Annotated in this window: 52 protein-coding genes and 1 pseudogene; 23 read left to right on the top strand and 30 right to left on the bottom strand. The window is 71.9% G+C overall.

Annotated elements, in window-relative coordinates; translation table 11 throughout:
- Nucleotides 1–209 precede the first annotated feature (209 nt).
- Entirely contained in the window at nucleotides 210–851 is a 642-nt protein-coding gene (locus tag ACWEF6_RS26555) for a transglycosylase family protein (RefSeq protein WP_449685413.1), read from the top strand.
- Nucleotides 852–1,496: 645 nt separating this feature from the next.
- Here the strand turns inward: ACWEF6_RS26555 and ACWEF6_RS26550 are convergent.
- Nucleotides 1,497–1,952, bottom strand: a complete 456-nt coding sequence (locus tag ACWEF6_RS26550; protein WP_449685412.1) for a MarR family winged helix-turn-helix transcriptional regulator — start codon at nucleotides 1,950–1,952, stop codon at nucleotides 1,497–1,499.
- A 54-nt stretch (nucleotides 1,953–2,006) separates the two neighbouring features.
- Between ACWEF6_RS26550 and ACWEF6_RS26545 the strand changes: the two genes are divergently transcribed.
- Nucleotides 2,007–2,453, top strand: coding sequence for a nitroreductase family deazaflavin-dependent oxidoreductase (locus ACWEF6_RS26545; protein WP_449685411.1), 447 nt, complete (start codon nucleotides 2,007–2,009; stop codon nucleotides 2,451–2,453).
- On the opposite strand, the gene ACWEF6_RS26540 is transcribed toward ACWEF6_RS26545, so the two are convergent.
- Together ACWEF6_RS26540 and moaC are read right to left on the bottom strand one after the other, a co-directional pair.
- Nucleotides 2,440–3,360 (bottom strand): molybdenum cofactor biosynthesis protein MoaE, encoded by a 921-nt coding sequence (locus ACWEF6_RS26540; RefSeq protein ID WP_449685410.1) that lies wholly within the window; start codon nucleotides 3,358–3,360, stop codon nucleotides 2,440–2,442. The genes ACWEF6_RS26545 and ACWEF6_RS26540 overlap by 14 nt on opposite strands.
- Nucleotides 3,357–3,827, bottom strand: a complete 471-nt coding sequence (moaC, locus tag ACWEF6_RS26535) for a cyclic pyranopterin monophosphate synthase MoaC (RefSeq protein ID WP_449685409.1) — start codon at nucleotides 3,825–3,827, stop codon at nucleotides 3,357–3,359. The genes ACWEF6_RS26540 and moaC overlap by 4 nt, the downstream gene beginning before the upstream one ends.
- 83 nt (nucleotides 3,828–3,910) lie before the next feature.
- Between moaC and ACWEF6_RS26530 the strand changes: the two genes are divergently transcribed.
- Both ACWEF6_RS26530 and ACWEF6_RS26525 read left to right on the top strand, forming a co-directional pair.
- Nucleotides 3,911–4,174: a type II toxin-antitoxin system Phd/YefM family antitoxin gene (locus tag ACWEF6_RS26530; protein WP_449685408.1), complete on the top strand. Its 264-nt coding sequence runs from the start codon at nucleotides 3,911–3,913 to the stop codon at nucleotides 4,172–4,174.
- Complete coding sequence (locus tag ACWEF6_RS26525; protein ID WP_449685407.1) at nucleotides 4,162–4,572, top strand: PIN domain-containing protein; 411 nt, start codon at nucleotides 4,162–4,164, stop codon at nucleotides 4,570–4,572. The genes ACWEF6_RS26530 and ACWEF6_RS26525 overlap by 13 nt, the downstream gene beginning before the upstream one ends.
- A 338-nt stretch (nucleotides 4,573–4,910) precedes the next feature.
- Here the strand turns inward: ACWEF6_RS26525 and ACWEF6_RS26520 are convergent, their stop codons facing one another.
- A complete protein-coding gene (locus ACWEF6_RS26520) occupies nucleotides 4,911–6,299 on the bottom strand; it encodes a malic enzyme-like NAD(P)-binding protein (RefSeq protein ID WP_449685406.1) in 1,389 nt (462 codons plus the stop codon).
- Between the two features lie 105 nt (nucleotides 6,300–6,404).
- Entirely contained in the window at nucleotides 6,405–6,584 is a 180-nt protein-coding gene (locus ACWEF6_RS26515) for a hypothetical protein (protein WP_176174556.1), read from the bottom strand.
- A 90-nt stretch (nucleotides 6,585–6,674) separates the two neighbouring features.
- Between ACWEF6_RS26515 and ACWEF6_RS26510 the strand changes: the two genes are divergently transcribed.
- Together ACWEF6_RS26510 and ACWEF6_RS26505 are read left to right on the top strand one after the other, a co-directional pair.
- On the top strand, nucleotides 6,675–8,912 hold the full coding sequence (locus tag ACWEF6_RS26510; protein WP_449685405.1) for a helicase-associated domain-containing protein: 2,238 nt from the start codon (nucleotides 6,675–6,677) through the stop codon (nucleotides 8,910–8,912).
- Nucleotides 8,913–8,968: 56 nt separating this feature from the next.
- Nucleotides 8,969–9,529: a hypothetical protein gene (locus tag ACWEF6_RS26505; RefSeq protein WP_449685404.1), complete on the top strand. Its 561-nt coding sequence runs from the start codon at nucleotides 8,969–8,971 to the stop codon at nucleotides 9,527–9,529.
- On the opposite strand, the gene ACWEF6_RS26500 is transcribed toward ACWEF6_RS26505, so the two are convergent.
- From ACWEF6_RS26500 to ACWEF6_RS26475, 6 genes are all read right to left on the bottom strand, one after another.
- Nucleotides 9,526–11,016, bottom strand: coding sequence for a DUF742 domain-containing protein (locus ACWEF6_RS26500; RefSeq protein WP_449685403.1), 1,491 nt, complete (start codon nucleotides 11,014–11,016; stop codon nucleotides 9,526–9,528). The genes ACWEF6_RS26505 and ACWEF6_RS26500 overlap by 4 nt on opposite strands.
- 6 nt (nucleotides 11,017–11,022) lie before the next feature.
- On the bottom strand, nucleotides 11,023–11,439 hold the full coding sequence (locus ACWEF6_RS26495; RefSeq protein WP_043776340.1) for a roadblock/LC7 domain-containing protein: 417 nt from the start codon (nucleotides 11,437–11,439) through the stop codon (nucleotides 11,023–11,025).
- A gap of 366 nt (nucleotides 11,440–11,805) precedes the next feature.
- Nucleotides 11,806–12,414 (bottom strand): GTP-binding protein, encoded by a 609-nt coding sequence (locus ACWEF6_RS26490; protein WP_043776338.1) that lies wholly within the window; start codon nucleotides 12,412–12,414, stop codon nucleotides 11,806–11,808.
- Nucleotides 12,395–13,174 (bottom strand): DUF742 domain-containing protein, encoded by a 780-nt coding sequence (locus tag ACWEF6_RS26485; RefSeq protein ID WP_310968734.1) that lies wholly within the window; start codon nucleotides 13,172–13,174, stop codon nucleotides 12,395–12,397. Before ACWEF6_RS26485 ends, ACWEF6_RS26490 begins: the two co-directional genes overlap by 20 nt.
- Before the next feature lie 25 nt (nucleotides 13,175–13,199).
- Entirely contained in the window at nucleotides 13,200–13,658 is a 459-nt protein-coding gene (locus ACWEF6_RS26480; RefSeq protein ID WP_310969662.1) for a roadblock/LC7 domain-containing protein, read from the bottom strand.
- A 20-nt stretch (nucleotides 13,659–13,678) separates the two neighbouring features.
- Nucleotides 13,679–16,822: a sensor histidine kinase gene (locus tag ACWEF6_RS26475; RefSeq protein ID WP_449685402.1), complete on the bottom strand. Its 3,144-nt coding sequence runs from the start codon at nucleotides 16,820–16,822 to the stop codon at nucleotides 13,679–13,681.
- 724 nt (nucleotides 16,823–17,546) lie between these two features.
- Between ACWEF6_RS26475 and ACWEF6_RS26470 the strand changes: the two genes are divergently transcribed.
- From ACWEF6_RS26470 to ACWEF6_RS26455, 4 genes are read left to right on the top strand one after another with little or no spacing between them, the layout of a single operon-like run.
- Entirely contained in the window at nucleotides 17,547–18,551 is a 1,005-nt protein-coding gene (locus tag ACWEF6_RS26470) for an ABC transporter substrate-binding protein (protein WP_449685401.1), read from the top strand.
- A 10-nt stretch (nucleotides 18,552–18,561) separates the two neighbouring features.
- Nucleotides 18,562–19,332 (top strand): ABC transporter permease, encoded by a 771-nt coding sequence (locus ACWEF6_RS26465; protein ID WP_449685400.1) that lies wholly within the window; start codon nucleotides 18,562–18,564, stop codon nucleotides 19,330–19,332.
- Nucleotides 19,329–20,162 (top strand): ABC transporter permease, encoded by an 834-nt coding sequence (locus ACWEF6_RS26460; protein ID WP_310968738.1) that lies wholly within the window; start codon nucleotides 19,329–19,331, stop codon nucleotides 20,160–20,162. The genes ACWEF6_RS26465 and ACWEF6_RS26460 overlap by 4 nt, the downstream gene beginning before the upstream one ends.
- A gap of 20 nt (nucleotides 20,163–20,182) precedes the next feature.
- Nucleotides 20,183–21,046 (top strand): ABC transporter ATP-binding protein, encoded by an 864-nt coding sequence (locus ACWEF6_RS26455; protein ID WP_449685399.1) that lies wholly within the window; start codon nucleotides 20,183–20,185, stop codon nucleotides 21,044–21,046.
- Nucleotides 21,047–21,111: 65 nt separating this feature from the next.
- On the opposite strand, the gene mdlC is transcribed toward ACWEF6_RS26455, so the two are convergent.
- The 6 genes from mdlC to ACWEF6_RS26425 form a co-directional block, all read right to left on the bottom strand.
- Nucleotides 21,112–22,698, bottom strand: coding sequence for a benzoylformate decarboxylase (gene mdlC / locus ACWEF6_RS26450; RefSeq protein WP_449685398.1), 1,587 nt, complete (start codon nucleotides 22,696–22,698; stop codon nucleotides 21,112–21,114).
- Nucleotides 22,699–22,788: 90 nt separating this feature from the next.
- Nucleotides 22,789–24,438 carry a S53 family peptidase gene (locus tag ACWEF6_RS26445; RefSeq protein WP_449685397.1) on the bottom strand — a complete coding sequence of 550 codons (1,650 nt, stop codon included), beginning with the start codon at nucleotides 24,436–24,438 and terminating at the stop codon, nucleotides 22,789–22,791.
- A gap of 166 nt (nucleotides 24,439–24,604) precedes the next feature.
- Complete coding sequence (locus ACWEF6_RS26440; RefSeq protein ID WP_449685396.1) at nucleotides 24,605–25,567, bottom strand: hypothetical protein; 963 nt, start codon at nucleotides 25,565–25,567, stop codon at nucleotides 24,605–24,607.
- 44 nt (nucleotides 25,568–25,611) lie between these two features.
- The gene (locus ACWEF6_RS26435) at nucleotides 25,612–25,971 is read right to left on the bottom strand and encodes a hypothetical protein (RefSeq protein WP_449685395.1); all 360 of its coding nucleotides are present in this window, start codon (nucleotides 25,969–25,971) and stop codon (nucleotides 25,612–25,614) included.
- A 271-nt stretch (nucleotides 25,972–26,242) separates the two neighbouring features.
- Nucleotides 26,243–26,920: a copper homeostasis protein CutC gene (locus ACWEF6_RS26430; protein WP_449685394.1), complete on the bottom strand. Its 678-nt coding sequence runs from the start codon at nucleotides 26,918–26,920 to the stop codon at nucleotides 26,243–26,245.
- A gap of 13 nt (nucleotides 26,921–26,933) precedes the next feature.
- Complete coding sequence (locus ACWEF6_RS26425; RefSeq protein ID WP_449685393.1) at nucleotides 26,934–29,936, bottom strand: sensor histidine kinase; 3,003 nt, start codon at nucleotides 29,934–29,936, stop codon at nucleotides 26,934–26,936.
- Nucleotides 29,937–30,122: 186 nt separating this feature from the next.
- On the opposite strand from ACWEF6_RS26425, the gene ACWEF6_RS26420 reads away from it, so the two are divergent.
- Nucleotides 30,123–31,088 carry an ABC transporter substrate-binding protein gene (locus tag ACWEF6_RS26420; RefSeq protein WP_449685392.1) on the top strand — a complete coding sequence of 322 codons (966 nt, stop codon included), beginning with the start codon at nucleotides 30,123–30,125 and terminating at the stop codon, nucleotides 31,086–31,088.
- A 3-nt stretch (nucleotides 31,089–31,091) separates the two neighbouring features.
- Here ACWEF6_RS26420 and ACWEF6_RS26415 read toward each other — a convergent pair whose 3' ends face one another.
- On the bottom strand, nucleotides 31,092–31,709 hold the full coding sequence (locus ACWEF6_RS26415; RefSeq protein ID WP_449685391.1) for an LppU/SCO3897 family protein: 618 nt from the start codon (nucleotides 31,707–31,709) through the stop codon (nucleotides 31,092–31,094).
- An 89-nt stretch (nucleotides 31,710–31,798) separates the two neighbouring features.
- Here ACWEF6_RS26415 and ACWEF6_RS26410 point away from each other — a divergent pair, with 89 nt between their 5' ends.
- Nucleotides 31,799–33,445, top strand: a complete 1,647-nt coding sequence (locus tag ACWEF6_RS26410; protein ID WP_310968748.1) for a DNA repair helicase XPB — start codon at nucleotides 31,799–31,801, stop codon at nucleotides 33,443–33,445.
- A 54-nt stretch (nucleotides 33,446–33,499) separates the two neighbouring features.
- Here ACWEF6_RS26410 and ACWEF6_RS26405 read toward each other — a convergent pair whose 3' ends face one another.
- Nucleotides 33,500–33,685, bottom strand: coding sequence for a hypothetical protein (locus ACWEF6_RS26405; RefSeq protein WP_449685390.1), 186 nt, complete (start codon nucleotides 33,683–33,685; stop codon nucleotides 33,500–33,502).
- A gap of 204 nt (nucleotides 33,686–33,889) precedes the next feature.
- On the opposite strand from ACWEF6_RS26405, the gene ACWEF6_RS26400 reads away from it, so the two are divergent.
- Together ACWEF6_RS26400 and ACWEF6_RS26395 are read left to right on the top strand one after the other, a co-directional pair.
- A complete protein-coding gene (locus tag ACWEF6_RS26400; protein ID WP_310968750.1) occupies nucleotides 33,890–34,651 on the top strand; it encodes a DUF4253 domain-containing protein in 762 nt (253 codons plus the stop codon).
- Between the two features lie 597 nt (nucleotides 34,652–35,248).
- A complete protein-coding gene (locus tag ACWEF6_RS26395) occupies nucleotides 35,249–36,094 on the top strand; it encodes a DUF72 domain-containing protein (RefSeq protein ID WP_449685389.1) in 846 nt (281 codons plus the stop codon).
- 99 nt (nucleotides 36,095–36,193) lie between these two features.
- Here the strand turns inward: ACWEF6_RS26395 and ACWEF6_RS26390 are convergent, their stop codons facing one another.
- A complete protein-coding gene (locus ACWEF6_RS26390; protein ID WP_449685388.1) occupies nucleotides 36,194–38,980 on the bottom strand; it encodes a BTAD domain-containing putative transcriptional regulator in 2,787 nt (928 codons plus the stop codon).
- Between the two features lie 66 nt (nucleotides 38,981–39,046).
- Between ACWEF6_RS26390 and ACWEF6_RS26385 the strand changes: the two genes are divergently transcribed.
- The 3 genes from ACWEF6_RS26385 (at nucleotide 39,047) to ACWEF6_RS26375 (ending at nucleotide 40,927) form a co-directional block, all read left to right on the top strand.
- The gene (locus ACWEF6_RS26385) at nucleotides 39,047–39,976 is read left to right on the top strand and encodes an o-succinylbenzoate synthase (protein ID WP_449685387.1); all 930 of its coding nucleotides are present in this window, start codon (nucleotides 39,047–39,049) and stop codon (nucleotides 39,974–39,976) included.
- 115 nt (nucleotides 39,977–40,091) lie between these two features.
- Nucleotides 40,092–40,310 carry a PspC domain-containing protein gene (locus tag ACWEF6_RS26380; RefSeq protein ID WP_449685386.1) on the top strand — a complete coding sequence of 73 codons (219 nt, stop codon included), beginning with the start codon at nucleotides 40,092–40,094 and terminating at the stop codon, nucleotides 40,308–40,310.
- Nucleotides 40,311–40,606: 296 nt separating this feature from the next.
- Complete coding sequence (locus ACWEF6_RS26375; RefSeq protein ID WP_449685385.1) at nucleotides 40,607–40,927, top strand: hypothetical protein; 321 nt, start codon at nucleotides 40,607–40,609, stop codon at nucleotides 40,925–40,927.
- Between the two features lie 47 nt (nucleotides 40,928–40,974).
- On the opposite strand, the gene groL is transcribed toward ACWEF6_RS26375, so the two are convergent.
- From groL to ACWEF6_RS26350, 5 genes are all read right to left on the bottom strand, one after another.
- Nucleotides 40,975–42,603, bottom strand: coding sequence for a chaperonin GroEL (gene groL / locus ACWEF6_RS26370; RefSeq protein WP_086857657.1), 1,629 nt, complete (start codon nucleotides 42,601–42,603; stop codon nucleotides 40,975–40,977).
- 227 nt (nucleotides 42,604–42,830) lie between these two features.
- Nucleotides 42,831–44,318: a serine/threonine-protein kinase gene (locus tag ACWEF6_RS26365; RefSeq protein ID WP_449685384.1), complete on the bottom strand. Its 1,488-nt coding sequence runs from the start codon at nucleotides 44,316–44,318 to the stop codon at nucleotides 42,831–42,833.
- 64 nt (nucleotides 44,319–44,382) lie between these two features.
- Entirely contained in the window at nucleotides 44,383–44,589 is a 207-nt protein-coding gene (locus ACWEF6_RS26360) for a cold-shock protein (protein ID WP_003085446.1), read from the bottom strand.
- Nucleotides 44,590–44,701: 112 nt separating this feature from the next.
- Entirely contained in the window at nucleotides 44,702–45,325 is a 624-nt protein-coding gene (locus ACWEF6_RS26355) for an AIM24 family protein (RefSeq protein ID WP_449685383.1), read from the bottom strand.
- The gene (locus ACWEF6_RS26350; RefSeq protein WP_449661481.1) at nucleotides 45,325–46,002 is read right to left on the bottom strand and encodes a TIGR00266 family protein; all 678 of its coding nucleotides are present in this window, start codon (nucleotides 46,000–46,002) and stop codon (nucleotides 45,325–45,327) included. Before ACWEF6_RS26350 ends, ACWEF6_RS26355 begins: the two co-directional genes overlap by 1 nt.
- A 73-nt stretch (nucleotides 46,003–46,075) precedes the next feature.
- Here ACWEF6_RS26350 and moeA point away from each other — a divergent pair, with 73 nt between their 5' ends.
- Nucleotides 46,076–47,269, top strand: a complete 1,194-nt coding sequence (gene moeA, locus ACWEF6_RS26345; RefSeq protein WP_449685382.1) for a molybdopterin molybdotransferase MoeA — start codon at nucleotides 46,076–46,078, stop codon at nucleotides 47,267–47,269.
- Here moeA and ACWEF6_RS26340 read toward each other — a convergent pair.
- Nucleotides 47,223–48,476 (bottom strand): MFS transporter, encoded by a 1,254-nt coding sequence (locus tag ACWEF6_RS26340; RefSeq protein WP_449685381.1) that lies wholly within the window; start codon nucleotides 48,474–48,476, stop codon nucleotides 47,223–47,225. The two genes, moeA and ACWEF6_RS26340, sit on opposite strands and share 47 nt — an antisense overlap.
- Complete coding sequence (locus tag ACWEF6_RS26335; protein ID WP_176174522.1) at nucleotides 48,473–49,033, bottom strand: ArsR/SmtB family transcription factor; 561 nt, start codon at nucleotides 49,031–49,033, stop codon at nucleotides 48,473–48,475. Before ACWEF6_RS26335 ends, ACWEF6_RS26340 begins: the two co-directional genes overlap by 4 nt.
- Before the next feature lie 72 nt (nucleotides 49,034–49,105).
- Here ACWEF6_RS26335 and ACWEF6_RS26330 point away from each other — a divergent pair, with 72 nt between their 5' ends.
- Nucleotides 49,106–49,390 (top strand): GlsB/YeaQ/YmgE family stress response membrane protein, encoded by a 285-nt coding sequence (locus ACWEF6_RS26330; protein ID WP_310968768.1) that lies wholly within the window; start codon nucleotides 49,106–49,108, stop codon nucleotides 49,388–49,390.
- Nucleotides 49,391–49,429: 39 nt separating this feature from the next.
- Here the strand turns inward: ACWEF6_RS26330 and ACWEF6_RS26325 are convergent, their stop codons facing one another.
- Complete coding sequence (locus tag ACWEF6_RS26325; RefSeq protein ID WP_449685380.1) at nucleotides 49,430–49,651, bottom strand: hypothetical protein; 222 nt, start codon at nucleotides 49,649–49,651, stop codon at nucleotides 49,430–49,432.
- Between the two features lie 248 nt (nucleotides 49,652–49,899).
- Between ACWEF6_RS26325 and ACWEF6_RS26320 the strand changes: the two genes are divergently transcribed.
- The 3 genes from ACWEF6_RS26320 (at nucleotide 49,900) to ACWEF6_RS26310 (ending at nucleotide 54,008) form a co-directional block, all read left to right on the top strand.
- Nucleotides 49,900–50,625: a phosphatidylserine decarboxylase gene (locus ACWEF6_RS26320; protein WP_449685379.1), complete on the top strand. Its 726-nt coding sequence runs from the start codon at nucleotides 49,900–49,902 to the stop codon at nucleotides 50,623–50,625.
- Between the two features lie 3 nt (nucleotides 50,626–50,628).
- Nucleotides 50,629–51,573, top strand: coding sequence for a CDP-diacylglycerol--serine O-phosphatidyltransferase (pssA, locus tag ACWEF6_RS26315; protein WP_449685378.1), 945 nt, complete (start codon nucleotides 50,629–50,631; stop codon nucleotides 51,571–51,573).
- 170 nt (nucleotides 51,574–51,743) lie between these two features.
- Nucleotides 51,744–54,008, top strand: coding sequence for an AAA family ATPase (locus ACWEF6_RS26310; protein WP_449685377.1), 2,265 nt, complete (start codon nucleotides 51,744–51,746; stop codon nucleotides 54,006–54,008).
- 107 nt (nucleotides 54,009–54,115) lie between these two features.
- Here the strand turns inward: ACWEF6_RS26310 and ACWEF6_RS26305 are convergent, their stop codons facing one another.
- The gene (locus ACWEF6_RS26305) at nucleotides 54,116–54,745 is read right to left on the bottom strand and encodes a LytR C-terminal domain-containing protein (protein WP_449685376.1); all 630 of its coding nucleotides are present in this window, start codon (nucleotides 54,743–54,745) and stop codon (nucleotides 54,116–54,118) included.
- The gene (locus ACWEF6_RS26300; protein ID WP_003101701.1) at nucleotides 54,742–55,050 is read right to left on the bottom strand and encodes a DUF3263 domain-containing protein; all 309 of its coding nucleotides are present in this window, start codon (nucleotides 55,048–55,050) and stop codon (nucleotides 54,742–54,744) included. The genes ACWEF6_RS26305 and ACWEF6_RS26300 overlap by 4 nt, the downstream gene beginning before the upstream one ends.
- A 155-nt stretch (nucleotides 55,051–55,205) precedes the next feature.
- On the opposite strand from ACWEF6_RS26300, the pseudogene ACWEF6_RS26295 reads away from it, so the two are divergent.
- Nucleotides 55,206–55,763, top strand: a pseudogene (locus ACWEF6_RS26295) (peptide deformylase); the annotation flags it as partial.
- Nucleotides 55,764–55,860 lie beyond the last annotated feature (97 nt).

Below are 55,860 nucleotides of genomic sequence, written 5' to 3'. Positions count from 1 at the left end.
AGCAAGACCGGGAATCCGTAGCGCCTAGCCCTGTCCGACGGATCCCCGGACCCATACCCCGAGCGAAAGCATTTCCGGACAGGGACGAGGGGACGACGAAGACGCGCCGTGCGTCGGACTCGCCTGCCGGCCTGAGATGGCCGGCGCCAGGACCCCGATCCTGACCCTCACAACGGTTCGTAGGCGCTGGGAAACCGAGAAGCATCCAAATGTCTTACCGAGGCAAGCACCGCAAGATGTCCGCTGCCACCCGCACCGTCGCTCGCGTCGCCATCGCGGGCATCGCGGTCGGCGCTCCCCTCGCGATCGCCGCGACCCCCGCGTCGGCGACCAACTGGGACGCCATCGCGCAGTGCGAGAGCAGCGGCAACTGGAGCACCAACACCGGCAACGGCTACTACGGCGGCCTGCAGTTCTCGCAGAGCACCTGGAAGGCCTACGGCGGCACCGGCAGCGCGGCGAACGCTTCCCGCGAGCAGCAGATCGCCGTGGCCGAGCGCGTCCTGCAGGGTCAGGGCATCGGCGCCTGGCCGGTCTGCGGCAAGAAGGGCGGCAGCGGTTCGTCGGCCCCCAAGGCCACCGGCAAGGTCACCAAGAAGGTGACCCCGAAGAAGAGCACCTCCGCGCCCGCCCCGAAGAAGGCGGCGCCGGCCCCGGCCGCCCCCGCGGCGACCGGCGTGAGCAGCTCCAACCCGGCCGGTGACTACACCGTCGTGGCGGGCGACACCCTGTCCAAGATCGCCAAGCAGTTCAACGTCCAGGGCGGCTACCAGAAGCTGCAGGAGCTGAACGCGAAGTACATCCCGAACGCGGACCTGATCCTCGTCGGGCAGAAGATCGCCACCAAGTGACGATCACGCAGTGATGCGCGAGTCCGGCCTCGAGCCGTGACCTGAAAGGGCTCCCACCGCCGATCCCCCGGGCGGTGGGAGCCCTTCACGCGTTTCCGGGGCGCCGGGATTGTCGGTCCCCGCCGGTAAGCTGGATACCGGGGGCCGGAGGCCAAGCCTGCGCTTCGGCGCGGGCGGCCCGCTGGGGCTGAGCCCGCCGCCGCACAGCCGGCCCAGCGCAGACAAGTGGCCGGGCCAAGCTGGCTGCCGCAAGGTCGCCCCGCTCGCCAAGCGCACCTCGCCGCCGCACAGCCGGCCCAGACTGGCTGCCGCAAGGTCGCCCCGCTCGCCAAGCGCACCTCGCCGCCGCACAGCCGGGGCCCAGCGCGGACAGACTCGCCAAGCCAAGTCAGAGGCCGCCCACCCAGCCCGCACTGCGGCCAGCTCGCCGGGCCAAGCCGGCCGCAGAGCCGCCCCCGCGCGGCCGGGCCAAGCTCGCTGCCGCAGAGCTGCCCCAGCGCGGCCGGCCAAGCCGGCGCCACACGGCCATCCCATCGCAGACAGGCTCCCCAGCGCGACAACGCCCCTCAGGGGCGCTCAGCGCCTCCTGAGGGCGGCGCAAGCCTTCCTCAGCCCGGCGAACCGGACAGGCCCGCCCAAAGCCCCTCAGCGCGCCCGGATCCGCTCCGCCTCCGCCAGCTGCATCCGCTCACCCTTCCGCAGCACCTCGATCACCAACTCGAGCTGCTCCGCCGTGTACTCCGCCAGCAACGCCCGGCCCGCCCGCTCGATCGGCCCGTACACCTCCTCCAGCAGCTCCGCGGCCTTCGGCGTCAGCTCCACCACCGCCCGGCGCCGGTCGTCCACGTCCGTGCGGCGCGTCAGATGCCCCGCGTTCGCGAGGCGCTGGATCGCCGTCGTCGTCGCGGCCGGGCTCAGGTTCGCCTCCGTGGCCAGCCTGCCCGCCGTCAACGTTCCCACCGCCGCCACCAGGCCGATGATGCGCAGGTCCGTGCGGTTCACGCCGAACGCCGTCGCGGCGGCTTCGTCGACCACGTCGTTCGCCGCTCCGAACGCCGCTGCGGCGAGCGTGGCCTCGGTGACCCGTGATTGCTTCGACACTCGAAAGAGTCTACCTTGGCCGGTAAGTATTTCGATAGTCGAAAGGATTTACTCGTGCCGACCCACCACGACCTGCCCCGCTGGCTCCGCCCCGCCAACCGCCTCATCCGCCTCTTGACGCGCATGGGGCTGCGCCTGGGCACCATTCACGTCCTGACCGTCCCCGGTCGCCGCTCGGGCGTGCCGCGGCCCACCCCGGTTTCCCCTCTCACCGTCGACGGCCACCGGTACGTCGTCGCCGGGCTGCCGGACGGCGACTGGGCGCGCAACGTCCGCGCCGCGGGCCGCGGCGAGCTCGCCTACGGACGCCGGAAGCAGGCCGTGACGCTCGAGGAGGTCACAGACGCCGAAACCCGCGCGCGGGTCATGCGGGCCTTCCCGCGCGAGGTGCCGGGCGGGGTGCCGATGTTCGTCAAACTGGGGCTGGTCACCACCGCCGACCCGGACCAGTTCGCCGCGGCCGCCGACCGGGTCGCGACGTTCCGGATCACGGCGAGTTGACCCACTCGTCCGTGCCGTCGGTGAAGTGCTGGTGCTTCCACACCGGCAGCCGCGCCTTGACCTCGTCGACGAGCTCCGAGCACGCCGAGAACGCCTGCCCGCGGTGTTCCGCCGCCACAGCGCAGGCCAGCGCGACGTCGCCGATCGTCAGCGCACCCAGCCGGTGGCTCACCGCCACCGCGCGGACGCCGGTCCAGCGCGCCGACAGGTCCGCGACGACGTCGGCGATCACCTGGCTCGCGCTCGGGTGGCCCTCGTACGTCAGGTCGCGGACGCCCTTGCCGCCGTCGTGGTCGCGGACGACGCCCGCGAACGTCACCACCGCGCCCGCCGCGTCGTCCTCGACCAGGCGGGCGTGCTCCTCGACCGACAGCGTCTCCTCGGTCACCAGCGCCCGCGCGACCCGCACCGCGGGCCCCGGAGCGGCGGTGCGCGGGTGGTCGCCGCCCGCCAGCTGGTCGACGGCGTGCTCGAGGATGCCGTCCAGCACGCCGAGACCGTCCTTGACGCCGCCACTGGAGCCCGGCAGGTTCACCACCAGCGTCCGGCCCGCCACGCCCGCCAAGCCGCGTGAGAGCACCGCCGTCGGCACCTTCGGCAGGCCGGCCGCGCGGATCGCGTCCGCGACGCCCGGCAGCTCGTGGTCGAGGAGCGCGCGGGTGACGTCCGGGGTGCGGTCGGTCGGCGAGATGCCGGTGCCGCCGGTGGTGAGGACCACGGCGACGCCGTCGGCCAGCGCCGCCCGCAGCGCGACGCCCACCGGTTCGCCGTCCTCGACGACGACCGGCGCCGGCACGTCGTACCCGCGGTCGGCCAGCCAGGCGGCGATCACCGGGCCGGTCTTGTCCTCGTAGACGCCCTTCGCGGCGCGGTTGGACGCCACGATCACGCGCGCGCTGCGCTTCACGGCCGCTCCCAGGTTCCGGTCTTGCCGCCGTCCTTGCGGAGCAGGCGGACCTCGTCCAGCGTCGCCGCCGGGTCGACGGCCTTGATCATGTCGTGCAGCGTCAGCCCGGCGACGGCGACCGCGGTCAGCGCCTCCATCTCGACGCCGGTGACGTCGGTGGTCTTCGCCGTCGCGCGGATGCCGACCTCGGCCTCGCCGAGGGTGAACTCGACCTTGACCCCGGACAGCGCGATCTGGTGGCACAGCGGGATGAGGTCGGGGACGCGCTTGGCGCCCATGATCCCGGCGATGCGCGCGGTGGCGAGGGCGTCGCCCTTGGGGAGGCCGTCGGTGGCCAGCAGCCGCAGCACCTCGGCGGTGGTCCGCACGGTCCCGGCGGCGAGCGCGGTGCGCGCGGAGGCGGTCTTGCCGGAGACGTCGACCATGCGGGCGGCGCCGGTTTCGTCGACGTGGCTGAGTTCACTCACGAGCCGAGGCTACTTCCACCATCGGGGGACACTGCGGTGGCGGCGGTGTTCAGAAACCTGGAATCTGATAATCTGATCCCGTGATGGAACTGACGGCATCGGAAGCTTCCCGGTCGTTCTCCGCGATGCTCGACGAAGCGGAGAAGGGCGAAACGATCGTCGTCACCCGCAACGGCAGACGGGTGGCGCTGATCGTGCCTGCGCCGCGCGCGAACGGCACCGAGGTGTGCGCGGTGTTCCACCGCTGGGCGGGAAAGCTCGAAGCCGGTGGCGGGTTCGAGGAGAACGTGACGAAGGTCCGCGAGACGGCGTCGGCCGAGCTGGACGGTGACCCGTGGCGCGACTGATCCTCGACACCGGCATCCTCGTCGACGCCGCGCGGCAACGGCTGCCCGCGGGAGCGATCGGCGACGAGGACGACGTCGCCGTACCGGCCGTGGCGATCGCCGAATACGAGGTGGGACTGCGGCTCGACCCGAACCCGGCCCGCCGGGCGGCGCACAGTGCGTTCCTGGCGGAGTTCCTGGCGGTGACGCCGGTGGTGGACTACACGACGAGCGTCGTCGAGCACCACGCCGAGCTGCTGGCCCACCTCCAGCGCACGGGGCAGGCCCGCGGCGCCCACGACCTGATCATCGCCGCGACCGCCCGGGCCACCGGCCGCACGCTGGTGACCACGGACGGCCGGGCCCGGTTCGAGGAACTTCCGGAGGTTGAGGTGAGGCTGTTGGAGCGGATCAGCTGAGGCTCAGCGCTCCACGAGTGCGGCATTCCCGGGAGACGTTCGCCGGACAGCCGCGGCGGGTGCGGGTTCGCGGCCAGTCAACGCTCGGCGGGCACGGCCGTCGGAAGGGTGCGCGCCCGGTGGGCCATCGCCGAAACGCGCGCACCCGGGACCTGCGGCGAGCGACCCACCACCAGGCGACCACCGCGGCAGCCTGCCCACCGACGGCCAGCCCGCCGCCGGGGACGACGCCTGCGGCAGCCGCCCACCGCCGAGCAGCCGGGAGCCGCCTGCCGACGGGCGCGCCACCGCAGCCGCCCGATGTCGGGGAGCCGGCGCGGGCGCGGGTCGCCTGCAGCTCAGCGCTCCGCGAGCACTGCCTTCCGGACCGCCTCGGCGACCGCGGGGGCCACCGCGCTGTCGAACACGCTCGGCACGATGAACGACGCGTTCAGCTTGCCGTTGTCCACCACGTCCGCGATCGCGTCCGCCGCGGCCAGCAGCATCGAGTCGTCGATGTTGTGCGCGTTGGCGTCCAGCAGGCCCCGGAACACGCCCGGGAAGGCCAGGACGTTGTTGATCTGGTTCGGGAAGTCGCTGCGGCCCGTCGCCACCACCGCGGCGTGCTTCTGGGCCTCCAGCGGGTCGATCTCCGGGTCCGGGTTGGCCAGCGCGAAGACCACCGCGTCCGGCTTCATCGTCGCCACCTGGTCGGCTCCGAACAGGTTGGGGGCCGACACGCCGATGAACACGTCGGCGCCCACCAGTGCCTCGTGCAGGGTGCCGCTGACCTGCTCCTTGTTCGTGTGCGACGCGATCCAGGCCAGGTTGTCGTCGAGGTTGCCGCGCGCCGAATGCACGATGCCGTCGATGTCCGCCGCGACGATGTCGCCCGGGTTCTTCTGCAGCAGCAGGCGGATGATCGCCGAGCCGGCCGCGCCGACGCCGCTGACCACGATCTTGCAGTCCTCGATGCTCTTGCCCACCACGCGCAGGGCGTTGCGCAGCGCCGCGACGACCACGATCGCCGTTCCGTGCTGGTCGTCGTGGAACACCGGGATGTCGAGCTGCTCGCGCAGGCGCTTCTCGATCTCGAAGCAGCGCGGGGCCGCGATGTCCTCGAGGTTGATGCCCGCGTACACCGGGGCCAGCGCCTTGGCGATCAGGATGATTTCCTCGGTGTCCTGGGTGTCCAGGCACACCGGCCACGCGTCGACGTCGGCGAACTTCTTGAACAGCGCCGCCTTGCCCTCCATCACCGGCAGCGCCGCGGCCGGGCCGATGTTGCCGAGGCCGAGCACCGCCGAGCCGTCCGTCAGCACCGCGACGGTGTTGCGCTTGATGGTCAGCCGGCGGGCGTCCTCGGGGTTGGCGGCGATCGCCTGGCAGACGCGGGCCACCCCCGGGGTGTAGGCGCGGGAGAGGTCGTCACGGTTGCGGAGCGCGACCTTCGGCGTGACCTCGATCTTGCCGCCGAGGTGGATCAGGAACGTCCGGTCCGAAACCTTGCGGACGCGGACGCCGGGCAGCGAGTCGAGCGTCTGGGTGATGTCGTTCGCGTGGTTCTCCGACAGCGCGTTGGCGCTGATGTCGACCACGATCGAGTCGGAGTGGGACTCGACGACGTCGAACGCGGTCAGCACGCCCCCGACGCGCCCGACGGCCGCGGTCAGGTCACCGGCCGCCGTGACCGAGGCCGGGGCCTCCACCCGGACGGTGATCGAATATCCGGGACCGGGAACCGGCATGGCACTACCCCCGTGGTGGGAAAGGTGGGCTGGGACGGGAGGAAACCTACTCCCGTGACCGCCCTCACGAGGGGCCGATACCGGTACTGACCAGTAACTATGCGGTCAGCGGTTGATCTCGGTCTCCGGGTGCACGTAGGGCACCGTGTCGAGGGGGAAGGTGATGTCGCCGAACGGCGACAGCGCGCCCTGGCGGTCGGACGCGAGCTCGGTCACCGGGTGCTCGCCGGCCTCGCCCGGCCAGGTCGGGTCGACGCCCTTGTGCTTCTTCTCACCCTTGGCCACAACGTCCTCCACAGCCGCACGACGGTCTTAGGCAGACAGTCTGCCTGAGGCCCGGCAGCCCGGCGCAACCGCCCGGTACCCTGGTCTTCTATGCCCGCGACCTCTTTGGCGGACTGGCTGCGTGCGGAGTCCGACGACGCACTCGCAGAGCTGCTCCGCACGCGGCGCGACCTGTCCACGCCCCCGCCCTCCGACAGCACGGTGCTGGCCACCCGGGCCGGCACGCCGGGCTCGGTCGCGCGCGCCTGCGAGGACCTCGACACCTTCACCCTGGCCGTGCTCGAAGCCTGCCTGCTCGCCGGCGCGGATCGCGACCCGGTGCCGGTCGAAGACGTCGCCAAGCTCGTCGGCGCCGACATCGCCGCACCGCTGGCGTGCCTGCGCTCGCGGGCGCTGACCTGGGGCCCCGACGACGCCCTGCGCGTGCCGCCCGCGGCCCGGGAGGCGCTCGGGCCGTTCCCGGCCGGGCTGGGCACCTCTTCGCCGGCGCTGGCCGGTGAGGACCTCGGCGCCCGGCTCGCCGAACTGTCCGACGACGAACGCGGCGTGCTGACCGCCCTCGCCGCCGGCCCGCCGATCGGCCGCACCCGCGACGCCGGCCTCGACCTCTCGCTGGAGAAGGCCGAGACGCCGGTGCAGAAACTGCTCGCCCGCGGCCTGCTGTTGCGGCGCGACGACCAGACCGTCGAGCTGCCGCGCGAACTCGGCATGGCGGTGCGCGGCGGGGCGTTCGCGCCCGGCACGCTCACCGAGCCCGAGCTGCCGGTCCACCCGCACCAGCCGTCCACTCTGGACGAAGCGGCGGCCGGTGAGGCGATGGAGTTCCTGCGCCACACCGAAGCCCTGCTGCGCGCGTGGTCGGCCGCGCCGCCGCCGGTGCTCAAGTCCGGCGGCCTCGGCGTGCGGGAGCTGAAGAAGCTCGCCAAGGACCTCGAGATCGACGACACGCAGGCGATCCTGGTGGCCGAGCTGGCCGTGGGCGCCGGGCTCGTCGCCGACAGCGAAGCGTCCGTCCCCGAGTGGGTGCCGACGACGCTGACCGACTCGTGGCTCGCGTCGCCGACCGCGCAGCGGTGGATGACGCTCGCCCAGGCGTGGCTGGAGCTGCCGCGGCTGCCCGGGATGGCCGGCGGCCGCGACGCCAAGGACAAGCCGATCGCGCCGCTGTCGGAGGACCTGCGCCGCCCGCTGGCGCCGGTCGCACGGCGGCGGATCCTCGCCGCGCTGGCCGACCTGCCCCGGGGCTCCGGCGTGAAGAGCGTCGACGAACTGGTCGCCGTGCTGGCCTGGCGGGCGCCGCGCCGGGGCGGGCGGCTGCGGGACGAGACCGTCCGCTGGACGATGGCCGAAGCGAGCGCGCTGGGGATCGTCGGGCTCGGCGGCGTCACGACGGCGACGCGCGCGCTGCTCGCCGAGGACCGGCCGGGCGCGGTCGAGGCGATCCTGGACGCCCTCCCCGCGCCGGTGGACCGTGTGCTGCTGCAGGCCGACCTGACGGTCGTCGCGCCCGGGCCGCTGGAACCGGAGCTGGCGGCGGAAATCTCCGCCACCGCCGACGTCGAATCGGCGGGGCACGCGACGGTCTACCGGATCACCGAGGCGTCGGTGCGGCGCGCGCTGGACACCGGCCGCACGGCCGACGAGCTGCACGCGCTGTTCAAGACGAAGTCGGCGACGCCGGTGCCGCAGGGGCTGAGCTACCTGATCGACGACGTCGCCCGGCGGCACGGACGGCTGCGCGGCGGCGTCGCGGCGTCCTTCCTGCGCTGCGACGACGAGGCGCTGCTGGCCGAGGTGCTGGCCCACCCGGTCGCGGCGGAACACGCGCTGCGGCTGATCGCGCCGACCGTCGTGATCAGCCCGGACCCGCTGCACGAGGTCCTGGCGGCGCTGCGCGGCGCCGGGTTCGCCCCGGCGGCGGAGGGTCCGGACGGCCGCGTGGTCGACATCCGGCCCGGCGGCCGCCGCCTGCCGGCGAAGGCCCGGGCGGCCCGCCGCAGCCCGGGCGAGCAGGCGGTGCTGACCGAGGACCAGGCGGCCCGGATCGTGTCCAACCTCCGCGCGGGCGACGCGGCTTCGGCCCGCCGCCGCGGATCCGCGGTGCGCGCGCCGGTCGGCGGGGGTGCCGACACGTCGGCGACGCTCGAACTGCTGTCCCGGGCGACGCTGGAGCGCCGCGAGGTGTGGATCGGGTTCGTGGACTCCCGGGGCACGGCGAGCCAGCGCGTGGTCCGGCCGGTGCGCGTCGGCGGCGGGGTCCTCGAAGGCGAGAACAACGAGCGCTACTCGCTGCACCGCATCACGTCCGCGGCGCTCGTGGAGGACTGACGCCGGATCCGGTGAATCCCCCGCCGGACCGTCCGGGCCGGTGGTAGGCCTGGATCATGAAGCAGGGGACGCGGGTCACGGCGCTGGTGGCCGCGGCGGTGGTGAGCGGCACGGGCTTCGCCGTGGCGGGCCACTCGGCGTACACCGTCCGCGGGACCACGCACATCGCGAAGCCGGACGTCGATCTCGAGCTCGGGCCGGGCCGCGCCGAGCTGGACACCGGGCCCGGCACCTTCTCCGGGACGATCACGCTGCCGCCGGTCGAGGTGACCCGGTCGCTGCCCGGCGTCGGCCGGGTCAGCGGCACCGTCACGCTCGGCCCCGGCCACGCCGAGGGCGCACTCTCCGGCGGCTTCTCCGGCGCGGCGACCTGGCCGGTGGCGCTCTCCGACGTCCGCGTCGGCGGCGTGACCTACGACGTCGGCGACGAGTGCCGGACAGCCGAGCCGCTCACGACCGAACTGACGTCGGACGACTTCGCCGTCAGCACGGGCGGGCGTCTCGAAGCGACCTACGCGATCGGGGCGTTCGAAAACTGCGGCTCGGCGACGCCGATGATCAACGCCGTCATCCCGGGTCCGGGCAACACCCTGGTCCTGGACCTCGCCGGCGGCTAGAGGGCGCGCAGGCCGGCCAGCACGCGCTCCATGAACTCGCGGGACGACCGGTCGCCGAGGATCAGCTCGGTCTGGTGGATCAGCACCAGGCCGATGTCGGCCATGTCGCCGACCAGCACCTTCACCACGCCGAGGGGCAGCCGCAGGTGCGCGGCGATCTCGGCGACGGACCGGGTGTCCAGGCACAGGTCGCAGATCCGGCGGTGCTCGACCGAGCGGACCCCGCGGTAGCGGCGCCCGTCGTCGGACGTCGAGACGAGGGCTTCCAGCGCCAGGTTGTGGTCGGACCGGGTGCGGCCGCCGGTGCGGGTGTACGGGCGGACCCGCGACCCGGGCGAAGCGACGGGCACCGGGCTCACCACGCGGGCCGGCTCGTTCCAGGCCGGGTCCTCCCACGGTTCCGGGTTCGGGATCCAGCGGGTCTCGGGGTCCGGCGGCGGTGTCCAGTCGGCGGGCGGTGGGGCCCACGCGGGCGGGGGCGCCGCCTGCCGCGACACCGGCGGGGCCACCGGGTGCGGCCGCGAGACCGGCGCCGGTGGCCGCGGCGCGGGCGGACGGAGCGCGGGCGGCCGCGGGCCCGACCGCTGGTGGCTCGGCGGAGCGGGCGGGCGGGCACCGCGCGGCGGAGTCCACGCGGGCTCCAGCGGCGGGGGTTCCGGCTCGAACCGCTCGCCGTCCTGCCACTCGGGCTCGACGGGGTCGTAACCGTCATCGGCCACGACGGGCGAGTGGGTGCCCTGGTAGCCGAAGGGGTCCGGAAGGGGCGGCTCGTCGCCGGACTCCGGCGCGCGGCGGTTCCGGTAGCCCCCGAACGCCGGGCGGGCGGGCTCATCGCCGGAGAAGTCGGGCGCCCGCCGGCCCGGGAGGCCACCGGGGGCCCGGCGGTCGTGCTCATCGGCGGTGTAGTCCGGCGGGCGCCGGGTCGGGAAGCCGCCGGACTCGGAACGGACGGACTCGTCGCCGAAATCCGGCGGGCGCCGGCTCGGGAACCCGCCAGGCTCCGGGCGGACGGAGTCATCGCCGAAATCCGGCGGGCGCCGGGTCGGGAACCCGCCGGACTCCGGGCGGGCGTAATCCTCGCCCACCTCCGGCGAGCGCCGGGTCGCGAATCCCCCGGACTCCGGGCGAGCGTAATCCTCGCCCACCTCCGGAGAGCGCTTGCCGTGGTAGCCCGCGGGCTCCTGGCGGTCGTCCTCACCCGCGTACGAGCGTGAACGCCTGGCCCGGCGGCCCGTGGGCTCGTCCTCGACGGGCTCGGGCGCGACGTACTCTTCCTCGTCGTCGGCCGAGGAGCCCCACTCGCGGGTGTCCTCGTCCGTGTAGCCCTCCGCGTCCGGCTGTGGGCGGGACGGCTTGCGCTTCGGCATGATCATCGACAGCGTCGACATGTCGAACTTGCTGGGCGAATCGAAACCCTCGCGCTCGGTGCCGCGGTGCAGTGCGTCCCAGCCGCTGGAGTCCGGATCGTCGAATCCCGAAATCCTCATCTCGCCCTACCCACGCACGCCACCCTGCAGCTGGGCGCGCAGCTCGGGGGTGATCTGCTGGCCGACCCGCTCGACGAGCAGGGTCATCTCGTACGCGACCGTGCCGATGTCGCACGTCGGCGCGGCCAGCACGGCCAGCGACGAGCCGTCCGAAACGGACATCAGGAACAAGTAGCCGCGCTCCATCTCCACCACGGTCTGGTTGACGCCACCCGCTTCGAAGCAGCGCGCGGCCCCCGCCGTCAGGCTGATCAGCCCGGACGCCACCGCCGACAGCTGTTCGGCGCGTTCCTGGGGCAGCCCTTCCGACGGCGCCAGCAGCAACCCGTCCGCGGACACCAGAACGGCGTGCGCGGCACCGGGTACCCGGCGGACGAAGTCCGTGATGAGCCAGCCGAACGAACCCTGGCCGGAAGCCGTCACTCCTGCTCCTCCTTGCTCGTGCGGCGTCGCCCGCCGCACCCCGGAGCGCCCGGCACGGCCGGTCGGCGACGCCACGGTAAAGCGTATTCGCACCGCCGGTGGTGTCGAGTCCGCCACCGGCCGGCCGCTGCGCACCCTACGTGGGCACCCGGCCGAGTTCGGCGGCAGCCCGCCCCGCCTCCCCCGTCCGGGGGACACCCCACGGCTCGCACCCGTGCGGCATCGACGCAGGTCAGACCCAGCTCGGCCGGAAGCCCGGGGCCCGGACCGGCCGGCTGCTCCTGCGGACGGTGACGGCACTCCCCGAAGTGGGTGAAGCCCGCGGAGTTCACTCCAACGGCCGCATCCGGATCGGGGCGTCATGGGCTATCCCGCGCGCAACGCCGAATCGTGCGCGATCGCGTGCTGGACGACCGAGATCAACACCTGCTTCGCGGACTCGCGCTCGCGCGCGTCGCACGCCATGATCGGGACCGACGGCGCGATGGTCAGCGCGTGCCGGACGTCCTCGATCTGGTGGTGCAGCAGCCGGTCGAAGCAGTTGATGGCCACGACGTAGGGCAGCTTCCGGTTCTCGAAGAAGTCGATCGACGGGAACGCGTCGGCCAGCCGCCGCGTGTCGACCAGCACGACCGCGCCGATGGCGCCGACCGCGAGGTCGTCCCACATGAACCAGAACCGGTGCTGACCCGGGGTGCCGAACACGTACAGCACCAGGTCCGAGTCCAGCGAGATGCGCCCGAAGTCCATCGCCACGGTAGTGGTGGTCTTGTTGGGCGTGGCCGAGGTGTCGTCGTGCCCGACGCTGGCCTCGGTCATCATGGCCTCGGTGGTCAGCGGGTCGATCTCGGAGATCGCCCCGACCAACGTTGTCTTCCCCGAACCGAACCCGCCGGCGACCACGATCTTGGCCGACGAGGTCGGACCCGTCACCTGCGGCGCGTTCGCGTCGGAGTCAAATTCTCCGAAGCCCACTGAGCACCCTTTCCATGAACTCGATACTCGGGCGGTCGCCCACGGTCGGGCTGCTGGAGTGCACCAGCACCAGCCCGAGGCCCGCCACGTCACCAATCAACACCCGCACCACGCCGAGCGGCAGGCGCAGCAGCGCCGCCACCTCGGCCACCGACCTGGTGTCGAGGCACAGGTCGCAGATCGACCGGTGCTCGGGCACCCGGACCCGGTCGAGCATCCGGCCCTGTTCGCTGGTCGAGATCAGCGCCTCGATGGCCAGGTCGAGCGTCGCCTTCGTCCGGCCCCGGGTCCGGAAGTACGGCCGGACCAGGCCGGACGTCTCCATCTCCGTCGCCGGCGGCGTGTCCACGTACTCCTGGTGGGCCTGCTGCGGCAGGGCCGCGGCGAACTCACTGGAGTCCGGTCCCGACGAGAAGTCCCGCTCGGCGCTGTACGCGGCGAACTCGTGCGCGTCGTACAGCGGCCCGCTCGAACCGCCGAACAGCTCCGCGCCCGGACCGCCGAGGAGGCGGTCGCGGTACTCGGTGCCGCCGGCGATCGGCCGCAGCGGTTCCTGCCCGGCATTGCTGTCGGTCAGCCAGTTCGGCGGCTCCCGCACGGGGTCGCTGTCGGAGGCCTGCACCCGCCGCGCGCGCCACTCGCGGTCGACGCGATCCCGGAACGACTGCCAGTCCTCGCGGCTTTCGTCCGATTGGTCGGACCACCCGCCGGAGAAGTCGTCACCGAGCCGGCCATCACCCCTCAAGCGCCCGTCGTCCACGGCTCTCTCCTCGGTTCCCAGGTCCTCAGCGGCGGACGGCCGCACCCTGCAGTTGGGCCCGCATCTCCGGAGTCAGCTGCTGGCCGACCCGCTCCACCAGCAAGGTCATCTCGTAGACGACCAGGCCGATGTCACTCTCCGGCGACCCCAGAACCGCCAGGCACGAACCGTCGGAAACCGACATGAGGAAGAGGAAACCGTTGGCCATCTCGACCACGGTCTGCGCCACCGTGCCGCCCTCGAACACCTTGGCCGCGCCGCGCGCGAGGCTGGTGAGCCCCGAAGCCACGGCCGCCAGCTGGTCCGCCCGGTCCTTCGGCAGGCCTCGCGAGGCTGCCAGGAGCAGGCCGTCGGCCGAAACCACGACCGCGTGGGCCGCGCCGGGCACCCGGTGCACGAAATCCGTGATCAGCCAAGCGAAGCTGCCGGCATTGTTCGCCTTGGCATGCGCCTGGCCGTTCGGCACGGAGCCACCCGGCTGCATTGCACCCGCCCGTGTCACTTTCACTCCTCACTGCTGTCTGTGGTGTTGCCACGCCCCGGAACCCTGCTGTCCTGCAGCTGCTCTTCGGCCGGGAGTTCCTTCAAGGCGTGCCGTCCCGAGGTGTAGCCCCGTTGGAAGCTTGCCATCCGGCTCCGCGCCGCGGACGCCGAGCGGGTGATCGCACCCGTTCCGGGCATGCCCGCCGTGTTGTCCGCGAAGCTGTTCTGGGGCGGCGCGTCGACCGAAGGGCTGCTGATCGACCCCGGCACCAGGTAGGCGTTCGGGACGCGCTTGGGCAGCCCGGCCGGGGTGATCTCCTCGTTCTTGGACTCCAGCAGCGACTGCGCCGCCTGCCAGCCGTCGTCGGAGGCACTGTGCCAGCCGTCGTCGGCGGGGAGGAGCGGGTGCCGGGTCGCCGCGGTCGGCTGGAGCTCGTCGCGGGACGGCTCGGCCGGCACGGGTGCCGCGGGCGGCTCGCCGCCACCGGTGAGCGGCGGCAGGTTGGGGTCTTCGCCCTCGCTGCTCTGCGGCGGCACCGGGTCGGCGGCCGAGTCGTCACCCTCACTGAACCAGCGTGACAGCACCGACTGGTAGATCGGCAACCGCCGGGTGGGTACATCGTCCTCGAGCGCCGACGATCCGACCTCGGCCGCGGGCGGCGGTGCCGGTGGCGGCTCCTCCGGCGGCACGTACTTCGGCTCGCGCTTGGGCAGCACCAGCGGCGCGAACTGGGTGTCGGCGGCCCGCGAGCTGGCCCCGTCGCCGTTCGACGACGGTGTCAGCGGCGCCAGGTCCTCGGCGGTCGGCCAGGCCGGCGTCTCGGGCTTGGGCAGTTCCGGCGAGAGGAACGGACCCGCCGCGCGGCCGCCGCTGACCAGGTCGTCCAGGCTGATCGGCTGGTCGAGCGGCACCAGGCCGCCCTGGTTCGCCACGGGCTCGTGCACCGGCGGCGGCGGTGGGGGCGGCGGTGCCGAAGGTGCCGGCGGCGTCTGCGCGAACGACTGCGTTTGGTCGAAGTCCGAGCGCGCGGCCGGGATCGGGATGCTCGGCATCGACATCGACGTCTCGGAGCGGTTCGCCGGCGGCGGCGTCTGCCGCTGCATGCCCGGGCGGAGCTGGGTGAGCAGCTCGGCCGGGACGACGACCCGGGCGATCACGCCGCCTTCGATGTCCTCGTTCTCGCGCAGCCGGACCTCGATGCCGTGGCGCTTGGCCAGCCGCGAAACCACGTACAGACCCATGCGCCGGGTCACCGACACGTCCAGGTCCGGCGGGTCGGCCAGGCGCGCGTTGACCTCGGCCAGCCGCTCCTCGCTCATGCCGACACCGTGGTCGGTGACCTGGATGGCGAGCGCCTTGCGGCGGGTCACCACGGCCCGCACGATGACCTTCGTCTCCGGCTCGGAGAAGTAGGTCGCGTTGTCGAGCAGCTCCGCGAGGACGTGCACGAGGTCGTGGATCGCCAGGCCCTGGACCGCGACGTCGGGCACGATGCCGACCTCGATCCGGGCGTACTGCTCGATCTCGGACACCGCGGCGCCGATGACGTCGGCGGCGGGCACCGGCTTGGGCACCGACTTCGCCAGGCCGGCGCCGGAGAGCACCAGCAGGGACTCACCGTTGCGCCGCAGCCGCGTCGCGAGGTGGTCGAGCTCGAACAGGCTGGCCAAGTGGTCCGGGTCCTGCTCGTCGGCTTCCAGCCGGTCGATGACGCCGAGCTGGCGTTCCACCAGCCGTTGCGACCGGCGGGACAGGTTCACGAAGATGCCGTTGACGTTCTCGCGCAGGAGGGCCTGCTCGGCGGCCATCTTGACGGCTTGTTCGTGGACGATGTCGAACGACCGCGCGACCTCGCCGATCTCGTCGCGGGAGGTGACGGGCACCGGCTGGACGGCCTTCTTGGAGGCGCCGACCGGGTCCGGGTCGTCCAGGATCGCCTGCACGGTTTCCGGCAGCCGGGTGTAGGCGACGTCCAGCGCGCTCTTCCGCAGCACCCGCAGCGGGCGCAGCATCAGGCGGGCGACGATGAGCATCAGCACGACCGCGAGCGCCAGCGCGGCGAGCACCACGGCACCGCCGATCCACGCCGAGTTGACCGCCTGCGTGGCGAGGTCGTCGGCGCGGGTCTTCAGCTGGGCCAGCAGGTTCGACTCGACCGCGTGCAGCTTGTCGGCCGACACGGTGCTGTCCTTGCCGAGCGCGGTGGTGTCGATGTTCGGCGGGTCACCCAGCTGGGCGAAGGAGAACGCCGAGGTCTGGATCCGCCGCCGGTCGTCGACCTCCGGGCCGGAGTAGGTGTCGTTGTAGAGCTGGCGCTGGTCGTCGTCGGCGTTCGCGAGGAAGGCCGCGACCGAGGCGTCGGCACTGGACGCCGACGCGCGCGTCTGGTCCAGCAGGTCGCCGGGGAAGTTGCCGCGGAACGCCGCGATCTGCAGTTCGGCGTCGGAGCGGGTGGTGAACTCCTTGGCCTCGCTGATCGCCTGCGTGCTCGTGCCGAGGCGCAGCACGTCCCGGTCGGTGACCGCGGTGGTGACCTCGCGGCCGAGCTCGATGAGCGAGTCGATGATGCCCGAGTAGGCGGTCAGCACCGTGATGTCGGGCAGGCTGTTCTGGGTGTTGAACGCCGCCCGCAGCGGGCGCAGGGCGTCCAGGCGCTGGAGGCCGCGGGAGTAGCGGTCCCCGGTCGCCTGGTCGTCGAACTCGAGGGAGTTCTTCGCGGCGCGCAGGTCCTGGACCTCGCGGTCGACCTTGGCGATCTGCGCGTCGAGCCCGGTCTGCAGCAGCTGGTTCTGCGAGGAGATCCGGGCGACCGCCAGCGACCGCTCGTTCTGCAGCTCGTGCACCACTGTGGTGACCTTGACGGCGAACGCGACCTGGTCGGCGGTGCGCTGGAACTCGGCCGCCTCGCGGGCGTCGTCGATCACGCGTACCGCGCCCAGTGCGAGCGCCGTCAGTGTCGGGATGATCAGGACCGCGGCCAGCTTGGACCGCAGCCGCCAGTCGCGCATGCCGGAGAACAGCCCGGCCTTCCGGCCCGGATCCGCTCCGGGCGACTGCGCGGGGGCCCCTCCCACCCCCGCGGCGTCTTCGTTCGGCACCGCCGCTCCACCATCATCGTTCGTGCTCGGGAAACCCTGGTCGGTCCAGCGCCCGCCAGGGCGCATCGCGTTCTCCTCAGCCACTCGTCTGCACGCTCCCGGCCTTCCGGCGCTCCGGCCCATCGGAAGGAGCCCAGCGCCAGACGCTACCCGTACGGGTGAAAAGATCGTCTTCAGTGTCGCCACTGGGGGTTCCTGAACCCCGTCCGTGCGGACGGAATCGGTTCAGCTCGAGCATCACGGTCGGGTCCCTGCGCTGATCCTGCATCGGTCTGTTGGTCGGCCTAACCCACCGGCGCGGCGGTTGTGCCCGGCCAGGCAGTGGTCTTCGCGGGGAAGATTCTCTCAGGAAAAGCACAGTGTGTGCTGGTACACCGAAGTGGCACTTCTTGATCGGCCATCCAGGCACTCTCTCTCACTACATCGGAGGTTGATACCTCCCCGCAGGTGCAGAGGGTAGCGAACGGCAGGGGAAGATGTAACCCTCCCGACAGGACCCGCTCAATCTTGCACAGCGTTCGCTCAGTCGACACACAGCAGTCGTCGCCGATTCAAGAACCTCACCCTACGCTGGGTGAACGGCTACGGCGAGTGGAGCAGTGGGTCTAGACCAGAGGCCGAAAGAGTGATGTGCGCCACTCGGTTAGGTAGTGATTCCACCCATTGTGAGCAAGCTGTCACGTTCTCTACAGTGGCCCGGGTGGTTCCGAGAATGAGTCACGCACTTCCATCGGAATCGGTTCCTCAACCGTCACTTTTCTTCAAGGAGCAGGCCTTGCTTGGAAACGCCATGAGCAGTGGCCGGGTTCGCACTCGCCGCGCCGCGCTCGGGCTCGCCCTCACCGTCGCAGCAGCCACAGCCCTCACGGGCTGCAGTGCGCTCGGCGCGGACGGCTCGAACGCCTCGTCGAACGGGGGCAGCCTGGAGAAGTCGAAGATCAAGGTCTCGATCATGCCGACCACGGACCTCGGCCCCTTCTGGCTGGCACTCGACGGCGGCTACTTCAAGGCCGAGGGCCTCGAGGTCGAGCAGGTCGTCGCCAAGAGCGGCCAGGAGTCGATGCAGAAAGCGATCTCCGGCGAGGTCGACATCGCCCTCTCGACGTACACGCCGTTCTTCGTCGCCAAGAGCAAGGGCGAGGACGTCCAGCTGGTCGCCGACGGCACGTCGGTGAACGCGAAGAGCAACGCCATCGTCACGGTGCCGAACTCGCCGGTCAAGACGGTCAACGACCTGAAGGACAGGCGGATCGCGATCACGGCCAAGAACACCGCGTCCGACATCCTCACCAAGTCCGTCATGAAGGACCACGGCGTCGACTTCAACGGGGTCAACTGGGTGCTGGTCCCGCTGCCGAACATGGCGGCGGCGCTGAAGGACAACCAGGTCGACGCGGCCTACATGCCGGAACCGATGCTCACGCAGGCGGCGAAGACCGTCGGCGCGACGCCGGTCATCGACATCAACACCGGCGCCAGCCAGGACTTCCCGCTGACCGGCTACGGCTCGACGACGAAGTGGGTGCAGGGCAACCCGAAGACCCTCGCGGCCTTCCAGCGGGCGATGAAGAAGGCCACCAGCGACGCGATCAACGACCGCTCGAAGGTCGAGCCGCTGCTGGTCAAGTACGCGAAGATCGACGAGGACACGGCCAAGCTGCTCACCCTGCCCGGCTACGGCTCCGTCCTGGACGCCCGGCGCCTGCAGCGGGTGCCCGACCTGCTCCTGCAGATGGGCGTCATCACCAGCAAGGTCGACGCCGCGCCGATGATCGCCCCGCAGGCGACCAGCTGACGCGTTCGTCGTGAAAAAACTGCTTCGCGGCCTGGTCGGCCTGGCCGGCTTCCTCCTGCTCTGGGAGGTCGTCGTCCAGGTCGGCCTGGTCGACAAGACGTTCACCCCGCCGCCCAGCGTCGTGCTGGGCACCGTCGGGAACCTGCTGGGCGACCCCGAGTTCATCCGGGACATCGTCGCCACGATGCTGGCCTGGGTGATCGCCATCGTCGTGGCGATCGCGATCGGCGTACCCGCCGGGCTCCTGCTGGGCAGCATCCCGGCGTTGCGCACGGCCACCGCCGCGATCGTGGAGTTCCTGCGGCCGATCCCGGTCACCGCGCTGGTTCCGCTGGTGCTGCTGGTGATCGGCTCCGGCCCCGACGCGAAGATCACCCTCGCCGCCTACGCCTCGCTGTGGCCGATCATGTTCAACACGATCTACGGCATGGGCGAGATCGACCCGGTGCTGATGGAGACCGCCCGGGCGTGCGGGACCAGCCGGTTCCGCATCCTGTCGTCGGTCGCGCTGCCGCAGACCGCGCCGTTCGTCTTCACCGGCGTCCGGCTGTCGGCGACCATCGCGCTGATCGCCGTGGTCAGCGTCGAGTTCCTGGCCGGTTCCCAGCTCGGGCTCGGCAGCTTCATCATCGTCGCCAGCACCGGTTCGGTCCGGTTCGACCTGGTCCTGGCGGGCACGGTGGTCGCCGGGACACTGGGTTACCTCATCAACGAGGGGCTCGAACAGCTCGGCAAGCGGCTGTTCCGGTGGAGCACGGTGGACCGGGAGGCGATCGCGTGACGGCGGCGACCCTGTCGGGCCGGGTGGGCCGGCGCGCGGCGCGCGGCGCCACCGCGGTCCTGCGCAACTGGCTGCTGTTCGCGATCCTGGTGGTCGTGTGGGAGTTCGCCGCCCGGGCCGGCGGCAGCAAGTACTTCCCGCCGCCGACGGAGATCGCGGCCACGGCGGCGAAGCTGTGGTTCACCGGGCCCGCGTCCCACCTGTTCCTCACCGACGCGGTGTTCGACAACGTGTTCCCCAGCCTCGGCCGCACGCTCGGCGGCTGGGGAGCGGCCGCGGTCGTCGGCATCGTCCTCGGCGTGCTGCTCGGCCGGTCGGCGACGGCGATGGACTACGTCGGCCCGCTGTTCGCGTTCTTCCGCTCGATCCCGCCGCCGACGCTGATCCCGGTGTTCGCGGTGCTGTTCGGGCTGAGCTCGGGCATGCAGATCGGGTCGATCGTCTTCGGCGTGGTGTGGCCGGTGCTGCTCAACGCGGTCGACGGGGCCCGCTCGGTCGACCAGGTGAAGGAGGAGACCGCGCGGTCGTTCCGCACGCCCAAGGCGTACTGGCTCGGCATGGTCGTGCTGCCGGCGGCGGCGCCGAAGATCTTCGCCGGGCTGCGGGTCAGCCTGTCGATCTCGCTGCTGCTGATGGTGGTCTCCGAGCTCGTCGGGGCGTACAACGGCATCGGGCGGTCGCTGCTGAACGCCCAGCAGGACTTCGAATTCCCGACCATGTGGTCGTGGCTGGTGCTGCTGGGCATCCTCGGCTACGTCTTCAACACGATCTTCCTGGCCGCGGAGCGGCGGGTGCTGGCCTGGCAGCCGGCCCGCCTCGGCCGCGACTGATGCTTCGAAAGGCCTCTCCCATGTCCACCATGCTCGAAGTGGCCGGCCTCAGCCACACCTACGGCGCCGGCGCGAAGGCGCACACCGCGGTGAACAACCTTTCGTTCACCGTCGAAGCCGGGCAGCTGGCCAGCATCGTCGGCCCGTCGGGCTGCGGGAAGTCGACGCTGCTGCGCTGCATCGCCGGGCTGACCCGGCCGACCGCCGGCACGGTCAGCCTGCACGGCGACCGCGTCTCCGGCGTGCCGGACGACCTGGCCGTCGTGTTCCAGGACTACAGCCGCTCGCTGTTCCCCTGGCTTTCGGTGCAGAAGAACGTCGAGTTCCCGTTGCGGTGGCGGCCGATCTCGAAGGCCGAACGACGTGCGCGGGCGGCCGAGGCGCTCGAACAGGTCGGCCTGTCCGGCGTCGGCGGCAAGTACCCGTGGCAGCTGTCCGGCGGCATGCAGCAGCGGGTGTCGATCGCCCGCGCGCTGGCCAGCCGCCCGGCCCTGCTGCTGATGGACGAGCCGTTCGCCTCGGTCGACGCCCAGACCCGCTTCGAGCTCGAGGACCTGACCCGGCGCGTCCAGCGCGAGCAGGGCAGTACGGTCCTCGTCGTCACGCACGACATCGACGAGAGCGTGTACCTGTCCGACCGCGTCCTGGTGCTGTCGAAGTCACCGGCGTCGATCGTGGCGGACCTGCCGGTGGGCCTGCCCGCCGCGCGGGACCAGATCACCACGCGCGAGTCGGCGGAGTTCGTGACCCTGCGCGGCGAAGTGGCCCGGCTGCTGCACGGCGGTTCGCCGGAAGAGGCCGCCACGGCCGCGTCCGACGCCGCCGAGTGGGAACTGGCCGAGCGGGCTTCGGACGACGTCCGGGAGAGCAAGACCCGCAGCTAGTGCCCTGCCGCGGCCCGTCGTGAGTGGTAAAGCGGGTTAGAACCCGCTTTACCACTCACGAGGCGTCAGTACAGCGACTTCGACGACGCCGCCACCCGGACGTGGACCAGCGTCGGGCGCGGGTCGGCCAGTGCCGCCGTGAGGCCCGGGGCCAGCTCCGCCGGCTCGGTGATCGTCACGCCGTGGCAGCCCATGCTCTCCGCCAAGGCCGCGAAGCCGATGCCGCCCAGTTCGGTGCCCGGCAGCTTCGCGCCGCCGATGGCGTCACCCAGGATGCGGACCGCCGCGTACTCGGAGTTGTCCAGGATCACGAACGTCACCGGCAGTTCCTCGCGGGCCGCCGTCCAGAGGGCCTGGATGCCGTACATGCTCGAGCCGTCGCCGATCACGCCGACGACTTTGCGGTCCGGGCGGGCGAGCGCCGCCCCGACCACGCCGGGGACGCCGTAGCCGAGCGTGCCGCTGGCCATCGTCAGGAAGCCGGTGTCGGTGGCCGTGATCGGCAGGTGGTCGTGCAGGATCCCGCGGTGGCTCGGTGCCTCCTCGACGACCAGGGCGTTGTCCGGCAACAGCTCCGCGAGCGTCGAGTAGACGAGTTCGCCGGTCAGCGCGTCGCCGCTCGGCTTGGCCGGGCGCTGCCGCGGGGCCGGCGCCGGCCGCGTGCTGCGCTCGACGACGTTGAGCAGCGCGCGGATGCCCAGCTTCGGCGTGGCGCGGATGCCGGTGCCTTCGAAGGCACGCGCGAGGACCTGCTCGTCGTCGCTGACGATGAACAGCGGCGGCAGCGGAGCTTCCCCGCGCCCGCGGTCGACGTGGTAGGTGAAGGCGGGCGCCCCGAGCACGACGACGAGGTCGTATGGCGCGAGCGTGTCGGCGACGGCCCCGCGTTCGGGATCGAGGAACCCTTGGAACAGCGGGTGGTCTTCGGGGAACGAGCAGCGGTAGGACATCGGGGCGACCCACACGGCGGCGTTGAGCCGCTCGGCGAGCGCGACGGCTTCGACGACGGCACCGTCCTGGTCGACGGCTCCCCCGACCACGATGGCCGGCCGTTCGGCGGCTTCCAGCGCGGTGTTGAGCTCGTCGACGGCTTCGGGATCGGGGGCGTAGCCGCGGATCCGCGGCCGCGAGACGATGGGCCGTTCGGTCGTGACGGACCAGTCGTCGGCCGGGACGGACACGAACACCGGACCGGACGGCGCCTGCGTGGCCACGTGGTAGGCCCGCGCGAGCGCGGCCGGGACGTCTTCGGCGGAGGCGGGCTCGATCGACCACTTCACGTACGGCTTCGGGAATTCGGGCGCTTCCAGGGCCCCGAGGAAGGGCTCGTGCGGGATGAGCGACCGGATCTGCTGCCCGGCGACGACGATCATCGGCGTCCGGTTGCGGTAGGCGTTGAAGAGGCTGCCGAGGCCGTGCCCGACCCCGCCCGCGGAGTGCAGGTTGACCAGCACCGCCTGGCGGGTGGCCTGCGCGTAGGCGTCGGCCATCGCCACGACGGCGGATTCCTGCAGGCCCAGGACGTAGTCGAAGTCGTCGGGCCAGTCGGTGAGGAAGGGCACCTCGGTGGTGCCGGGGTTGCCGAACACCGTGGTGAGGCCCAGTTCGCGGAGGAGTTCACGGGTGGCGTCCAGCACCGTGCGCTTGATCATGCCGCCCAGGTTAACGCTTAGTCTTGCGAAGCAAAGTCCCCCAAGCGGCGCAGTGCCGGGTAAGCCGGCCCTGCGCCGCTGGTCACGTACTCAGCCGAGCAGGCCGGACAGCCCGGTGCCCTTGAAGGAACCCCAGCCGGTCACCTGGTCGTACCCGGTCCCGGCGGTGAAGCCGGTCGTGCCGTGCATGCTGTTGTTGCCCGAGGTCACGTCGTGGAACCCGGTGCCGTACGAGGAACCGTTGCCGATCGAGTAGAACTTCGGGTTCAGGTTGCCCAGACCACCGCCGTGCACCTGGTTCTGCAGCGTCGCGAAGGCCGCCCACAGCGGGGCCGCGCCCGACGTGCCGCCGACCGTTCCCCAGCTGCCCGCGCTGTAGATGTAGTACCCCGAGGTCGGGGAGGCGTCCGCGGACACGTCCGGCACCTTGCGGTAGGTCGTGCTCTGCGAGGACTGCCACGACGGCGCCGTGAAGACCGTCGAGATGCCGCCGCCGGTCGAGCCGCCGCTGTTGCCGTCGTTCCAGGTCACTTCGCTGCTGTAGCCGTTGGCCGATGTCACGCTCAGCTTCGTCCCGCCGACGCCGGTCACATTCGGGCTGGACGCCGGGAAGTCGACGCCCTTGGCCGCCGAGCCCGTCTGGCGGTAGCAGTCGGTCGTGCCGTCGTCGCCGGCCGCGGCGAAGTACGAAATGCCTTCCGCGGTGCCGGTCGCGATCGCGCTGCTGACGCTCTTCGCCGCGCTCGAACCTTCGGCGGCTTCGCAGGCGCCCCAGGAGATCGAGACGACGTTCACCTTCGCGTCCGAGGCGATCTTCTGGTACATCGCCAGTTCGCCGGCGCTCGAGTTCGGTGCCTCGTAGACGTAGTCGTTGGCCGCCGCGGCCAAGGCGTGCACGACCTCGATGTCGAGCTCGACCTCGATCTGGCCGTCGCCCGGCGACGAGTCGTAGTTCGCGCCGCTGACGCCGACCGTCGTCACCGTGCCCGCGGACAGGCCGTACGTGCTGTCGTACTTGGTGATGTTGGACTTCTGGTAGCCGTCGAACTCGACGAAGCCGACGTTCACGCCGCGGCCGGTCGCGGACAGGCCGCCGGTGCCGTACGCGGTCTTGAGCACCGGCGGGGTGACGGATTTGACGACGTTGGGCTGCGCCAGCGGCTTCGCCGAGTGCGTGCGCACCGCGTGGTCGTCGAGGCCGACGACCCCGCCCACGACGTCCGAGACGCTCGCCGGCACGGCCGGGACGGCGTCGTTGGCGAAGAAGTCCCGCCCGGACGCCTGGTCGTGGTAGGTCCCGATCCGGGTGCGGAAGGCCGACTCGAGCTGCGCCGCCGAGCCGGTGAACGTGACGGCCTGCCGGTTGCCGGAAACCTCGATCCCGCTCAGCCCGGCTTTCCCGAGAAATGAGACGGCCTTGTCGACGTCGGCCTGGGTCGGGCCGAACCTGGCATTGAACTGTGCCGGAGTCAGGAACCGGTGGTATTGCGGCGAAGCGGGATTCTGTACGTCGGCGAGGAACTTTTCGAGCGCCTGCTGGTTGTGCAGTTTCAGCGAGAGCGCGGCGGTGATCGGGCGGTCGGCCGCGACGTCACCGGTGCGGGCGCTGTTGATCAGCGGCGCGGCGTTGTCGGCCAGCGTGACCAGGGGTTCCGACGCCGCGGCGGCCGGGACGGCCACGGCGAGGCCGAGCAACGCCGGCAGCGGCACAGCGGCCGCGACGAGCTTGCGCAAGCGCATGGGGAATTTCCTCTCGGCGGTGGGGACCGGGCCTGCGCGGAATGCTCGCCGCAGGTTGCCGAGAAGCATAAGAAACCGCGATCACGCCGAGGAACCTACTTTTGGCCGGTCTTCGACGGATCCCATTTTCATTTTCCAATACGTTTACCTTTGGCTGATCATTCGATTAGCGTCCGGAATGTCCGAGACTGTCGACGCGGTCGACGATCTCCCGGGCGTCGGCGTGACCGGAGAACCGGCGGGCGGCCGCCGAAAGCGAGTGCAGCCGCTGCCGCACCCGCGGCGACCGCAGCGCGCCGGCCAGCTCGACGGCCTCCTCCCCGACCGTGATGGCGATGTCGAGATCGCCGTCCAGCGCGTGCACGGTGGCCAGCCAGATCAGCGTCAGCGAGCGGCTGCGCGTCATGCCCCGCTCGTACCCCCCGATCGCCTCGGTGAGCGCGGGGATGCCGTCACGGCCGTGGCGGACGTCGACCATCTGCGCCAGTTCGCCGTGCACCGTCCCGACCATCGCGGCCATGTCGGTGGGGCCGAAGAACGCCGCCCACGGCGACGGTTCGCGGCCCTCCGCCTCCGCGAACTCCTGGCGGGCGCGGCGCAGGTAGGTCAGCGCGCCGGTGACGTCGGCCTTCCGGGCGTGCGCCCACGCCTGGTTGGCCGACAGGATCGCCTGCGCGAGCTTGGAGTGGGCCGAGACGGCCGCCTCGCGGCCCCGCGCGAACTCGATCAGCGCCGCGTCGACCGCGTCGTAGTGCAGGTGCAGCCGCCCGACGCGGTACCGGATGTTGGCCTGCAGATCGTCGTTCCCGGCCTCGACGGCCAGCTCCAGCGCCCGCGCGAACGCCTCCAGCGCGGCGGCCGGGCGGTCCTGGTCGAAGTTGGTCCAGCCGGCCAGGTTGTAGAGGTCGGCGACGGCGGTGTAGAGCCTCGCCTGGACCACGGTCTTCGCCTCGCCGTCCAGCAGGGCCGCGGCCGCGGGCAACCGCGACTCCACGGCCACCCGGCACGAACCGCCGCCGTACCGGTAGTCCAGCGCCCTCAGCTCGGCGACGCTGTCTTCGAGCTGCCGCACGTCGGCGAGACCCACGCGCGTACCGCTCCGTTCGTCCCGCCCGTCACTGCCGGTCATGGCAGCCCTCCGTCCGTAGAGAGCTGCCGATCGGGCAGCCCTGCTCATTCCCCTCCCGGCCAGGCCGGAGCCCGCTCCTTCGAGGGACTGGCACCGGGCAGCACCCCGGTGGCGGTCAGCACCACACCCGTGGCGGTTTCCGCGATCTTGACGACGGCCAGCAGCCCGGTCAGGGCCAGGGAGCCGCCGAGCCCCAGTTTCGCGAAATCGTCTTCGGAGGTTCCGGTTCCGCGTTGGCGCGGTATCGCGCTGGTCACGATTCGGCCTTCCGGCTCGCCGCGGCCGCGCCCGGGCGGGTTCCGCGGGGAATCAGCCGCCCCCAGGTGACGGAAATCCACCTGATCGTCGGCATCCTGGTTTCCTGTTGTCCTCGCAACGAGTTCTCGAACTGAATACGCGCGCACACGGCGCCGCCTCCCGCACTGCAGATCGATTCCTTGAAGATCGGCCGGATCGCGAAATGCGGGACAACCGTAGCCAGCCGATCACCGCAAAATCAGCCACCAACCAGGTCAAAGCTGGAAATGCTCGTGCAGCGGCACGCGCAACGCCCAGCGCGACACTGCACGCGGCGGATGCAATTTCGCGTGCCGGTTCACGATTGCCACGGGCACGCGAGAACAACGGAAGAAATCGTTCTACTCCGCCGATCCTGCGCGAGAACGGCGTAATCGATCAGGATTTGACGAGCTCGACCCAGGTTCGCACGGTCGCGGCGTCCACCGGCGCCTGCCAGCCGTCCGGCCGCACCGCGCTGCCGACGTGGAATCCGCGGACACCGCCCGCGCGCAGGAGGTGCACCTGCTGGGCACGCAGACCGCCGCCCACCAGCAGCTCCGGGCCGCCGTCGCGCTGCGCGAGCCGCTGCAGCACCGAAAGGCCGCTGCCCACGCCGTTCGGGTGACCGGCGGCGAGCACGGTGTCACACCCGAGCGAGGCCAGCTGGTCGTAGGCGCGCACCGGGTCGCGCGTGCGGTCGATGGCGCGGTGGAACGTCCAGGGCAGGCCGTCGACCTCCTTGATCAGCGCCTCGCAGGCGTCGAGGTCGATCTCGCTGTCGACGTTGAGGAAGCCGAAGACGAATTCCCGCGCACCCGCGTCGATCAGCCGGGCGGTGTCCGCGCGCAGCCCTTCCAGGTCGCCGACGGCGAAGGAACCGTTGTCCCGCAGCATGACCCGCACCGGGAGGTCGGTCGCCGAGAGCACGTCCCGCAGGGTTCCGACCGACGGCGTCAGGCCGTCCTGTGCCATGTCCGCAACCAGTTCGAGGCGGTCGGCCCCGCCCGCCTGCGCGCTTTCGGCGTCCGCCGCGTCCAGCGCGATCACTTCCAGCAGGGGCGTCTTCGAGCTCATGCCTCAATCCGTTTCACTGGTTCCGGGTGTCGTCCCCCCTCGCATGCCGCCCTCGCCGGAAGCCGCCTTGAAGGCTCGTCATCCGCTCGCGCACCGCTTCCGGGGAAAGAGAGAGTATCGGCCGCTGTTCCGGCACCGCTCCCGGGCTGGCCGCGGAATCCAGCGGCTGCAGGAACGGCCAGGTGTCCTCGGCACCGTCCTCCTGCTCCAGTTCGGCGGGGGTCGGCCACTCGTACGCGGGCTCGACCGCGGCGGGCGGCGCGACCGGCGTCAGCCGCGGTTCGGTGTCCTCGTCGTCCGGCCTCGGCTCGCCGATTTCCCGCAGAAGCGGGGAGTCGACGGGCTCGGGGGCGAAGCTTCCGCCGGAAATCGGCGCCTCGGCCGGGGTTTCCCGGGAGAGCGGCGCTTCCCGCGAAGGCAGGGGCGGCGTCTCGCGGGAAGGCAACGGCGGAGCTGGAGCTTCCCGGGCAGGCAGCAACGGCGGGGGCGCCGCTTCCCGCGCCGAAGGCAGGGGCGGAGTCTCCCTGGCAGGCAGCAACGGCGGGGGCGCGGCTTCCCGGGACGGCAGCAGTGGCGGGGGCGCGGCTTCCCGCGAAGGCAGCGGCGGAGCTGGAGCTTCCCGGGACGGCAGCGGAGGTGGCGGCGCGGCGAGCGCGTGCCGCGGCTGGGGCTCGGCCGGACGGGGCTGCGGTTCGGGCGCCTCGGCGACCGGGCGCGGCTCGGCCGGCTTCCGCGGCTGTTCGGGCGCGGCGGAGGCGTCGAACCAGCGGGACAGGACGTCGCGGTAGGCGGGCATCCGCTCGGTCGGGGCGTCGAAGTCCAGGTGGGCCTCGTCGTCCACGGTCGGCCACTCCGGCGGGTGGTCGCGAGCCACCACTGGGGCCCGGCGCGGCGGGCCGGCCTCGATCGACGGCGGCGACAGCTCTTCCGGCTCCGGCTCGGGTTCCGGCTCCGGCGGCGTCAGCGGGGCGAGCGGTGCCAGCAGCTCGGGTTCCGGGACGGCGGCCGGCTCGGCGGGCGGCGGTGGCGCCGGCATCGGCGGCAGCTCGACGATCAGCGCCGCCGGCACCAGCACGGTCGCGACCAGCCCGGAGTCCGCGCCCGCGCTCAGGCTGACGTCGATGTGGTGGCGCGTGGCCAGCGTCGCGACGACGAACAGGCCCATCCGGCGCGACACCTCGACGTCGACGTCCGGCGGGTGCGCGAGCCGCGCGTTGGTGCGGTCGATCTCCGCCTGCGGCATGCCGGCCCCGTGGTCGACGATCTCGATCTGCCAGTCGCCGTCGTGGGTTTCGGCGCTCGCCACGGTGACCATCTCGTCGCCGGAGTAGCGCGTCGCGTTCTCCAGCAGCTCCGAAACGACGTGCACGAGGTCGTTGACGGCCTCGCCGCGGACCGCGACCTGCGGCGCCGGCCCGAGCTCGATCCGCTGGTAGTGCTCGACCTCCGAGAGCGCGGCGCCGATGATCTCGTCGGCCGGCACCGGCCCGGCGTCCTCGCGCGCGGAGTCGTTGCCGGACAGGACCAGCAGGTTCTCGCTGTTGCGCCGCATCCGCGTCGCCAGGTGGTCGAGCTCGAACAGCCCGGCGAGGGTGTCCGGGTCCTGCTCGTCGGCCTCCATCCGGTCGAGCACCGAAAGCTGCCGTTCGACGAGGTCCTGGCTGCGCTGCGAGAGGTTGACGAACATCGCGTTGACGTTCTCGCGCAGCATCGCCTGTTCGCCGGCGAGCCGGACGGCCTCGCCGTGCACCGCGTCGAACGCGCGCGCCACCTGGCCGAGCTCCTCGCGGGTGAACACCGGCACGGGCGCGACGGCGAGCCGTTTCCGCAGGTTCTCCGGGGCGGGTTCGGGATCGGTGAGCAGGTTCTGCACGGCCGCGGGCAGCCGGTGCTCGGCCACTTCCAGGGCCGTCCGGCGGAGGATCCGCAAGGGGCGCAACAGGGACCGCGCGATGACCACCGACAGCACGCCGGCGACGAGCAGGACGCCGAGGACGACACCGCCGTCCCACAGCGCGGCCGTCCGCGCTTGCGCCGCAAGGGCGTCCGTGCGTTCCTGCAACTGGACCAGCAGGGCCTGCTGCACCTGGTGGGCGAGATTCACCGTGTGCGTCGCCGAGGTGTCCCACTGGTTCGGGTCGAGACCCGAGAGGTTCTGGCCGTTTTCGGTGCGGGTGAGCGCGGATTCGACCATGTCGTTGCCGATGTCGACGACCAGGCCGATCACCGTGTCGTCGAACATCCGCTGCTGGTCGGGGGTGGCGAAGGTGCGGTAGTCGCTGCGCGCGGCGGCCAGTTCGGCTTCCGCGCCGAGCAGCGCGCGCGTGCGGTCGCGGTTGAGGGTGCCCGACGCGAGCGCCTCCGCCATCACCGCCCGCTTGACCGACATCTGGTCCTTGATCCGGGCGAGGGCGTTGCCCGCCAGCCGCATCCGCGCGAGTTCCGGGTCGGCGACGTCGGCCGCGGCGGAGTCGCTGATGTCGAGCAGGCCGGAGATCAGCTCGCTGTAGGAGCGCAGCACGGCGTCGGCGGGGAAGGCCGAGTGTTCCGCGGAAAACCGCAGGCCACCGAGCACGCGCAGGCGGTCGTCGGTCTGCTGCAGGCTTTCCGCGGCCTTCGCGTCGAGCCGCGGCTTGCTTTCCGCGAGCGTCCGTTCGAACGTGCCGATGCCCTTGTCGACCCGGCCGCGCTGGGCGGTGAGGTCGGCGGTGTCGCCCTGCCGGTTCTGGGCGACGAACCGCACGGTGAGGTCGCGCTCGCGCTGCAGCTCGTGCAAGGCTTCGGCGACCGTGCTGTCGACCCGGCCGCGCGTGGCGAACTCGGCGAGCTGCCGGGCGTCGCGCAGGTCGGAGCTGATCCGCAGGCCGACGAGCGCGATCACGGCGAGCGCCGGGATGAGGAGGACGGCGAAGAGCTTCGTGCCGAGACGCCAGTTCCGCAGCCGCCAGCGGCCACCCGCCGGACGCGGATCCGCCGCGTCGCCGCCCTTGCGGGGACGCTTGTCGCGACGGGTCACCTGGTTTCCTTTTCCGCCGCGGGCGGGAACCCGCGGATCGAACGACACTCGAACCTACTGAACGGTAGCCCGCCCTATGAAGATCCGAAAGCCGCGCTGGCACGATACGGCCCTGCCCGCGATCGTATGGGGCGCGGACCATACGATCCAGCACGAGAACCAGATTCTCGCGGTAGGTGAAGGTTCATGAACAGACGCGGACGGCTGATTCCGCTGGTAGCGGCGCTCCTGGCGACCGCGGGGTGCAGCGTGTTCTCTTCCGGCCCGCCCGCGCCTCCGCCGCCGCTGGAGCGGACCACGCTGCGCGTCGGTGTGGGCAACGCCATCGACACGGCCCCGCTGCGGATCGCCGTCTCGGCCGGGAAGTTCGGGTCCGCCGGCCTGAACGTGCAGCTCGTCGAACTCGGCGCGGACGACGGGCTCGCGAAGCTGGCCGCCGGCGACCTCGACGTCACCTTCGCCTCCGACATCGCGATGTTCCGCGCCGCGGCCGGCGGGACGGCGTTGCAGCTGCAGGGCGAGGCCTACACGTCCGGCCCCAACACGATGGCCCTGGTCACCCTGCCGGATTCGGACTACACGGTGCCGACGGCGAAGAGGTCGCCGAAGATCGCGGTGAACATGCTCGACGACGTCGGCGCGCTCGTCGCCCGCTCGGTGCTGGGCACCGCGGGCGTCGACGAAGCGAAGATCAAGTTCCAGGCGGTGCCGTTCGACCGGATGCCGCAGGCCCTGCAGGCGGGCGACGCGGACGCCGCGCTGATGATCGAGCCGTACATCACCCGCGCCGAGAAGGACCTCGGCGCGCACATCCTGGCCGACGGCGCCCGCGGGTCGACGCTGGACTTCCCGCTGTCGGGCTACGCGGCGGCCAAGCCGTTCGCGCAGGCCAACCCCCGGACGCTCCAGGCGTTCCGCACCGCGCTGGGCACGGCCCAGGAGAGCGCGACCGACCCGGCGATCGTGCGCGACGCGCTGCCGAAGTTCTCCGACATCGACACGACGACGGCCGCCCTGATCTCGCTCGGCTCGTACCCGGCGTCGCTCAACGGCATCCGGCTGCAGCGCGTCGCCGACCTGATGCACAACTCGGGCCTGCTGGCGAACCGCCTCGACGTCCAGGGCCTGCTCCCCGACCGGACCGGCTACTGACGGTCAGATGTTCTCGCCGGTCTTGATCAGGCACACCGTGCGGGCCGGCGGGCCGGAGTAGCTGAACACCAGGTCGGCGCCTTCGCACTTGTCGTCGCGGCCGTAGCCGGAGAGGATCTCGACCCGCTCCTGCGCTGCCGGGTCGGTGCAGAGGACCTTGCCGATCGTGCTCTCGTCGTCGACGTCACGCAGGCAGTCGCCGGCCTTGACGTTCAGGGCCAGGCACAGCGTGCGGCCGGAGGCCGAGCCGGAACCGAGCCGGAACCGCACGTAGTCGCCGGAGCCGCACGCGATGCCGCTGCGGTAGGTGTTCTCGACCTTGTACGTCGCATTGTTCGCGCTGCAGCCGACGCGGTGGTAGGCGAGCTTGCCCGCCCCTTCGCGCGTCAGGTACAGGCAGTCGCCGTCGGACGGCGGCCCGCTGCGGTCGGCCCAGTAGATGGCCATCGCGCCGAGCGCGCCCAGGCCCAGCGCGACGACGACGCACGCGACCAGCGTGATCCGCACCTTCGTGGTGAACCAGTGCGGAATCGCCTGCTGCCCCGGAACCGGCGGCATCGGCGCGGACTGCGCGTAGCCCGGCGACCGGAACGGGTTGTCGTCGAACGGCGGTGTGGTCAACGTGCCCTCCAGTGATCCCCTCGGCACCTCGTCCCACCGGCGGACCCGCGAGCGGAGCGGGCCGGAGCGAGGCACGTATAACAGTAGTTGTGACTGATGGCCCGTTGATCGTCCAGTCCGACAAGACCGTGCTCCTGGAGGTCGACCACCCCCAGGCCGATGACGCGCGGGTCGCGATCGCGCCGTTCGCCGAGCTCGAACGCGCACCCGAGCACGTCCACACCTACCGGATCACGCCTCTGGCCTTGTGGAACGCGCGCGCCGCCGGCCACGACGCCGAGCAGGTCGTCGACGCGCTGACGACGTACTCGCGCTTCCCGGTGCCGCAGCCGCTGCTGATCGACGTCGTCGACGTCATGGGCCGGTTCGGGCGGCTGCAGATCGCCAACCACCCGGCGCACGGGCTGGTGATGTCGACCACCGACCGCGCGGTGCTGGCCGAGGTCGTCCGGAACAAGAAGATCAGCCCGATGCTGGGCGCCCGGATCGACGAGGACACCGTCATCGTGCACCCGTCCGAGCGCGGGCGGCTGAAGCAGGCGCTGCTGAAGGTCGGCTGGCCGGCCGAGGACCTGGCCGGGTACGTCGACGGCGAAGCCCACCCGATCGCGCTGGACGAGCAGGACTGGCACCTGCGCGACTACCAGCGGATGGCCGCCGAGGCGTTCTGGGCGGGCGGCTCCGGCGTCGTCGTGCTGCCGTGCGGCGCCGGCAAGACGCTGGTCGGCGCGGCGGCGATGGCCCGCGCCCAGGCGACGACCCTGATCCTGGTGACGAACACGGTCGCCGGCCGGCAGTGGAAGCGCGAGCTGATCGCGCGGACGTCGCTGACCGAGGAGGAGATCGGCGAGTACTCCGGCGAGAAGAAGGAGATCCGGCCGGTCACGATCGCGACGTACCAGGTGATCACCCGCAAGACCAAGGGCGAGTACAAGCACCTGGAGCTGTTCGACTCCCGCGACTGGGGCCTGGTCGTCTACGACGAGGTCCACCTGCTCCCGGCCCCGGTGTTCCGGATGACGGCGGACCTGCAGTCCCGCCGCCGCCTGGGCCTGACGGCCACCCTGGTCCGCGAGGACGGCCGCGAGGGCGACGTGTTCTCCCTGATCGGGCCCAAGCGCTACGACGTCCCGTGGCGCGACATCGAGGCCCAGGGCTGGATCGCCCCGGCGGAGTGCACGGAGGTCCGCGTCACGCTGACGGACGCGGAGCGCCTCGAGTACGCCACGGCCGAGGCCGACGAGCGCTACAAGCTGGCGGCGACGGCGTTGACGAAGACCCCGGTGATCAAGTCGATCGTGGCCAAGCACGCGGGCGAGCCGACCCTGGTGATCGGCGCGTACCTGGACCAGCTGGAGATGCTCGGCGACGAGCTCGACGCCCCGGTGATCCAGGGTGCGACCCGCAACAAGGAGCGCGAGGAGCTGTTCGACAAGTTCCGCCGCGGCGAGATCCGCACGCTGGTCGTGTCGAAGGTGGCGAACTTCTCGATCGACCTGCCGGAGGCATCGGTGGCGATCCAGATCTCGGGCACGTTCGGCTCCCGCCAGGAGGAGGCCCAGCGGCTGGGCCGCTTGCTCCGCCCGAAGGGCGACGGACGGCAGGCACACTTCTATTCGATCGTCTCCCGCGACACGGTGGACACGGAGTACGCGGCCCACCGCCAGCGGTTCCTGGCCGAGCAGGGCTACGCGTACCACATCGTGGACGCGGACGACCTGCTCAGGCCGCTGTGAGCCGGTAGGCGCCCAGGTCAGGAGCGCACCCTTACCCGGCGTCTCCCACCGCCATCAAAAAAACCTCAACCGCCTTGGCCAGCGGAAACGGTCAGTTCGAGCTATCCGCCGGTTCGGAAGCCGGAGCACCAGCCGGGGCTCCCGCGCCTCACGGCTGCCGTGCAGCCGGATGCGGACCTTGGCGAGCGCCTGCCCGGCGTAGTCGGACACCAGCGGGTCGTCGGGGCGCAGCAGGTCCACCGCCGCCTCGTGTCGGTTGCGCCACCCCTTCGGCGCAGTGGCGTGTCTCAGCAACATCTTGCGTCACACGTGCATCAACAAGCCCCTGACCTGCATGTTTGTTGATTCACTCGAACGGATGAGCGGCCGAAACGCTGGAAATTGTCGGACCCTCGAACTACTGTTCGAGATGCAGGAATCGAACACAAGTTCGAGGGGACGTCCATGACGATCGCACCGCTCCGCCCCGGTACGCCCGCGCCGCCGGTCCAGACCCTCCCACCGGGGTCGTGGCACGGCCGGCTGTGGGTGTCCGACCTGCCGCTGACGCGGCCCGAGCGCTACCTCGGCTGCGTGGCCGAGTTCGAGCGATCGGGCCTGTGGCCGGTGCTGATCCCCCACGACCAGCGCTTCGCGGCGAACGGCGAGGACTGGATCGACGACCGAGGCCGCCTGGCCCCGGCGGGCCACCGAGTGGCCACAGCGGACCCGGCGGCAGCACTGTCCCGCTGGTGGGACAGCTCCTGTTGCGACGGCGCGTGCCTCCGTCCGTTCGGAGCTCGCTTCCCAGGCTTGGCGAAGCGCAGCCCGCGCAGGTCCGACCCACTGGCCGAGGCGGGCAACACGGGTTCGATCCTGGCCACGCGCGCACCCCACAGGCTGGGCTTGGTCCAGACCGAGCGCCCGGCCGACATCCCGGCGCTGCTGGGCTGGACGGGCATGATCAAGTGCACGGACCAGGTGGCCGAGCTGTCGGCGGTGCTGAGGAGCTGGGAGGACCGCTTCGGGGCAACGCTGGTGGTCCTGGGGTTCGACGCAATGGAGCTTTCGGTGGCGGCCCCACCGAGAAACCAGGCCCGCGCACTGACGGTGGCGGCGGAGCACCGGGCATTCAGCTTGCCGACGTTCGCGGGGCAGCCGGGGAATCTCCGGGAGTACGCATCAGGCCTGGTCCAGTCACGGCACTGGAGGTTTTCCTGGGCTTGACGGGTTGGGTCGCGCGGCCAGGCCAGCCGGGGACCGGGGCTGGGGCCGCGGCTGGCCGGTCGCGGGCAAGGGTTGCGCCGTTCAACCGACCGGACGGCACCCCCGCCCGGCGGCGAGTGGCCGAGGGGCGCGTGGCCGGGGCTGTAGCCGGGCGCGGGCGAGGTTGCGCCCGCGCCGCCGCCGGGCGGCGCTCCCGCCCGGCGGCGAGCGGCCGCCAGGCCGCAAAGCCGCCCACCCAAAGAAGCCGGGAGGTCATCCCGTCGCCTGAGGCCGTCAAATCACTTTGAGCCAGGCCCGCAACCACCTCACCAAGCCTAGGCCGAAAACCCAAGCTTGCGGGCCTGGCTCAAAGTGATAGGCCTCGCCCAGGCGACGGGATGACCACCCGGCGACCCCAACACAAAGGCGAGCCAGGAAGCACCCCCGAGCTCATCCCAGAGCCTGCCCGTCCGGCGAGGACAACCCTCGCACACAGCCGGAACAAGACGAGCGTCCACAAACCTGGGTCACCTGTCCCAACCCCCAGCCCGCCCGTCCGATCAAGCCCGCGTTTGGCGCATCGAACGACCGGGAACCACCCGCCCAGACGGAAGGGCGGTGAGCACGATCGCCGAGATCCGGATCGGGACCTCCGGGTGGCGCTATCCCCCGTGGCGCGGGGTTTTCTACCCACCCGGGCTCGCGCAGCGGCGGGAACTCGAATACCTCTCGCGGCGGATGAACGCCGTCGAAATCAACGGCTCCTTCTACTCCCTGCAACGCCCCGAGCGCTATCGCGCCTGGTTCGACGAAACTCCCGACGACTTCCTCTTCGCCGTCAAGGGTGGGCGCTTCATCACCCACATGAAGCAACTCCGCGACGTCGAAACCGCGCTCGCGAACTTCTACGCCTCCGGCGTCCTCGCCCTCGGTGCGAAGCTCGGCCCCTTCCTCTGGCAGCTTCCGCCGCGGCTCTCCTTCGATCCCGATCGGCTCGAGAACTTCTTCGCCCTGCTTCCCCGCACCACCACCGATGCCGCCCAGCTCGCCACGAAGCACGACGACAAGCTCAAAGGCACGCCCTACCTCGAAGCCGGCGGCCGAAAATGCCTCAAGCACGCCCTCGAAGTCCGGCATCCCAGCTTCGCCGAGCCCGCCGCCAAAAAGCTGCTCGAACAACACGGCATCGCCCTCGTCGTCGCCGATACCGCCGGCAAGTGGCCGTTCCTCGAAGACCAGACCGCCGATTTCGCGTACGTCCGGCTGCACGGCGACGAAGAACTCTACGTCAGCGGCTACTCCGACCGGGCCCTGCGCAAATGGGCCGAAAAGATCCGGGCCTGGCACGACGGCGGACGTCGGGACGTGCACGTCTACTTCGACAACGACGTCGAAGTCGAGGCTCCCCGGAACGCCGAATGCCTCGCCGACCTGCTCGGGGTGGCACCGATCACGAGACAGTGAGTGGACAGTGAGCGCCGCCCCGTTGAATCAACCCCGCGGGCCGGACGGCTTGCGTGCTGCCACTGGGGGTCGGCACGTGCGCCGTCCGGACCCGAAGATTCAGGCGCCCACCACCACCAGCGCCGCCAGCTTGGCGCGGACGTCGTCCGCGTCCGGGTGACCCAGCTCCGTCAGCAGGCGCACCGAGCGGAGCCAGCACTCGCGGGCCAGCGCCGCGTCGCCGTGACGCAGGTGGATCGTGCCCAGCTGGGCCAGGACGTCCGCCGCCTCGTACTGCTCGTCCATCGCGAAGAACATCGCCACCGAGTCGCGGATGCACGCGATGCCTTCGTCGAACCGGCCGAGGCCGATCAGGGCCAGGCCGCGCGTGTGCTGGGTGAACCGCGTGTCCACCGGACGCCCGTCCGGGTCCAGGATCGCCAGCGCCGCGTCGGCCAAGCGCAGCGCCTGCTCGTGATCGCCCATCGACGTGCAGATGTCGCCCAGCGCCCGCAGCACGCTCGCCTCGAAGTGCCCGAGCCCCAGCTCGCGGACGATCTCCAGCGCCTGCACGCCGTGCTCGTACGCCCAGGCGCAGTCTTCGAGGTTGTGCGCCGCCATCGCCAGGTTGTACTGGGCCCGCGCCTCACCCTCGCGCGCTCCGAGCTCACGCTGGATCGCGAGCACCTGCTCCAGGTACCGCCGGGATTCCGCGTACTGCCGGGCGACGCCGTTGACGACGCCGAGCCCGCTCAGGATCCCGGCCTCGCCCGGCCGGTGGCCGCTCGCCCGCGCGGCTTCGAGCGCCACCGCGAACACCGACCGCCAGTCGTCGAGCCGCGAGCGCGTCACGAAGTAGCTCTGCAGCAGCCACGCCAGTTTCCAGCAGACGTCGTCGCGGCCCCGGCGCCGCGCCAGGTGCACCGCCGCGATGAGATTGCCGTTTTCCTCGCCGAACCAGTCCAGCGCCTCGCGGTACTCGGAGAACGGAAGGCCGCCTTCGAGGTCTGCGAGCTCCAGCAGCCGGTAGTAGCGCTCGGGCCGCATCCGTCGTGACGCGTTCAGCGCCGATGCCAGGTACCAGCCCAGCAACCGGTCCAGAGCAGCGTCGCGCTCCGAAGCCGAATCGACCTGCGAAGCCGCGTACGCCCGGATGAGGTCGTGGAACTGGTAGCGGCCCGGGCGTGGCTGGGCGAGCAGGTGCGCGGCGGCCAGGGTTTCGAGCATCGGGCGAGTCTCGGCGACGTCGAGCCCGGCGACCGCGGCCGCCGCCGGCGCGGTGAAGTCGACGCCGGTGTGCAGCCCGAGCAGCCGCAGCAGCCGCGCCGTCGACGGCGCCAATGCCTGGTAAGAGTACGAAAAAACCGACCGGATGTTGGTTCCTTCGCCGTCGGCGAGGTCGAACGAACCGAGCAGGTCGCTGTCGAGGGAATCGACGAATTCGTCGAGCGGCAGGTCGGGGAACTGCGCCGCGCGCACGGCGAGGATCCGGATCGCCAGCGGCAGCCCGCCGCAGTAGCGCACGAACCGTTCGGCCGCCGCCGGATCGCGGGCGACCCGGTCGTGGCCGATCGTCGCCGCCAGCAGCGCGACGGCGTCCTCGTCGCCGAGCTCCTCCAGCGCGATCCGGCGCGCGCCGTGCGTCGCGACCAGCGCGCGCAGCTGCCAGCGGCTGGTGATCACGACCAGGCAGCCCGGCCCGGGCAGCAGCGGGCTCACCTGCTCGGTGCGGTTGGCGTTGTCGAGCACGACCAGCAGCCGCCGTCCCGCGGTGTGCGTCCGCCAGCTCGCCGCGCGGCCGTCGAGGTCGCCGGGGATCTGGTCGCACGGGACGCCGAGCGCGGTGAGCACGGCCTCCAGCGCCGCCGACGGCTCGACCAGCTCGCCGGGGCCGTAGCCGCGCAGGTTGAGGTACACCTGCCCGCCGGGGAACCGGCCGGCGATCTCGTGCGCGAAGTGCACGGCCAGGGTCGTCTTGCCGATGCCGCCCATGCCTTCGACGGACGCGATCGGCGTCGACGCGCCGGCGTCGACCGCCTCCGGCAGCAGCGCGTGCAGTGCCTTGAGGTCGCCCTCGCGTCCGGAGAAGGTCCGCAGGTCGGCGGGCAGCTGGTGCGGCACCTGCGGTTCGACGCCGGGCCGGTAGCGCACCGGGTCGCCGCCGTCGGCGCCGGTCAGGATCGCCTGCCGGGTGCGCTGCAGCGACGGCCCGGGGTCGAGCCCGAGCTCGTCGGCCAGCACGCCGCTGATCCGGCGGTACACCTCCAGCGCCTCGGCCTGACGGCCCGACCGGTACAGCGCGATCATCAGCTGCTCGTGCAGCCGCTCCCGCAGCGGGTTCTCCCTGGTCAGCCGGGCGAGCTCGGGGACGACGGTGCCGTACTCGCCGACTTCGACCAGCGCGTCCGCCCACTGCTCGCGCACGCGCAGCCGTTCCTCGGCCAGCTGGCCGGCTTCGTCGCGGTGCAGTGCGTCGGACTCGACGTTCAGCAGCGCCGGGCCGCGCCACTGCGCGAGCGCTTCGGCGAACAGCGCGGCCGCCCGGCGGCTGTCGCCGCGGTCCATCGCCGCCTTGCCGCGGACGGCGAGCGCGCGGAACCGGGTCAGGTCGAGCAGGTCGTCGTCGAGCTCGATCAGGTAGCCGCCGCTCTCGGTGCGGATGGCGACCTGGTCGCCGAGCGCCCGGCGCAGGCGGAGCACGTACGTCTGGAGCGCGCCCTTGGAGCGGCGGCGGTCGTCGTTCCACAGCCAGCGGCCGAGCTCGTCGACCGGCACGACCCGGTTCGCGCGCAGCAGAAGGCCGGCCAGCACGATCAGCGGCCGGCTGCCCCCGAGCGGTACCGGGCGGCCGTCGGCCGTGACCTCGGCCGGACCCAGTACGCGGAAATCGAGGACCACGAAGTTCATTCTTGCCGGAAACGCGCAGTTCGGCACCTGTTTGCGAGACGCGGCACGGTGGCATGATCGGCCTCGATGAAGGTCTACGCGATCCCCCTGCGCACCCGGTTCCGCGGCATCACCGTCCGTGAGGGCGTGCTGCTGCACGGCCCGGCGGGCTGGGGCGAGTTCTGCCCGTTCGCCGACTACTCCGACGCCGAGAGCGTGCCGTGGCTGCACGCGGCGGTGGAGGCGACCGACGCCGGCTGGCCCGCGCCGGTCCGCGACCGGATCGAGGTGAACACGACGGTGCCGGTGGTCGATCCCGCGAAAGCGCACGAACTGGTCCGCGCGTCCGGCTGCCGCACGGCGAAGGTGAAGGTCGCCGACCCGCGCGTCTCCCTGGCCGACGACTGCGCCCGGGTGGAGGCGGTCCGCGACGCGCTCGGCCCCGGCGGGGCGATCCGCGTCGACGCCAACATGGCGTGGGACGTCGACACGGCGGTGCGCGCGATCGCGGACCTCGACAAGGCGGCGGGCGGGCTGGAGTACGCGGAGCAGCCGTGCCCGTCGATCGAGGACCTGGCCGCGGTCCGGCGCCGGGTGGCCGTCCGGATCGCGGCCGACGAGTCGATCCGCCGCGCGGAGGACCCGCTGAAGGTGGCGGTCGCCGGAGCGGCGGACATCGCGGTGCTGAAGGTCGCGCCGCTGGGAGGCGTCCGGCGGGCGCTGGAGGTCGCCGAGGCGTGCGGGCTGCCGTGCGTGGTGTCGTCGGCGGTGGAGACGAGCGTGGGTCTGGCGGCCGGGCTGGCGCTGGCCGGCGCGCTGCCGTCGCTGGAATTCGCATGTGGACTCGGGACGCTTTCGTTGCTGGAGGGGGACGTCTGCGCGGAGCCACTGTCCCCTGTGGACGGTTACCTACCAGTCCCGCGGGTCGCCCCGCACCCCACGGACGCATACCCGGCACCGCCCGGGGTCGCGGCGGCGTGGGAAGCGCGCCTGACGCGGGTCCGCCAGCTGTCGTGAGTGGTAAGGAGGGTTAGAACCCGCCTTTCCACTCACGACCCCGAGGGCAAGTTCAGGGTCGGGGTCGGGGCCGTTCCCGATGTGGCCGGGGGTGCCCGGGAGCCACTATTGAGCCATGACGAACAGCGTGTACACCCCGGAAACCGCCAAGAAGCTCCGCCGCAGCCGGACCGACAAGATGCTCACCGGCGTCTGCGGCGGCTGGGCCACCTACCTCGGCATCGACGCCAACGTCCTGCGGATCGGCATGGTCGCCGCCGTGTTCCTCTCGGTCGGGATCGCCATTCCGGTCTACGTCGCCGCCGCCATCCTGACCCCCGAAGAGGACTCCTGAACGCGGGCGGGCGCGGGCTCGCAGGGGAAGCCCGCGCCCGCCGGACGCCGGGGGCGCGCTGAACAGACCCGCGCGGGGGCGCGGGTCGACCGGACACAACCCGCGCGGGGGCGTGGGTGACCGGACAACTCGCGTGGGGAGCGCGGGTCGGGGGAATGCCGCCGTCGGGGGACGCGGCAGGCACCAACGAACGGCCCGGACGCCAGGGGACGTCCGGGCCGTTCGGCGTACCGGGCTCGGCCGAGCGGCCGAAAACCGCACCGCGGATCCCGCTCGAGGGGCTAGGGTTCGCGCTCGTGGATCACGGAAACACCGCCGCGAAGGTCGTCGTCGGGATCTTGGGCGGGTTGTACCTGATCGCCGGGCTGGGGCTGACCGCTTTTGCCGGCTATGCCGTGCTGTCCTCCGGTGACACCGGCGGGGTGAAGGCCGCCCGGACCGTGCTCTACACCGCCGCGGCGCTGGCGATCTGGGTCATGCTCACCGGCATCGGCGCCATCGTCGTCGGCCTGGAAGCCGACCGGAAGAGCACCGCCTGGCTCGGGGGCCTGGGCGTGCTCGCTCTCGGGGTCGTGATCGTCGGCGCCTACGCCGTCTGGTTCTTCACCAAGCCGTAGAAAGAGCCCGGCCCGCCGAAGCGGACCGGGCTCTTTTCGAGCGTGGCTCAGAAGTCCATGCCACCCATGCCACCGGACGGGTCGGCGGGAGCGGCCGAAGCCTTCTCCGGCTTGTCCGCCACGACGGCCTCGGTGGTCAGGAACAGCGCCGCGATGGACGCGGCGTTCTGCAGCGCGGAGCGGGTGACCTTCGTCGGGTCCGGCACGCCGGCGGCGAGCAGGTCCTCGTAGACACCCGTGGCGGCGTTGAGGCCGTGACCCTGCGGCAGGCCCTTGACCTTCTCCACCACGACGCCGCCCTCGAGGCCGGCGTTGATCGCGATCTGCTTGAGCGGGGCCTCGACGGCCACCTTGACGATGTTGGCGCCAGTGGCCTCGTCGCCCTCGAGCTTCAGGCCCGCGAACGCGGCCTCGGCGGCCTGGATCAGGGCCACGCCACCACCGGCGACGATGCCCTCTTCCACGGCGGCCTTCGCGTTGCGCACCGCGTCCTCGATGCGGTGCTTGCGCTCCTTGAGCTCGACCTCGGTCGCGGCGCCGGCCTTGATGACGGCCACGCCGCCGGCCAGCTTCGCGAGCCGCTCCTGCAGCTTCTCGCGGTCGTAGTCCGAGTCCGAGTTCTCGATCTCGGCGCGGATCTGGTTGACGCGACCCTGGATCTGGTCGGCGTCGCCCGCACCCTCGACGATGGTCGTCTCGTCCTTGGTGATGACGGCCTTGCGGGCCTTGCCCAGCAGGGACAGGTCCGCGTTCTCCAGCTTGAGGCCGACGTCCTCGGAGATGACCTGGCCACCGGTCAGGATCGCGATGTCCTGCAGGATCGCCTTGCGGCGGTCACCGAAGCCCGGGGCCTTGACGGCGACGGACTTGAAGGTGCCGCGCATCTTGTTGACGATCAGGGTGGCCAGCGCCTCGCCCTCGACGTCCTCGGCGATGATCAGCAGCGGCTTGCCGGACTGGATGACCTTCTCCAGCAGCGGCAGCACGTCCTTGACGGTGGAGATCTTGGAGCCGAAGAGGAGGATGTACGGGTCCTCGAGCTCGGCTTCCTGACGCTCCGGGTCGGTCACGAAGTAACCGGAGATGTAGCCCTTGTCGAAGCGCATGCCCTCGGTGAGCTCGAGCTCGAGACCGAAGGTGTTGCTCTCCTCGACGGTGACGACGCCTTCCTTGCCGACCTTGTCCAGCGCCTCGGCGATCAGCTCGCCGATGGTGCGGTCCGCGGCCGAGATCGAGGCGGTAGCAGCGATCTGCTCCTTGGTCTCGATCTGCACGGCGGCCTTGTGCAGCTGCTCGGTGACGGCCTCGACGGCCGCCTCGATGCCACGCTTGAGGGAGATGGGGTCGGCGCCGGCGGCGACGTTGCGCAGCCCCTCGCGGACGAGGGCCTGGGCGAGCACGGTGGCGGTGGTGGTGCCGTCACCCGCGACGTCGTCGGTCTTCTTGGCGACCTCCTTGACGAGCTCGGCCCCGATCTTCTCCCACGGGTCCTCGAGCTCGATCTCCTTGGCGATGGAGACACCGTCGTTGGTGATGGTCGGCGCGCCCCACTTCTTTTCGAGCACGACGTTCCGGCCCCGCGGGCCGAGGGTCACCTTGACGGCTTCGGCGAGGGTGTTCAAGCCGCGCTCGAGACCGCGGCGGGCGTCCTCGTCGAACGCGATCAGTTTGGCCATTGCGGTGTGGTCCTCCGGTATTGGGCGCCACCGCCGCGCTGGGTACTTGCAGCGGCGGCAGCAGGACTCTTTCCTCGGCCAGGCTCGGTGCCCGCGACGGACGACTGGACCCGGGTGGGGGTCAGCCTCACCGTCCCGACCTTTGGCACTCGACGGCGTCGAGTGCCAAGTTCGTGTTTAGCACTCTCGGGGGGAGAGTGCAAGAAACCCAGCTCAGCGTCGCACGATCAGGAGCTCGGCTTGATGGAGATCGACGTCGGGGGCGCGTTCAGCGACGAAGGCGCGTTCGTCGACGAGCCGCCGTCGGGGCCGACCGGGATGTTCGGCGCGGGCGTCTGGCCGCCCCCACCGCTGCCGCTGTCACTGAAGAGGAAGATCGCGCCGACGACCAGGCCGGCCACCACGACCAGGCCCAGCACAACGAAGAGCCACTTCTTGCCGCCGCCGCTCTTCGGCTGCTCGAACGCGCCGGCGCCGCCCGCGGGCATCGGCGGGCGCAGCCGCATCGGGTCCTGGCCGTAACCCGGCGGGGGCATGCCCGGCTGCTGGGGGTAGCCGTACCCGGGCGGCGGGCCCTGGGGTGGCATCCCCTGCGGCGGCATCCCCTGCTGCTGCGGGTACCCGTAGCCGGGCGGCGGGCCCTGCGGCGGCATCCCCGGCGGCGGACCCTGCGGCCCACCCGGACCACCCGGCCCGTGCGGCCCCTGGCCGTAGCCGGGCTGCTGTTGTCCTCCGTACGGGTGCACGGGGGCCCCCTCTCCCTGCGGTGCGCTGTTCTGGTGCGGCCCCTGTTGTACCTGACCAGGGCGCTGCGGCGCGGGGATTCCGCCCGAATGGGACCCGGGCGGTCCCGGCGGGGTGTCCGACGTGGCGAGGGGGCCGAGCGCGCGGCGGGCGGCCGCGACCATCTCGACGCAGCTGGGGTAGCGGTCGGCCGGGTTCTTGGCCATGCCGCGCCGGATCACCTCGTCGATCGCCGGCGGCAGCGCGACGGCGCGGGAGATCGCCGGCGGCTCGCCGTTGAGGTGGCCCTTGATCACCGTCGGGACGTCACCCTTGAACGGCGGGCTGCCGGTGAGGCAGGCGTAGAGGACGCACGTCAGCGCGTACTGGTCGGTGCGCCCGTCCAGCGGCTCCCCGCGCAGGTGCTCGGGGGCCGCGTAGGTGGGCGAGCCGAGGAAGTCGCCGCCGCGCGTCCGGTGCCCGGTCGCGCCGCGCCGGGTCAGCCCGAAGTCGGCGACGTACACGTGCTCGCGCGAGGTCTCCTTCTTCGTCACCAGCACGTTCGCCGGCTTGACGTCGAGGTGGACCAGACCACGGTTGTGCAGCGTGTCGAGGGCGTCGGCGACCTGGTCGAGCATCGTCAGTGCGCGCGCGGGGGCGATCGGGCCGCCGGAGATCAACCCGGCGAGATCGCCGCCGTCGACCATGCGCATGGCGATGTAGAGCATGCCGTCGAGCTCGCCGAAGTCGTACAGCGGCACGACGTTGGCGTGGTCGATCGCGGACGTGTTGCGCGCCTCGTCGACGAACCGTTCGCGGAACTCGGCGTCGGCCCCGAGGTGGTCACCGATGACCTTCAGGGCCACCTTGCGGCCGAGCCGCACGTCCGTGGCCTTGTAGGTCACGCTCATGCCGCCTTTGCCGAGCACCCCGTCGATGCGGTAGTTGCCCAGCCGGCGACCGGTGAGGTCCCCCGACACATCGCCTGTCACGCCCGCAGCCTAACGCCCCTGGTTCGGCGCCTGCCGGGGGTTCACCGATCACCCGACGGGCGTGTTACGAAACCTTTCGGACGTCGGCTGCCTGGCTACGGCCGTCCCGGCCCGACTGCACTTCGAACTCGACGCGGTCGCCTTCGTCCAGAGTGCGGAATCCTTCGGACTGGATGGCCGAATAGTGGACGAACACGTCCGGCCCCTCCGTGGATTCGATGAACCCGTAGCCCTTTTCCGAGTTGAACCATTTGACGGTGCCGACAGCCACGGCGCCCTCCCTCAGCACAAAGGATCCGCTGGCCCGAGCGGAGGCCAGCGGCGGAAGTGCCAATCACGCTACCGGAATTATTCCCCTCGGCAATGGGCAATTCGTCCGAAGATCACGAACCCGAAAGGCGTCTGTTCCGCGCGTGCACGAGCACCGTCCCGGGCCCGGCGAAGTCGAGGGCGAGCCCTTCGCCGGTGCGCAACGACTGCGGCCCACCCGGATCGAGGGCCCGCAACCGGCACTGGACGGTGTCGGGGTAGGCCAGCAGGTAGTCCGGCCGGACCGTGACGAGCTCGCCCTGGCCGAGCTCGAACGCGTCCACCGGGCCGGGCGCGGCCAGCACCAGCGGCCCGGTTCCGCTGTAGTGCTCGAGAAACCCCGAATCGGCGCCGAAGAGCTGCTGCAGCGGGCCCCAGCCGGTGTCGTGCCGGACCGACGACGGCCGCACCAGGACCGCGTCGCGGTGCACCGACCAGCCCGTGCCGCCGCCGACGTCGAGCGGGTAGACGTCGCCGGGGCGCAGCGGCGCGAAGTCGATCCAGCCGCCGTCGGAGGGCGCGGTGTAGACGAACACCGCGCTCTTGCCCGTGCGGGCACCGGCTCGGCCGGCCGGCGCCTCGGAGACGCCGAACCGGCTGGCGAGCAGGGTTTCCGGCGCGGCGCGGACGGCCTCGCCCGGGTCCAGCAGGACGCGGGCGACCCCGAAGCCGGGCGTGTGCCGGGTCTGGACGCGCATCAGCGAGACGGGACGTGGGAGACGATCCAGCTGATCAGCGCGGACGGGTTGCGCGTCTGCGTCATGATCTGGCCGGGACCGACGAAGTCGAACACCAGGCCTTCGCCGCTCTTCATCGACTGGATGATGCCCTGCGCGACCTTCCGGATCTGGTACTGCACGGTGTCGGCGTAGGCGACGACGTGCCCGGTGTCGATGGTCACCATCTCGCCCTGCTGCAGCGTGATTGTCTCGACCGCGCCGTAGCAGGACACGAGCAGCTGGCCCTGGCCGGTGGCGTGGGTCAGGAAGCCGCCTTCGCCGCCCATCAGGTTCTTCATCCCGCCCCACTTGGTCTCGGTCTGGACGCCGTGCGACGACGCGAGCCAGCAGCCGCGGGTGACGGCCCAGCCGGTGCGGCCGTCGAGGGTGATCACCTGGATGTCGCCGGGCAGGTTGGCGGCGACGTCGACCCAGCCGCCGTTCGGCGGGGCGGTGAAGGTGGAGATGAAGAAGGACTCGCCGGAGAGGAACGCGCGGCCGAGCCCCTTCATGATCCCGCCCTGGGCCTGCGACTGCACCTGCACGCCGTAGCTGGTCGCCATCATCGCGCCGGACTCGACCTGGCACGGCTCGCCGGGCGCCAGCATCAGCCGGGCGACGGCGAACGAAGGCTGTTGACGGATTCCGACCTGCATGCGTACTCCCCATCGGCGTGCCTGTGACGGGGCAGAGTCTTGCACGCCCGCCGATGGCGGGGAGGATGGTCCGGTGATCTCCGTCGACGACTACCGCGACCGCGTCGCCGCGCTCCTCGGCACGGCCCCCGCGACCACGCTGCCCCTCGCCGCCGCGGCCGGCCTCGTCCTGGCCGAAGACGTGCGCGCCGGCGTCTCGCTGCCGCCCTTCGACAACTCCGCGATGGACGGCTACGCGGTCCGCGCGGCCGACGTCACCACCGCCCCGGTGACCCTGCCGGTCGCCGACGACATCCCGGCGGGCCGGGTCGACGTCCGGCCCCTGGAGCCGGGCACCGCGCACCGGATCATGACCGGCGCGCCGCTGCCCCCGGGCGCGGACGCCGTCGTGATGGTCGAGGACACCGACGGCGGCACGGCGCAGGTGACCATCTCGGCGCCCGCTCGCGAGGGCGCGCACATCCGCCGCTCCGGCGAGGACGTCGTCGACGGCGACATCGCCCTGCACGCCGGAACCGTGCTGGGCCACTCGCAGCTGGGCCTCGCGGCCGCGGTCGGCCTCGCCGAGGTGCGGGTGCACCGGCCGCTGCGGGTGGTGGTGGCCTCGACCGGCACCGAGCTGATCGACGCGCCCGCCCCGCTGCGCCACGGCCAGATCTACGAGTCCAACAGCGTGATGCTCGCCGCGGCGATCCGCGGCCTCGGCTGCGAGGTCGAGGTGGTCCGCAGCGTCGTCGACGACGTCGAGGAGTTCCGCAAGGTCATCGAGCCGAAGCTGGCGGGCGCCGACCTGCTGGTCACCTCCGGTGGCGTCAGCGCGGGCGCGTACGAAGTGGTGAAGGACGCCCTGACCGGCCAGGGCGTCGAGTTCGCGAAGATCGCCATGCAGCCGGGCGGGCCGCAGGGCAGCGGGCGCTGGCACGACGTGCCCGTGGTGGCGCTGCCCGGCAACCCGGTCAGCGTGCTGGTGTCCTTCGAGGCGTTCCTGCGCCCGGCGATCCTGACCGCGCTCGGCCACACCGACGTCTCGCGGCGGCGGGTGCGGGCCCGGCTGACCGAGGCGATGACTTCGCCGTCCGGGCGCCGCCAGTACCGCCGGGGCGTGTTCACCCCGTCCGACCGGGAGGTCACCGGCATCGTCGGCCCGCGCGGCGGCCCGGGCTCGCACCTGCTGGCCGCGTTCACCCAGGCCAACTGCCTGATCGTGCTCCCGGAGGACGTCACATCGGCTGGGGAAGGGGAAGAGGTGGACGTGCTGCTGCTCTAACCGGGAAGTCCCGCAGCTTCCAGTAGGGCGCGAGCAGCGGCAGCGCGAGGATCGAAATCCCCGCGGCCACCCACAGCGTCGCGCGGATGCCGAGCGCCTCGCCCAGCACGCCGCCGAGGACGCCGGCCACCGGGATCGACCCGTAGTTGACGATCGACATGCTGGAGTTGACCCGGCTGAACAGCTCGGGCGGGCAGTACTGCTGCCGGAACGTCGTGACCAGCACGTTGCCGGCGACGACCCCGGCGCACACCCCGAACAGCGCGAGCCCGAACGGCACCAGGCCCCAGCCGGGGCCGCTCAACGGCCCGAGCAACAGCATCGGTGCCGCGAAGGCCTCGCACAGGAGCCACGCGCGCACGGCGCCGAGGCGCGCGGCGAGCCGTCCGGCCCCGGCCGCGCCGAGCACCCCGCCGGACGCACCCAGCGCCAGCACCAGCCCCACGAGCCCGGGGGCGGCGCCGAGCGTCCGGGACAGGAACACGATCTGGATGGCGCTGTAGCCGGTGAGCGCGAGGTTCGAGACGGCGCCGAAGGTGATCAGCGACCGCAGGTACCGGTCGCCCGCGACGAACCGCAGGCCCTCGGCGATCTGGGCGCGCAACGGCGTGCGCTCGGCGGGCACGACGGTCTCGCGCGCCCGGATCGCCTTCACGCACAGCACGGAGACCCCGAAGCTGATCGCGTCCGCCAGGACGCCGCTGACCGGGCCGAACGCCTGGGCCAGCAGCCCGGCCAGGCCCGGCCCGCCGACCTGGGTCGCGGATTCGCTGCCCTGGAGCTTCGCGTTGGCTTCGAGCAGTTCGCCATCGCCGACCAGGACCGGGAGGTAGGCCCGGTAGGCGAGCGTGAAGAACACCTTCGCCACCCCGCCGAGCAGGGCGGCGGCCAGCAGGTACGGCATGGTCAGCAGCCCGAAGGCCGCGACGACCGGGACACTGCCGAACACCAGCATCGAGACGACGTTGCACACCTGCATGACCGGGCGCTTCGCCAGCCGGTCGACCCACGCGCCGGCGGGCAGGCCCACGATCAGCCACGGCAGCCAGGCGACCGCCGTCAGCAGCGCGACCTGGAAGGTGCTCGCCTGCAGCGTGACCACGGCGACCAGCGGCAACGCCGTCGTCGCGACCATGCTGCCGAGCATGCTCGTGGTCTCGCCGGTCCAGAGCAGCCGGAAGTCCCGGTTCCCCCAGAGCCCCTTCACGGCTTGCCCAGCGACGCTCGCGCGGCGAAGAAGACCGGGCGGCGCTCGACGCCGTCCCCCGGTTCGGTGCGGTTCTCGAACTCGCTGATCAGGAGGAAGATCCGCTCGTTGAGCTCGTCGAGTTCTTCGCGCGACAGCCGGACCCAGGTGTCGATGCTGAACGGCGCCCCGCGCCACTCCTCCGGGTAGGTCTCGCGGTTCGCGATCCATTCGCGGGCGACCGCCGTCTGGTGGTCGAGCACGAGGACCTCGGCGGCTTCGGCGACCGGGTCGCCCGGGAAGTCGGCCGCGGCCCACCGCAGTGTCCTCGCACTGCGCTTCCACCAGCGTTCTCGCTGGTCACGGGCCAGCTCCGGAGCTTCCTCGACCAGCTTCGCGGCGGCCAGCACCTTCATGTGGTGGCTGACGTTGCCGACCGCCTGGCCGGTCTTCGCCGCGAGCACCGACGCCGTCGCCGGGCCGTCGAGGTGGAGCAGTTCCAGGAGCCGGCGCCGCAGCTGGTGGGACATCGCGGCCAGCACCTTCGAATCCCGGATCTCCCGGATGTCGTCGCTCATGACACACAAGAGTAGTTGTACAAGAGTTCTTGTGCAATGGTGCTTGTGCGTCGCCTCCCGTAAGCTTCGGTCATGGGTTTCGTCGCATGGGTGATCTTCGGCGCGATCGTCGGCTGGGCCGCGAACCTGGTCGTCGGCGGCCGCGAGCGGCGGCGGCAGGGTTGCCTGGTCAGCGTGCTCGTCGGGGTCGTCGGCGCCGCCCTGGGCGGGCTGCTCTACCGGCTCGCGACCGGCCAGGCGAAGACGTTCGACTTCGACTTCCCGAGCTTCGGCGTGGCCATCCTCGGCGCGGTCGTGCTGCTGGCGATCCTGCGGCTCGCGAGCGGTCTGGCCCGGCGTCCGAATGACCGTTGGTAACTTTCGCCGAACGAACGGTGATCAACGAGCCGTTCGCCGCTAAACTGCACCCTCACGCGCATCTCCCGGTGGCCGGGTGCGTGCGCCGTCGGGGGGCGGATGCACCCGGCCCCGGTTCTTCGCCTTCCACGCCTCGATGACGACGTCGACCGCGCGCAGCGGGTCGACGAGCGACGACACAGGCACCTCGTCGATCTCCCGACGCCACGCGCCCAGAAGCTCGCGAAGCCGGGCTTCGGCGGGATCGCGGCGGTCGCTCATCGGTCCTCACAGGTCAGGCGGGGCAGCGCCCCGAACGGCGGCAACTACTCAGTGTCATCGGCGAAATCGACCTTGTGTTACGACGCGGCGATCTTTCCCACCCGTCGCGGTGACCCCCTCCCGGAGGAGTCCGGCAGGGGCGCGCGGACACGCTCACCTGGGGCAGCGGTAGCGTGGGGGCGCCCGTACGCGGCCGCCGGACCCCGGCGCCGACCCGTTCTTCCGACACGAAACCAGGGGACCCGACCATGAGCGGCACCCGGCCGGATTCCGCCGGCAACCCCGTCGCCCACGCCCTCCAGCTCGCCCGCGAGACGCTGCCGCCGATGCACCCCGCCGGTCGCCCGTTCGTGGCGGGCGGCGTCGCCGCGACCCTGCTCGCGCGCCGGTTCTCCAAGCGCCTCGGGGTCCTGGGCGCGCTGACGACGGTGGCCGTGGCCGCGTTCTTCCGCGAGCCGAAGCGGGTCCCGCCGCCGCGTGACGGCGTCGCGCTCGCCTCGGCCGACGGTCTCGTGTCGCTGATCGAGGAAGCCGTCCCGCCCGCCGAGCTCGGCCTGCCGGCCGAGCCGCGGATGCGCGTCTCGGTGTTCCTCTCGGTGTTCGACGTGCACGTCCAGCGCGTGCCGGCGAACGGCGTGATCGAGCGGGTCGCCTACCGGCCGGGCAAGTTCCTGTCCGCGGACCTGGACAAGGCGAGCGACGACAACGAGCGCAACTCCGTGCTCATGCGCACCGAAGACGGCCACGAGCTCGTCGTCGTGCAGATCGCCGGCCTGGTCGCGCGCCGCATCCTCTGCGAGATCCGCGAGGGCGACAAGGTCGCCGCCGCGTCGACGTACGGCATCATCCGGTTCGGCTCGCGGGTCGACCTCTACCTCCCGCCGGGCTCGACGGTGCTGGTCAGCAAGGGCCAGCGCACGATCGGCGGCGAGACGGTCATCGCGGAACTCCCTGCGTCTTCTTCGAAGGGCTGATCGATGGTCCGCGTGACCACCCCGGGCGTCCGGCTGCTGCCGAACGCCATCACCGTGCTGGCGCTGTGCGCGGGCCTGTCGGCCGTGCAGTTCGCGCTGACCAGGAACTACGCCATGGCGATCGCCTCGATCGGCATCGCGGCGGTGCTCGACAGCCTGGACGGCCGGATCGCGCGGCTGCTGGACGCGACGTCGAAGATGGGCGCGGAGCTCGACTCGCTGTCCGACGGCATCTCGTTCGGCGTCGCGCCGGCGCTGGTGATCTACGTCTGGCAGACGGGCGCGGACCGGATCGGCTGGGTGGCGTCGCTGATCTTCGCCGTCTGCATGATCCTGCGGCTGGCCCGGTTCAACACGCTGCTGGACGACACCGAGCAGCCGCCGTACGCGAGCGAGTTCTTCGTCGGCGTCCCGGCGCCCGCGGGCGGCCTGCTGGGGATGCTGCCGCTGGTGGCGTACCTGCAGTGGGGCGAGGGGTGGTGGTCGTCGCAGTACGTCGTGTGGGCGTGGACGGTCGCCATCGCGGCCCTGCTGATCAGCCGCATCCCGACGCTGTCGCTGAAGACGGTCAAGGCCCCGCCGAAGGCGATCGCCCCGCTGCTGCTGGGGGTGGCGCTGCTGGCCGCGGCGATCATCCAGTTCCCGCTGGTCGCGCTGCTCGTGGCGATGGTGCTGTACCTGGCGCACATCCCGTACTCGATCCACCGGCACCGCTGGCTGGCGGCCCACCCGGAGGCCTGGACGGTCCCCCCGAGCGAGCGCCGCGCGATCCGCCGCGCCCGCTCCACCCGCCGCCTCGGCCTGCGCCCGCCGCTGCGCCGCCGCGTCGCGGGCGCGGCCATGCGCGCCGTCCGCCTCCCCCGCGAGACGGTCCGCACCCCCCGCGTCACCTCGGAAAACGGCCAGCGCCGCCGCTCCTGGCGCCAGATCGGCCTCCGCCGCAAATAACGTGTCGCCCCTCCAATCACGCGAGATCGCTCCCCAATCACGCGAGTTACGCCTCCGATCACGCGGGGTACGCCTCCGATCACGCGAGATCCGTGATCGAGGGGTCGACTCGCGTGATCGAAGGGTCGACACGAGGTCCTCGGGGGCGACGGCTCGCTAGGGTGAACGGCGTGAGCCACCCCCAGATCACGCTGACCGTCCGGCACACGCCGTCGGCGCTGGACACCCGCCGCGGCGTCGTCCGGCTGCACCCCGAAGTCCTCGACGCGCTGGGCCTGCGGGCCTGGGACGCCGTCCACCTCACCGGGGCGCGGGTCAGCGCCGCGCTCGCCGCGCCCGCCGACGAGACCGGCGTGCCCGGGGTGGTGCTCACCGACGACGTCACCATGTCGAACCTCGGCGTCACCGAGGGCGCGGAGGTCGTCGTCGCGCCCGCCGACGTCGCGGCCGCCAAGACGGTCACCGTCGCCGGGTCGCGGCTGGCCAGCGTCTCGGTCAGCCCGCACATGCTGCGGCTCGCCCTGATCGGCAAGGTCCTCACCGTCGGCGACGCCGTTTCGCTGCTGCCCCAGGACCTCGCCCCGTCACCGGGGTCGGACCCGGCCGGGCTCCGCGGCCAGCTGTCCCGCGCGATCGGGGCGACCTGGACGAACGAGCTGCTCACCGTCACCGCCACCGAACCGGCCGGCACCGTCGCGGTTGGACCGTCCACAGTGGTCACCTGGCGCGACGGCGCGCAGCCGGCGAAGGAGCCCGCCGCGCCCCGGACGGCGACCGCGCTGGTCCGCACCTCCGCCGTCACCGCGGCCGAGGAGTGGATCGACGCCGAGATCGTCGAAGACGAGGTCGCCGTCACGGTCGAGGAAGCCGCCGTCCCGCTGGCCGACCTGGTCGGTGCCGAGGCCGCCGCGCGCAAGCTCGCCGAGTGGTTCGACCTCGCCTTCCACCGGCCCGAGCTGCTGGCCCGCCTCGGCGCGCCCGCCCACCTCGGCGTCCTGCTGTCCGGCCCCGAAGGCGTCGGCAAGGCGACGCTCGTGCGCTCGGTGGCCCACGACGCCGGGATCGGGATCGTCCCGCTGGCCGCGCCGAACCTCGCGGTGCTGGACCCGAACGTCGCCGTCGCGCGCCTGCGCGAGGCCGTCCGCGCCGCCGAAGGCCCCTCGGTCCTCCTGCTCACCGACGTCGACGCGCTGCTGCCCGCGACGACTCCCCCGCCGGTGGCCACGGTCGTGCTGGAGGAGCTGAGGACCGCGCTGCGGAGGGAGCGGTTCGCCGTCGTCGCGACCACGGCCCGTGCCGAGTCCGCCGACCCGCGGCTGCGTGCCGCCGACCTGCTGGACCGCGAGCTCGGCCTGGCCCTCCCGGACGCGAAAACCCGCCGTGAGCTGCTGAACGTCCTGCTCCGCGACGTCCCGCTCGACGCCGGCATCGACTGCGGCGTCCTCGCCGAGCGGACCCCGGGCTTCGTCGCGGCGGACCTGATTGCGCTGCGCCGGGACGCGGCCCTGCGCGCCGCCCTGCGTCAGCGCGACACCGACGAGCCGCGCATCTCGCAGCAGGACCTGCTGGACGCGCTGGCCACCGTCCGGCCGGTCTCGATGTCCACTTCGGACAACCTGGCCACCGGCGGCCTGACCCTGGACGACGTCGGCAACATGGTCGACGTCAAGCAGTCCCTGACCGAGGCCGTGCTGTGGCCGCTGCGGTACCCGGACTCGTTCGCCCGGCTCGGCGTCGAACCGCCGCGCGGGGTGCTGCTGTACGGGCCGCCCGGCGGTGGCAAGACGTTCCTCGTGCGGGCGCTGGCCGGCACCGGCGCGCTGAACGTCTTCGCGGTCAAGGGCGCCGAGCTGATGGACAAGTGGGTCGGCGAGTCCGAGCGCGCGGTGCGCGAGCTGTTCCGCCGGGCCGCCGAAGCCGCGCCCGCGCTGATCTTCCTGGACGAGATCGACGCGCTGGCCCCGCGCCGCGGCCAGTCGTCCGACTCCGGCGTCGCCGACCGCGTGGTCGCCGCCCTGCTCACCGAGCTCGACGGCGTCGAGCCGATGCGCGAGGTCGTGGTGCTGGGTGCGACGAACCGGCCGGAGCTGGTCGACCCGGCGCTGCTGCGGCCCGGACGGCTCGAGCGCCGCGTCTACGTGCCGCCGCCGGACGCCGAAGCCCGTGCGGCGATCCTTGCGGCCAGCTCGAAGAACACCCCGCTTGCCGAGGACGTCGACCTCGCCGCGGTGGCGTCCACTCTGGACGGTTACTCGGCGGCCGACTGCGCGGCCCTGATCCGCGAAGCGGCGTTGACGGCGATGCGCGAGTCCCTGGAGGCCCGCGAAGTCACCGCGGCCCACCTGGAGACGGCCCGGAAGACGGTCCGGCCGAGCCTCGACCCGGCCCAGCTGGCCACTCTCGAGGCGTACGCGAAGACCCAGGCCGGTGAATGAGCACGTAACTCGCGTGTTCAAACCCGGATCTCGCGTGATTGGGGCCGGAACTCGTGAGTTCCGGCCCCAATCACGCGAGTTACGTGCTCAAGCACGCGAGTTACGGGTCAGCTGCCCTTGTGGCCGGCCTGGTATTCCTTCGTCACGATGACGATCACGCCGGGGCTCGCGCTCTGGATGCCCTCGAAGCGCGGCTCGGCCTTGATGCCGAACTCCTGGGCGAGCTGCTTGGCCGCGGCTTCCTCGTCGGTGCCCGGGCGGTAGAACGCCGTCGTCGTCGGGATGACGCCCTGGGAGTAGTTGCTGACCTCGTTGACGTTCCACCCGGAACCGCGGAAGTCCTCGGCCGCGCGGTCGGCCAGGCCCTTGATCGTCGAGTTGTTGAACACCCGGACGGTCACCCACTTGTTGGAGGCCTGCTGGTCACCACCCGGCTGGCCGGGGCCGGCCGACGTCGGCTGGCCGGGCGCCGGAGACGAGGTCGACGGCGGCGTGGGCGACGAAGACCCGGCCGAAGTCGAAGACGATGCCGGAGCGGAAGCCGAAGACGACGTCGACGGCGGTGCCGAGGACGAGCCCGACGACGTCGGCGAAGTGCCGCTCGGCCCGGCTTCGTTCGAGCCGTCACCCCCGCCCAGCGCGGTGATCCCGCCGATGACGGCGGCGATGATGGCCACCCCGACCAACGCGACGCCCGCGGCCTTCATCGGCCGGGACATTCCGGAAAACACACTCATTTCAGCTCGATCCCCAGTCGCCGGGCGCCTCGCTTGCGCTGGCGGGCGGCACGCGTTTTGCGCAGCCGCTTCACCAGCATCGGGTCGGCTTCGATCGCCTCCGGCTTCTCCAGCAGCTTGTTGAGCAGCTGGTAGTAGCGCGTCGCAGACAAGTCGAAGCGTTCGCGGATGGCGTTCTCCTTCGCCCCGGCGTGTCGCCACCACTGGCGCTCGAAGGCGAGGATCTCGACCTCGCGTTCGGTCAGGCCGGGCACGGGCTTCGGCGGCGACGGCTGCGGCTCAGCCATCGACTCCGCGGCGTCCATCCGAGTCCCTCTCAATCGGGCGTCATGGCGAATCAGACCTAGCTCTTCCGCGGGCGCCATTCAACCACGGAAGCGGCCGCCGACGTGGGCATCGGCGTCGGCGCGTCACGGTCTGATGCAGGTCTACCAGAGGGGTCCGACTAAACTGGCTCGCCGTGACCATCCACCCCATCGTTATCGCCGGCGAACCCGTGCTGCACCAGCCGACTCGGGAGATCACCGAGTTCGACGAGAAGCTGCGCACGCTCGTGGACGACATGTTCGAGACGATGTACGCCGCCGAGGGCGTCGGCCTCGCGGCCAACCAGATCGGCCTCGATCTGCGGGTGTTCGTCTACGACTGCCCGGACGACGAGGGCGTGCGGCACAAGGGCGTCGTCGTCAACCCGAAGCTCGAGACGTCGGAGATCCCGGAGACCATGCCGGACCCGGACGACGACTGGGAGGGCTGCCTCTCGGCGCCCGGCGAGTCGTACCCGACGGGCCGCGCGAAGTGGGCGAAGGTGACCGGCGCCGACGTCGACGGCAACCCGATCGAGGTCGAGGGCACCGGCTACTTCGCGCGTTGCCTGCAGCACGAGACCGACCACCTGGACGGGTACATCTACCTCGACCGCCTGGTCGGCCGGCACGCGCGCGCCGCGAAGAAGATGCTGAAGTCGAACAAGTGGGGCGTGCCGGGCAACTCCTGGCTGCCGCCGCGCACCCCCGAGGACGACGGCGCCTTGGAGATCCTGGACCGGCCCGATGGCGATGGCGGCGTCGGCGGCTTCGTGATCTCGATCGAGACAGGCGTCAACGGTTCCGGAG

Source organism: Amycolatopsis sp. NPDC004772 (genome assembly GCF_053601215.1).
Note: the sequence above shows the minus strand (reverse complement) of the source record. Positions and strands in the feature narration are given on the sequence as shown.

What these genes read in the sequence shown, in the direction of transcription:
- ACWEF6_RS26380 (WP_449685386.1), top strand. Translation starts at nt 40,092, where the DNA reads ATGACGAACAGCGTGTACACCCCGGAAACCGCCAAGAAGCTCCGCCGC.
- ACWEF6_RS26420 (WP_449685392.1), top strand. Translation starts at nt 30,123, where the DNA reads ATGAACAGACGCGGACGGCTGATTCCGCTGGTAGCGGCGCTCCTGGCG.
- ACWEF6_RS26430 (WP_449685394.1), bottom strand. Translation starts at nt 26,920, where the DNA reads ATGAGCTCGAAGACGCCCCTGCTGGAAGTGATCGCGCTGGACGCGGCG.
- ACWEF6_RS26510 (WP_449685405.1), top strand. Translation starts at nt 6,675, where the DNA reads ATGCCCGCGACCTCTTTGGCGGACTGGCTGCGTGCGGAGTCCGACGAC.
- ACWEF6_RS26555 (WP_449685413.1), top strand. Translation starts at nt 210, where the DNA reads ATGTCTTACCGAGGCAAGCACCGCAAGATGTCCGCTGCCACCCGCACC.
- ACWEF6_RS26520 (WP_449685406.1), bottom strand. Translation starts at nt 6,299, where the DNA reads ATGCCGGTTCCCGGTCCCGGATATTCGATCACCGTCCGGGTGGAGGCC.
- ACWEF6_RS26475 (WP_449685402.1), bottom strand. Translation starts at nt 16,822, where the DNA reads ATGCGCCCTGGCGGGCGCTGGACCGACCAGGGTTTCCCGAGCACGAAC.
- ACWEF6_RS26505 (WP_449685404.1), top strand. Translation starts at nt 8,969, where the DNA reads ATGAAGCAGGGGACGCGGGTCACGGCGCTGGTGGCCGCGGCGGTGGTG.
- ACWEF6_RS26325 (WP_449685380.1), bottom strand. Translation starts at nt 49,651, where the DNA reads ATGAGCGACCGCCGCGATCCCGCCGAAGCCCGGCTTCGCGAGCTTCTG.
- ACWEF6_RS26500 (WP_449685403.1), bottom strand. Translation starts at nt 11,016, where the DNA reads ATGAGGATTTCGGGATTCGACGATCCGGACTCCAGCGGCTGGGACGCA.
- ACWEF6_RS26300 (WP_003101701.1), bottom strand. Translation starts at nt 55,050, where the DNA reads ATGGACGCCGCGGAGTCGATGGCTGAGCCGCAGCCGTCGCCGCCGAAG.
- ACWEF6_RS26330 (WP_310968768.1), top strand. Translation starts at nt 49,106, where the DNA reads ATGGGTTTCGTCGCATGGGTGATCTTCGGCGCGATCGTCGGCTGGGCC.
- ACWEF6_RS26455 (WP_449685399.1), top strand. Translation starts at nt 20,183, where the DNA reads ATGTCCACCATGCTCGAAGTGGCCGGCCTCAGCCACACCTACGGCGCC.
- mdlC (WP_449685398.1), bottom strand. Translation starts at nt 22,698, where the DNA reads ATGATCAAGCGCACGGTGCTGGACGCCACCCGTGAACTCCTCCGCGAA.
- groL (WP_086857657.1), bottom strand. Translation starts at nt 42,603, where the DNA reads ATGGCCAAACTGATCGCGTTCGACGAGGACGCCCGCCGCGGTCTCGAG.
- ACWEF6_RS26400 (WP_310968750.1), top strand. Translation starts at nt 33,890, where the DNA reads ATGACGATCGCACCGCTCCGCCCCGGTACGCCCGCGCCGCCGGTCCAG.
- ACWEF6_RS26355 (WP_449685383.1), bottom strand. Translation starts at nt 45,325, where the DNA reads ATGCGCGTCCAGACCCGGCACACGCCCGGCTTCGGGGTCGCCCGCGTC.
- ACWEF6_RS26305 (WP_449685376.1), bottom strand. Translation starts at nt 54,745, where the DNA reads ATGAGTGTGTTTTCCGGAATGTCCCGGCCGATGAAGGCCGCGGGCGTC.
- ACWEF6_RS26530 (WP_449685408.1), top strand. Translation starts at nt 3,911, where the DNA reads ATGGAACTGACGGCATCGGAAGCTTCCCGGTCGTTCTCCGCGATGCTC.
- ACWEF6_RS26385 (WP_449685387.1), top strand. Translation starts at nt 39,047, where the DNA reads ATGAAGGTCTACGCGATCCCCCTGCGCACCCGGTTCCGCGGCATCACC.
- ACWEF6_RS26480 (WP_310969662.1), bottom strand. Translation starts at nt 13,658, where the DNA reads ATGCAGCCGGGTGGCTCCGTGCCGAACGGCCAGGCGCATGCCAAGGCG.
- pssA (WP_449685378.1), top strand. Translation starts at nt 50,629, where the DNA reads ATGGTCCGCGTGACCACCCCGGGCGTCCGGCTGCTGCCGAACGCCATC.
- ACWEF6_RS26335 (WP_176174522.1), bottom strand. Translation starts at nt 49,033, where the DNA reads ATGAGCGACGACATCCGGGAGATCCGGGATTCGAAGGTGCTGGCCGCG.
- ACWEF6_RS26470 (WP_449685401.1), top strand. Translation starts at nt 17,547, where the DNA reads ATGAGCAGTGGCCGGGTTCGCACTCGCCGCGCCGCGCTCGGGCTCGCC.
- ACWEF6_RS26320 (WP_449685379.1), top strand. Translation starts at nt 49,900, where the DNA reads ATGAGCGGCACCCGGCCGGATTCCGCCGGCAACCCCGTCGCCCACGCC.
- ACWEF6_RS26350 (WP_449661481.1), bottom strand. Translation starts at nt 46,002, where the DNA reads ATGCAGGTCGGAATCCGTCAACAGCCTTCGTTCGCCGTCGCCCGGCTG.
- ACWEF6_RS26440 (WP_449685396.1), bottom strand. Translation starts at nt 25,567, where the DNA reads ATGACCGGCAGTGACGGGCGGGACGAACGGAGCGGTACGCGCGTGGGT.
- ACWEF6_RS26390 (WP_449685388.1), bottom strand. Translation starts at nt 38,980, where the DNA reads ATGAACTTCGTGGTCCTCGATTTCCGCGTACTGGGTCCGGCCGAGGTC.
- ACWEF6_RS26445 (WP_449685397.1), bottom strand. Translation starts at nt 24,438, where the DNA reads ATGCGCTTGCGCAAGCTCGTCGCGGCCGCTGTGCCGCTGCCGGCGTTG.